This window comes from Leucobacter manosquensis, from assembly GCF_018304845.1.
GTDB lineage: Bacteria > Actinomycetota > Actinomycetes > Actinomycetales > Microbacteriaceae > Leucobacter > Leucobacter alluvii.
The window spans coordinates 2,387,844-2,444,231 of the sequence record NZ_JAFEVO010000001.1 but is presented as its reverse complement, the minus strand read 5'-3'; the positions used below and the strand labels follow the sequence as shown (position 1 = coordinate 2,444,231).

Annotated in this window: 50 protein-coding genes (2 of these 50 running past the window's edge); 27 read left to right on the top strand and 23 right to left on the bottom strand. The window is 68.8% G+C overall.

What is annotated here, in order from left to right; all coding sequences use genetic code 11:
* Both JSQ98_RS11400 and JSQ98_RS11395 read left to right on the top strand, forming a co-directional pair.
* Positions 1-711: the 3' portion of an alpha-hydroxy acid oxidase gene (locus JSQ98_RS11400; RefSeq protein WP_211649793.1), read on the top strand. The gene continues 555 nt to the left of window position 1, outside the view; the window shows 711 of its 1,266 coding nt (coding positions 556-1,266); its start codon lies beyond the left edge, outside the window; the stop codon is at positions 709-711.
* A 306-nt stretch (positions 712-1,017) separates the two neighbouring features.
* Positions 1,018-1,872, top strand: coding sequence for a hypothetical protein (locus JSQ98_RS11395; protein ID WP_211649791.1), 855 nt, complete (start codon positions 1,018-1,020; stop codon positions 1,870-1,872).
* A gap of 167 nt (positions 1,873-2,039) precedes the next feature.
* Here JSQ98_RS11395 and JSQ98_RS11390 read toward each other — a convergent pair whose 3' ends face one another.
* Complete coding sequence (locus tag JSQ98_RS11390) at positions 2,040-4,568, bottom strand: MMPL family transporter (RefSeq protein WP_211649789.1); 2,529 nt, start codon at positions 4,566-4,568, stop codon at positions 2,040-2,042.
* A 107-nt stretch (positions 4,569-4,675) separates the two neighbouring features.
* Here JSQ98_RS11390 and JSQ98_RS11385 point away from each other — a divergent pair, with 107 nt between their 5' ends.
* Positions 4,676-5,266 carry a TetR/AcrR family transcriptional regulator C-terminal ligand-binding domain-containing protein gene (locus tag JSQ98_RS11385; protein WP_090146034.1) on the top strand — a complete coding sequence of 197 codons (591 nt, stop codon included), beginning with the start codon at positions 4,676-4,678 and terminating at the stop codon, positions 5,264-5,266.
* A gap of 4 nt (positions 5,267-5,270) precedes the next feature.
* Here the strand turns inward: JSQ98_RS11385 and JSQ98_RS11380 are convergent, their stop codons facing one another.
* From JSQ98_RS11380 to JSQ98_RS11340, 9 genes are all read right to left on the bottom strand, one after another.
* A complete protein-coding gene (locus tag JSQ98_RS11380) occupies positions 5,271-5,870 on the bottom strand; it encodes a GNAT family N-acetyltransferase (protein WP_090146032.1) in 600 nt (199 codons plus the stop codon).
* A 36-nt stretch (positions 5,871-5,906) separates the two neighbouring features.
* Positions 5,907-7,952: an FAD/NAD(P)-binding protein gene (locus JSQ98_RS11375; RefSeq protein WP_211649787.1), complete on the bottom strand. Its 2,046-nt coding sequence runs from the start codon at positions 7,950-7,952 to the stop codon at positions 5,907-5,909.
* A complete protein-coding gene (locus tag JSQ98_RS11370) occupies positions 7,949-8,989 on the bottom strand; it encodes a transporter substrate-binding domain-containing protein (RefSeq protein WP_211649785.1) in 1,041 nt (346 codons plus the stop codon). The genes JSQ98_RS11375 and JSQ98_RS11370 overlap by 4 nt, the downstream gene beginning before the upstream one ends.
* A 74-nt stretch (positions 8,990-9,063) precedes the next feature.
* Positions 9,064-10,104: an ABC transporter substrate-binding protein gene (locus tag JSQ98_RS11365; RefSeq protein ID WP_211649783.1), complete on the bottom strand. Its 1,041-nt coding sequence runs from the start codon at positions 10,102-10,104 to the stop codon at positions 9,064-9,066.
* A 122-nt stretch (positions 10,105-10,226) separates the two neighbouring features.
* Entirely contained in the window at positions 10,227-11,009 is a 783-nt protein-coding gene (locus tag JSQ98_RS11360; protein WP_211649781.1) for an amino acid ABC transporter ATP-binding protein, read from the bottom strand.
* A gap of 9 nt (positions 11,010-11,018) precedes the next feature.
* The gene (locus JSQ98_RS11355; RefSeq protein ID WP_211649779.1) at positions 11,019-12,071 is read right to left on the bottom strand and encodes an amino acid ABC transporter permease; all 1,053 of its coding nucleotides are present in this window, start codon (positions 12,069-12,071) and stop codon (positions 11,019-11,021) included.
* Positions 12,068-12,700 carry a GNAT family N-acetyltransferase gene (locus JSQ98_RS11350; protein ID WP_211649777.1) on the bottom strand — a complete coding sequence of 211 codons (633 nt, stop codon included), beginning with the start codon at positions 12,698-12,700 and terminating at the stop codon, positions 12,068-12,070. The genes JSQ98_RS11355 and JSQ98_RS11350 overlap by 4 nt, the downstream gene beginning before the upstream one ends.
* Complete coding sequence (locus tag JSQ98_RS11345) at positions 12,697-14,088, bottom strand: NtaA/DmoA family FMN-dependent monooxygenase (protein ID WP_211649776.1); 1,392 nt, start codon at positions 14,086-14,088, stop codon at positions 12,697-12,699. The genes JSQ98_RS11350 and JSQ98_RS11345 overlap by 4 nt, the downstream gene beginning before the upstream one ends.
* Positions 14,085-15,371: an LLM class flavin-dependent oxidoreductase gene (locus JSQ98_RS11340; RefSeq protein WP_211649775.1), complete on the bottom strand. Its 1,287-nt coding sequence runs from the start codon at positions 15,369-15,371 to the stop codon at positions 14,085-14,087. Before JSQ98_RS11340 ends, JSQ98_RS11345 begins: the two co-directional genes overlap by 4 nt.
* Positions 15,372-15,651: 280 nt before the next feature.
* Between JSQ98_RS11340 and JSQ98_RS11335 the strand changes: the two genes are divergently transcribed.
* Positions 15,652-16,173, top strand: coding sequence for an NADPH-dependent FMN reductase (locus tag JSQ98_RS11335; RefSeq protein WP_211649774.1), 522 nt, complete (start codon positions 15,652-15,654; stop codon positions 16,171-16,173).
* A 94-nt stretch (positions 16,174-16,267) separates the two neighbouring features.
* Positions 16,268-16,720, top strand: a complete 453-nt coding sequence (locus JSQ98_RS11330; RefSeq protein WP_211649773.1) for a flavin reductase family protein — start codon at positions 16,268-16,270, stop codon at positions 16,718-16,720.
* A gap of 18 nt (positions 16,721-16,738) precedes the next feature.
* On the opposite strand, the gene JSQ98_RS11325 is transcribed toward JSQ98_RS11330, so the two are convergent.
* A complete protein-coding gene (locus JSQ98_RS11325; protein WP_249291163.1) occupies positions 16,739-17,176 on the bottom strand; it encodes an META domain-containing protein in 438 nt (145 codons plus the stop codon).
* 145 nt (positions 17,177-17,321) lie between these two features.
* Positions 17,322-17,933 carry a TetR/AcrR family transcriptional regulator C-terminal domain-containing protein gene (locus JSQ98_RS15110; protein ID WP_211649771.1) on the bottom strand — a complete coding sequence of 204 codons (612 nt, stop codon included), beginning with the start codon at positions 17,931-17,933 and terminating at the stop codon, positions 17,322-17,324.
* A gap of 149 nt (positions 17,934-18,082) precedes the next feature.
* Here JSQ98_RS15110 and JSQ98_RS11315 point away from each other — a divergent pair, with 149 nt between their 5' ends.
* From JSQ98_RS11315 to lplAB, 5 genes are all read left to right on the top strand, one after another.
* Positions 18,083-19,300 carry an MFS transporter gene (locus tag JSQ98_RS11315; protein WP_211649770.1) on the top strand — a complete coding sequence of 406 codons (1,218 nt, stop codon included), beginning with the start codon at positions 18,083-18,085 and terminating at the stop codon, positions 19,298-19,300.
* Between the two features lie 93 nt (positions 19,301-19,393).
* Positions 19,394-21,034 carry an amidohydrolase gene (locus JSQ98_RS11310; RefSeq protein ID WP_211649768.1) on the top strand — a complete coding sequence of 547 codons (1,641 nt, stop codon included), beginning with the start codon at positions 19,394-19,396 and terminating at the stop codon, positions 21,032-21,034.
* Positions 21,035-21,084: 50 nt separating this feature from the next.
* Positions 21,085-21,573 carry an Lrp/AsnC family transcriptional regulator gene (locus JSQ98_RS11305; RefSeq protein ID WP_090146003.1) on the top strand — a complete coding sequence of 163 codons (489 nt, stop codon included), beginning with the start codon at positions 21,085-21,087 and terminating at the stop codon, positions 21,571-21,573.
* 61 nt (positions 21,574-21,634) lie between these two features.
* The gene (locus JSQ98_RS11300; protein WP_211649767.1) at positions 21,635-22,501 is read left to right on the top strand and encodes an alpha/beta fold hydrolase; all 867 of its coding nucleotides are present in this window, start codon (positions 21,635-21,637) and stop codon (positions 22,499-22,501) included.
* A gap of 56 nt (positions 22,502-22,557) precedes the next feature.
* Positions 22,558-23,607 (top strand): lipoate-protein ligase LplAB, encoded by a 1,050-nt coding sequence (gene lplAB, locus JSQ98_RS11295; protein WP_211650517.1) that lies wholly within the window; start codon positions 22,558-22,560, stop codon positions 23,605-23,607.
* Between the two features lie 25 nt (positions 23,608-23,632).
* On the opposite strand, the gene JSQ98_RS11290 is transcribed toward lplAB, so the two are convergent.
* The gene (locus JSQ98_RS11290; RefSeq protein WP_211649766.1) at positions 23,633-25,558 is read right to left on the bottom strand and encodes a sensor histidine kinase; all 1,926 of its coding nucleotides are present in this window, start codon (positions 25,556-25,558) and stop codon (positions 23,633-23,635) included.
* 1 nt (position 25,559) lies between these two features.
* A complete protein-coding gene (locus JSQ98_RS11285) occupies positions 25,560-26,537 on the bottom strand; it encodes a hypothetical protein (protein ID WP_211649765.1) in 978 nt (325 codons plus the stop codon).
* A gap of 110 nt (positions 26,538-26,647) precedes the next feature.
* Between JSQ98_RS11285 and JSQ98_RS11280 the strand changes: the two genes are divergently transcribed.
* Both JSQ98_RS11280 and JSQ98_RS11275 read left to right on the top strand, forming a co-directional pair.
* Positions 26,648-27,334 carry a response regulator gene (locus tag JSQ98_RS11280; protein ID WP_090147307.1) on the top strand — a complete coding sequence of 229 codons (687 nt, stop codon included), beginning with the start codon at positions 26,648-26,650 and terminating at the stop codon, positions 27,332-27,334.
* Positions 27,335-27,436: 102 nt separating this feature from the next.
* Positions 27,437-28,852, top strand: coding sequence for an acyltransferase family protein (locus tag JSQ98_RS11275; protein WP_211649764.1), 1,416 nt, complete (start codon positions 27,437-27,439; stop codon positions 28,850-28,852).
* A 96-nt stretch (positions 28,853-28,948) separates the two neighbouring features.
* Here JSQ98_RS11275 and JSQ98_RS11270 read toward each other — a convergent pair whose 3' ends face one another.
* Together JSQ98_RS11270 and JSQ98_RS11265 are read right to left on the bottom strand one after the other, a co-directional pair.
* Entirely contained in the window at positions 28,949-29,920 is a 972-nt protein-coding gene (locus JSQ98_RS11270) for a quinone oxidoreductase family protein (protein ID WP_211649763.1), read from the bottom strand.
* Between the two features lie 82 nt (positions 29,921-30,002).
* Positions 30,003-30,212 carry a hypothetical protein gene (locus JSQ98_RS11265; RefSeq protein WP_211649762.1) on the bottom strand — a complete coding sequence of 70 codons (210 nt, stop codon included), beginning with the start codon at positions 30,210-30,212 and terminating at the stop codon, positions 30,003-30,005.
* 411 nt (positions 30,213-30,623) lie between these two features.
* Between JSQ98_RS11265 and JSQ98_RS11260 the strand changes: the two genes are divergently transcribed.
* Together JSQ98_RS11260 and JSQ98_RS11255 are read left to right on the top strand one after the other, a co-directional pair.
* Positions 30,624-30,824, top strand: coding sequence for a hypothetical protein (locus JSQ98_RS11260; RefSeq protein ID WP_211649761.1), 201 nt, complete (start codon positions 30,624-30,626; stop codon positions 30,822-30,824).
* A 61-nt stretch (positions 30,825-30,885) separates the two neighbouring features.
* The gene (locus JSQ98_RS11255) at positions 30,886-31,149 is read left to right on the top strand and encodes a DUF2188 domain-containing protein (protein WP_211649759.1); all 264 of its coding nucleotides are present in this window, start codon (positions 30,886-30,888) and stop codon (positions 31,147-31,149) included.
* A 33-nt stretch (positions 31,150-31,182) separates the two neighbouring features.
* On the opposite strand, the gene JSQ98_RS11250 is transcribed toward JSQ98_RS11255, so the two are convergent.
* Complete coding sequence (locus JSQ98_RS11250) at positions 31,183-31,644, bottom strand: Lrp/AsnC family transcriptional regulator (RefSeq protein WP_200330615.1); 462 nt, start codon at positions 31,642-31,644, stop codon at positions 31,183-31,185.
* 158 nt (positions 31,645-31,802) lie between these two features.
* Between JSQ98_RS11250 and pdhA the strand changes: the two genes are divergently transcribed.
* The 5 genes from pdhA to JSQ98_RS11225 all read left to right on the top strand — a co-directional run bounded on the left by pdhA (position 31,803) and on the right by JSQ98_RS11225 (position 37,218).
* The gene (pdhA, locus tag JSQ98_RS11245) at positions 31,803-32,897 is read left to right on the top strand and encodes a pyruvate dehydrogenase (acetyl-transferring) E1 component subunit alpha (RefSeq protein WP_211649757.1); all 1,095 of its coding nucleotides are present in this window, start codon (positions 31,803-31,805) and stop codon (positions 32,895-32,897) included.
* Positions 32,898-32,905: 8 nt separating this feature from the next.
* Positions 32,906-33,964, top strand: coding sequence for an alpha-ketoacid dehydrogenase subunit beta (locus JSQ98_RS11240; RefSeq protein WP_430413605.1), 1,059 nt, complete (start codon positions 32,906-32,908; stop codon positions 33,962-33,964).
* Positions 33,964-35,367: a dihydrolipoamide acetyltransferase family protein gene (locus tag JSQ98_RS11235; RefSeq protein ID WP_211649755.1), complete on the top strand. Its 1,404-nt coding sequence runs from the start codon at positions 33,964-33,966 to the stop codon at positions 35,365-35,367. The genes JSQ98_RS11240 and JSQ98_RS11235 overlap by 1 nt, the downstream gene beginning before the upstream one ends.
* A gap of 358 nt (positions 35,368-35,725) precedes the next feature.
* The gene (locus tag JSQ98_RS11230) at positions 35,726-36,778 is read left to right on the top strand and encodes a hypothetical protein (RefSeq protein WP_211649753.1); all 1,053 of its coding nucleotides are present in this window, start codon (positions 35,726-35,728) and stop codon (positions 36,776-36,778) included.
* On the top strand, positions 36,775-37,218 hold the full coding sequence (locus tag JSQ98_RS11225; RefSeq protein ID WP_211649751.1) for a hypothetical protein: 444 nt from the start codon (positions 36,775-36,777) through the stop codon (positions 37,216-37,218). The genes JSQ98_RS11230 and JSQ98_RS11225 overlap by 4 nt, the downstream gene beginning before the upstream one ends.
* A gap of 443 nt (positions 37,219-37,661) precedes the next feature.
* Here the strand turns inward: JSQ98_RS11225 and JSQ98_RS11220 are convergent, their stop codons facing one another.
* A complete protein-coding gene (locus JSQ98_RS11220) occupies positions 37,662-38,993 on the bottom strand; it encodes an MFS transporter (protein ID WP_090145966.1) in 1,332 nt (443 codons plus the stop codon).
* A 96-nt stretch (positions 38,994-39,089) separates the two neighbouring features.
* Here JSQ98_RS11220 and JSQ98_RS11215 point away from each other — a divergent pair, with 96 nt between their 5' ends.
* A complete protein-coding gene (locus JSQ98_RS11215; protein WP_211649749.1) occupies positions 39,090-39,974 on the top strand; it encodes an alpha/beta fold hydrolase in 885 nt (294 codons plus the stop codon).
* A gap of 62 nt (positions 39,975-40,036) precedes the next feature.
* On the opposite strand, the gene JSQ98_RS11210 is transcribed toward JSQ98_RS11215, so the two are convergent.
* The gene (locus JSQ98_RS11210) at positions 40,037-44,221 is read right to left on the bottom strand and encodes a DUF5979 domain-containing protein (RefSeq protein ID WP_211649747.1); all 4,185 of its coding nucleotides are present in this window, start codon (positions 44,219-44,221) and stop codon (positions 40,037-40,039) included.
* Positions 44,222-44,527: 306 nt separating this feature from the next.
* On the opposite strand from JSQ98_RS11210, the gene JSQ98_RS11205 reads away from it, so the two are divergent.
* Positions 44,528-46,375, top strand: a complete 1,848-nt coding sequence (locus JSQ98_RS11205; RefSeq protein WP_211649745.1) for a sigma-70 family RNA polymerase sigma factor — start codon at positions 44,528-44,530, stop codon at positions 46,373-46,375.
* Here JSQ98_RS11205 and JSQ98_RS11200 read toward each other — a convergent pair.
* Positions 46,372-47,244, bottom strand: coding sequence for a DMT family transporter (locus JSQ98_RS11200; protein ID WP_211649743.1), 873 nt, complete (start codon positions 47,242-47,244; stop codon positions 46,372-46,374). The genes JSQ98_RS11205 and JSQ98_RS11200 overlap by 4 nt on opposite strands.
* A 277-nt stretch (positions 47,245-47,521) precedes the next feature.
* Here JSQ98_RS11200 and JSQ98_RS11195 point away from each other — a divergent pair, with 277 nt between their 5' ends.
* From JSQ98_RS11195 to paaZ, 4 genes are read left to right on the top strand one after another with little or no spacing between them, the layout of a single operon-like run.
* Positions 47,522-48,727, top strand: a complete 1,206-nt coding sequence (locus JSQ98_RS11195) for a thiolase family protein (RefSeq protein ID WP_211649741.1) — start codon at positions 47,522-47,524, stop codon at positions 48,725-48,727.
* The gene (locus tag JSQ98_RS11190; RefSeq protein WP_090145952.1) at positions 48,724-49,470 is read left to right on the top strand and encodes an enoyl-CoA hydratase/isomerase family protein; all 747 of its coding nucleotides are present in this window, start codon (positions 48,724-48,726) and stop codon (positions 49,468-49,470) included. Before JSQ98_RS11195 ends, JSQ98_RS11190 begins: the two co-directional genes overlap by 4 nt.
* On the top strand, positions 49,467-50,345 hold the full coding sequence (locus tag JSQ98_RS11185; protein ID WP_211649739.1) for a 3-hydroxyacyl-CoA dehydrogenase family protein: 879 nt from the start codon (positions 49,467-49,469) through the stop codon (positions 50,343-50,345). Before JSQ98_RS11190 ends, JSQ98_RS11185 begins: the two co-directional genes overlap by 4 nt.
* A gap of 47 nt (positions 50,346-50,392) precedes the next feature.
* Positions 50,393-52,432: a phenylacetic acid degradation bifunctional protein PaaZ gene (gene paaZ, locus JSQ98_RS11180; RefSeq protein WP_211649737.1), complete on the top strand. Its 2,040-nt coding sequence runs from the start codon at positions 50,393-50,395 to the stop codon at positions 52,430-52,432.
* A 15-nt stretch (positions 52,433-52,447) separates the two neighbouring features.
* Here the strand turns inward: paaZ and JSQ98_RS11175 are convergent, their stop codons facing one another.
* The 3 genes from JSQ98_RS11175 to paaI all read right to left on the bottom strand — a co-directional run bounded on the left by JSQ98_RS11175 (position 52,448) and on the right by paaI (position 55,025).
* Positions 52,448-53,104: a TetR/AcrR family transcriptional regulator gene (locus JSQ98_RS11175; RefSeq protein WP_211649735.1), complete on the bottom strand. Its 657-nt coding sequence runs from the start codon at positions 53,102-53,104 to the stop codon at positions 52,448-52,450.
* Positions 53,105-53,178: 74 nt separating this feature from the next.
* Positions 53,179-54,531 carry a phenylacetate--CoA ligase PaaK gene (gene paaK, locus JSQ98_RS11170; protein WP_211649732.1) on the bottom strand — a complete coding sequence of 451 codons (1,353 nt, stop codon included), beginning with the start codon at positions 54,529-54,531 and terminating at the stop codon, positions 53,179-53,181.
* Positions 54,532-54,557: 26 nt separating this feature from the next.
* On the bottom strand, positions 54,558-55,025 hold the full coding sequence (paaI, locus tag JSQ98_RS11165; RefSeq protein WP_090145943.1) for a hydroxyphenylacetyl-CoA thioesterase PaaI: 468 nt from the start codon (positions 55,023-55,025) through the stop codon (positions 54,558-54,560).
* Between the two features lie 171 nt (positions 55,026-55,196).
* Between paaI and paaA the strand changes: the two genes are divergently transcribed.
* Together paaA and paaB are read left to right on the top strand one after the other, a co-directional pair.
* Positions 55,197-56,162 carry a 1,2-phenylacetyl-CoA epoxidase subunit PaaA gene (gene paaA / locus JSQ98_RS11160; RefSeq protein WP_211649730.1) on the top strand — a complete coding sequence of 322 codons (966 nt, stop codon included), beginning with the start codon at positions 55,197-55,199 and terminating at the stop codon, positions 56,160-56,162.
* A gap of 79 nt (positions 56,163-56,241) precedes the next feature.
* Positions 56,242-56,388: the beginning of a 1,2-phenylacetyl-CoA epoxidase subunit PaaB gene (gene paaB / locus JSQ98_RS11155; RefSeq protein WP_090145939.1), read on the top strand. Its footprint extends 159 nt past the window's final position; only the first 147 of its 306 coding nucleotides appear in the window; its start codon is at positions 56,242-56,244; its stop codon lies off the right edge, out of view.

Sequence of the window (56,388 nt, the reverse complement as noted above, 5' to 3'; positions counted from 1 at the left end):
ACCGTCGACACGCCCGTCGCCGGAGCTCGGCTGCGCGACAAGCGCAACGGATTCTCCATCCCGCCGCAGCTCACCCTCGGCACCATCGTGAACGCGATCCCCCGGCCGTGGTGGTGGGTCGATTTCCTCACCACCCCCAAGCTCGAATTCGCGTCACTCTCCACGACCGGCGGCACCGTCGGCGAGCTGCTCGACGCCGCGATGGATCCCACCATCAGCTACGAAGACCTCAAAGTGATCCGCGAGATGTGGCCCGGCAAGCTCGTCGTGAAGGGCGTGCAGACCGTCGAGGACGCGGCGAAGCTCATCGACCTCGGCGTCGACGGCATCATCCTGTCGAACCACGGCGGCCGCCAGCTCGACCGGGCGCCGATCCCGTTCCACCTCCTGCCGCAGGTCGTGCGCGAGGTCGGTCGCGACGCGACGGTGATGGTCGACACCGGCATCATGAACGGCGCCGACATCGTCGCATCGATCGCACTCGGGGCGAAGTTCACCCTCATCGGACGCGCCTACCTCTACGGGCTCATGGCCGGCGGGCGAGCCGGGGTCGATCGCACGATCGCGATCCTGCGCGACGAGATCGAGCGCACCATGAAGCTGCTCGGCGTCGCCTCGATCGCGGAGCTCGAGCCCGCCCACGTCACCCAGCTGCAGCGCCTCACACCGCTCGAGCACGGCGCCGCGGCCCGCGCCCGTGCTGGCGCGTAGCGCTGCGCTGCAGCGGCGGCGGCCGCGGCTGCGCCCCGCTGCGCTGCGGCCGCGGCGCCCCGCACTTCAACGAGCCGGGTCACTTTGGGAGCGTGTCGCATTTCTGGAGCGTGTCGACACGCTCCGAAAGTGACCCGGCTCGAACAACGGAAGCGATGGGGGCGGGGGAAAGGGGCGTGTTTAGCACCCTCCCCCGGGTGCAGCGGTTCTCCCCCCACATCCTGCCGGAGCGCTGAATCCGCGCCACATATCCACCAAGACTGATATTCGACTCAGGCATATTCCGCGCAGAGTGATGCTTGCACTATGTCACGGCGGCACACCATCAATGTTCCTCCCGGCGCCTATCGCTCCGTGGAGCTGATTCAGGCCGGAGTGCATTCGAAACGTCTCGGTGCAAACGATGTGCGCCGGATCGGGCGCGGGATCGTGCTGCACCCGAATTTCGAGTACGACGATTTCAGCTACCGCGACCGTTGCATCGCGGTGGGAATGACGCTCAGGCAGGAGTTCTTCCTGCCGCAACGCGCACCCCGGCACCGTCTCATCGACGGTCACCGAGTGAAGAGCGGGATACTCCAGTGGACCGAAAACCACGGCCTCACCCTTCCGTCCGCCAGTGATATCTGGTGCCAGCTCGGCCCGGTGACTACACTCGCCGGCCTCGTCGCCGCGGGAGATTTTCTGATCTCCGGCGCGCGAATCCGAGGCGCACCGGGCGGGCGGGCCGCACCACTCTGCTCGCTCGAGGAGCTCCGACATGCTCACCAGCGCCATCGGACCACGGTGGGCGGACCACTCCGCACGCGCGCACTCGCGCTACTCCGCGCGCCGGTCGATTCTCCTCCGGAGAGCTTTCTGCGAATTGCTATCATTCTTGCCGGCTTCGAGGAGCCGAAAGTGAATTGTCCTGTGCCGACGCGAGCACGGACGTTCCATGCCGATCTCGGCTACCCCGAACTGCGTATCGCGATTGAGTACGAAGGTCGATACCACTTCTCGAGCCCCGATCAAGCGCGGTTCGACTTGCAACGGCGCCGCAGCATGGTCGAAGCAGGTTGGACTGTTCTGCAAGTTCTCGACTCCGACGTCGACGACCCGCACAGCTTCTTCGTCGGCCTCGGCATGGCGATAGAAGCTGCGCGGGCACACCTCGGATAGGGAGACCAGCGTCGCCTGAGCGACCACCCATTTCTCCTCGGCGGGTCACTTTGGGAGCGTGTCATAGATCATTCCTGAGCGACACACTCCCAAAGTGACCCCGCTCGCAGATTGAGGCGCGGCAGCGCCGCAGCGCGGCAACGCGGCAGCGCGGCAGCGCCGCGCCGCTAGTGGTGCACGGGGTGGCGGCGCTCCAGCGCCGACCCCTCGACGTCGACGTTCGGGATGATGCGGTCGAGCCACTTCGGCAGCCACCAGGCGCCGCGCCCGACGAGATGCATCAGCGCGGGCACGAGCAGCATGCGCACGACGATCGCGTCGAGCAGCACGCCGAGCGCCAGGCCGAAGCCCATCGACTTGATCATCACCGAATCCGATGCGATGAACCCGCCGAATACGGCCACCATGATGATGGCTGCCGCGATGACGACAGTGCGACCGGCCCGGAATCCCTGCGCGACGGCGAGCTTCGCGGGCGCCCCGTGGGCGTAGGCCTCGCGCATGCCGGTCGCGAGGAAGAGCTGGTAGTCCATCGCGAGCCCGAACAGGATGCCGACGAGAATCACGGGCAGGAAGCTGAGGATCGGGCCGGGGTTGTGCACCCCGAGCCACTCGCCGAGCCAGCCCCACTGGAACACCGCGGTGACGGCCCCGTAGGTCGCGAAGAGCGACAGCACGAAGCCGCCGGTCGCGATGAGTGGCACGACGAGGGAGCGGAACACCATCACCATGATGAGGAAGGAGAGGCCGACGACGACGACGAGGTACAGCGGCAGCACCTCCTGCAGCCCTTCCGAGATGTCGATGTTGATGGCGGCCTGGCCGGCCACCCCGAGCGCGATCTCGCCGTCGACGGGCGGGAGTTCGCGCAGGTCGCGCACGAGGGTCTCGGTTGACAGACTGTTCGGCCCCTCGGCCGGCACGACCTGGAAGGCGGTGAGGCGATGGTCGTCCGAGACGGCAACCGGAGCGATCGCATCGATGTCGTCCATGGAGGCGAGCTCGCGTGCGACGGCGAGCTGCGCGTCGAGCACTCCGTCGTCGTCGAGCCCCTCGGGCAGATCTGCGGTGATGAGCAGCGGCCCGTTCGCGCCCTCGCCGAACGCCTCGTCGGTCAACGTGTACGCCTCGTACGCGGTCGAGCCTTCGGCCTCCGACCCGCCGTCGGGTAGACCGAGACGCATCGACATCGACGGGATCGCGATGACGAGCAGCACGACCGTGGCGACGACCGCCGTGACGACGGCGCGCAGGTTCGTCATGGGCTTCACGCCGCGATTCACATCGGGGGCGGTGCCCGGTTCGCCGGCCGCTGCGATCGAAGCCCGCGCACGGGCCTTCTTGCTCAGCAGGCGCGTGCCGGCGAGACCGAGCAGCGCCGGGGTGAGGGAGATCGCGATGAGCACTGCGACGGCGACGCTGACGGCGCCTGCCGTGCCCATGAGGCCGAGGAATGGGATGCCCGTGATGTTCAGCGCGAGCAGGGCGACGATCACGGTGGTGCCTGCGAACACGACCGCGTTGCCCGCGGTGCCGTTGGCGAGCCCGATCGATTCGACGACGCCGGCGCCCTGCAGCATCTGCTTGCGGTGCCGGTACAGGATGAAGAGGGAGTAGTCGATGCCGACGGCGAGGCCGAGCATCACTCCGAGGATCGGGGTGACCGAGGCCATCTGCGTCACGCCGGAGAACGCGAGCGTCGCCATGGCTCCGATGCCGACGCCGACGAGTGCGGTGACGATGGGGAAGGCGGCGGCGAGGATCGAGCCGAGCACGACGATGAGCACGATGGCCGCGATGACGACGCCGACCGCCTCGCCGACGCCGAGGATCTCGGGCACGCCCTGCGAGATGTCGGTGGAGATCGCGACCTGCACCCCGTCGACGGGCGTGCCTTCGAAATGCTCGACCACGGCGTCCTTCGTCTCCTGCGAGAGGTCGAGCCGGGGCTCCGTGAAGGAGACGTTCACGAGCGCGGTCGCCTCATCAGCCGATACGACGCCGATCTTCTCGGCGTAGGAGGCGAGCTCCGCGCCCTGTTCGAGCTTCGCCTGGTTCTCGTCGAGTTCGGCGATGCCGGCGTCGAGCTGCTCCTGCTGCGCGTCGAGCTCGGCGTTCCCGGCGTCGAGCTGCTGCTGCTGCGCTTCGAGCTGTGCGAGCTGGGGCGCTCGCGCTTCTTCTGGCATCTCGATCGCTGCCAGCTGGGCGCCGGCCGCGTCGAGTTGCGCCTGCCCCTCGGCGATCTGCGCGCGGGCGGCGTCGAGCTGCTGCTGACCGGCTTCGGCTTGCGCTCGCCCGTCTGCGATCTGCTGGCGTCCGTCGACAATCTGCTGCTGCTGCTCTTCGAGTTGCTGCTGGGCTTCGAACGGGTCGATGACGTCTGCCACGTCGGGCAGGTCTTTCGCTGCCTCGGCCAGCTCCGAGATGTCGGATCGCTGAGCGTCGGTGAGCGGCGCCCCGTCCTCGGAGTGGAACACGACCGTTCCCGAGGCGCCGCTGAAGTCGGGGAGTGATGCTTCGAGCTCCTCGAGCACCTCGCCGGAGGCGGTTCCGGGAACGTCGAAGCTGGAGCTCAGGCCCTTGAACCCGATGAGGAACCCGCCGACGGCGATGCCGAGGATGACGATCCACGCGAGAATCACCGTCCACGCGCGTTTCGCGGCGAAGGTTCCCAGTCGGTGCAGCAACTCGGCCATGCAATCTCCCCAGTTCGCGGCGGCCGCATCAGGCGGGCCGCCATCGTCGTCGACCAGCAGGGGCTAAGATAACACGGACCGTCTCGTCTTTACTGAATGGAGGTCACGTGGCAGCGTCATCCCGCAGCGGCCCGGTGCGCAGCGAGGCCGCGCGCCAGGCGATTCTGCAGGCAGCCGTCGAGATGCTCGCGGAACGCGGCTACGACCACCTCGCCATCGAGGGCATCGCCTCCCGCGCGGGCGTCGGCAAGCAGACGATCTACCGGTGGTGGAAGTCGAAGAGCGCGATCATCGCCGAGGCCCTGCTCGAGGGCATGATCCTCGCAGAACGGCTCGAGGTTCCCGACACAGGCGATGTGCGCCGGGATCTGACGGCGTGGCTGCGCGCCGTCGGCGATGTACTGCTCAGCCCGCAGGGTGAGAGCCTGGCGCGCTCGCTGATCGCCGCGGCGACCGACAACGCCGATGTCGGTCAGCGTCTGCGCGACGTGATCGCCGGATCGGGGTCGGGCGCCGTCTCGACGCGGCTCACGGCGGCGCTCGGAAGCGAACCGCACCTGCCGCCTGGCGCTCCGGTCGACGACATCTCCGAGGCGCTCGTCGGGGCTCTCCTGCTCCGCGCGCTGAGCCGCACCCCGCTCGACGATGACGCGATCGCGGCTCTCGTCACGGTCGCCGTGGGCCCGCCGAGCCCCTGAACCGCTACGCCGCCAGGCGCTTCGCGAGACGATGCTCGAGCCCGAGCCGCACGCCGGCCCACTCTGGCTCGGTGATCGAGAACACGACCGTGTCGCGCTGATACCCGGCGGCCGGCCGGAGGTGGGCGCGCAGGATGCCGTCCTGCTTCGCGCCGAGCCGGGCGATCGCTGCGCGCGATTGGTGATTGTTGTGGTCGGTGCGGAACTCGACGGCGCTGCACCCCCACACCTCGAATGCGTGCTGCAGCATCAGCAGCTTCGATTCGGGATTGGTGCCGGTTCCCTGCGCACTTGCGGCGTTCCAGGTCGACCCGATCTCGACGCGCGGCGTGAGCGCATCGATGTTCATGAAGGTCGTCATACCGATGATCGCGCCCGTGTCCGTGCGACGTGCGGTGAACGGGAGCATCGAACCCGCGTCCTGCAGCCTCAGGCGGCGCCGGATCTCGGTCTCCATCTCGTCGGGTGCCGGGATCGTGGTGTACCAGAGCTTCCACAGCTCACCGTCGGAGCTCGCCGCGGCGAGTCCCTCCAGGTGGTCGAGCGAGAGAGGGTCGAGCGTGACGAGAGAGCCGCTGAGCGTGCCCGGGTGATCGAGTGCCATATGCGTCATTCTGCACCGGCTGGTGCCTCTCGGCAATCAGCGGTGCGTCGCTGCGAACCGGACGTCGTGCGACACGGCGCGCTGCTCGGCGACTTCGGCGACTTCGGCGAGGATCGCGCGCGCCACCCGGTCGTGGATGCGGAACGGCAGCGAGTCGAGCCCTGGCCGGGTGAACGCTCCCCCGGTCGGTCCGGCGACGAACGGACCCAGCCCGAACTGTCTGGTTCGGCCGGGGATGCGTCCGCCTGGTCCGGTCTCGATCTGCCCCGTGGTCGATGCGCCGTCGGCGTCGGCGTCGGCGTCGGCCACGGTGAGCTCGGAGACGCGCTCAGACGCCACCAGCTGCCGCAGCAGGGGGTTGTCGCTGCGCGACGCTCGAGCTTCGGGCAGCCAGGCGTCGATCAGGGTGCTCGCGGTGATGCTCGCACTCGCTACCGCGGCCTCGCTCACCACGGCGGTGCCGGTCGCCGTGAACGCCCCGCCGTCTTCATCGGCGCTCACCTGCAGCTCGCCCCCGAGAAAGCGCACGACCCCGGCGTCGGCGAGGGCGAGGAGCTCTGCGAGCCGGTGGCCCGGAGGCCCGGAGGCGAGATAGCTGAATGTGGCATGCCAGCGGCGCGGGAGCAGCTGTGTGCGACTTCGAGCGTTCCACCGCTCGGGGGGAATCTCGGCGAGCGAGATGTAGACGTGCAGGCCGGTCATGAAGAGGGCCTGGGTGGCGCTGTGGCGCTGAGCGGTGCGGTGTCGCAGATCGGTGCTGACGTGCTCGACGACGCGGTGGTGCACGTCGCCGCTCGGCGTGCGCTCATCGGGACGACCGGGCGGCTGCGGCTCGCGGCCCGCTGGGGCGAAGGCGAGCGGACGCTCGAAGGCTTCGAGATCGAAGCGATCATCGCAGTCGGGCACATGCGTCGCGATGAGTTCGGCGAGTTCTGCTGAGGCGTAGCCGCCGTCGCGGGCGAGTGCCGCGCGCAGGAGCGGCCAGAACGCCGCCCAGTCGCCGACGACGCGCTCGGCGTGGCCGGTGAATAGCTCTCGGTAGTACCCGGTGATTAACTCGTTGGCGACGAGCGGCCAGACGTCGCGCTCGAAGTCGAGCGGCTCGTCGCGGTGCTCGACGGCAGCGCGAAACTCGGCCCCGACGTACTCGAGCACGGTGGCATCGCCGACCATGCGGCTCGTGATCTTCGACCGATAGGGCACACCGCGGCGCGAGCCGAGATGCAGCACCGGCTCGCGGCCGCTCGGGGCGTACTGCAATGCGCCGCGAGCGTTCTCGAAGAATCGGCCGCCGCGTCCGCTCGTGAGCATGACGATCAGGTCGATGGCGGCGAGCCCCATGCCCCGAACGATCACATCGGTACCCGCTCGGAGGTGGTCGAGGGAGAGGTCGGCGGTGAACGCGGGCGCCACGTACTCGAGCCCGTTCCGCCGGGCGAAACCGGCGAGGCGCTTCGACTCCGAGGAGGGCTCGGTGCCGTTGTGCCCGAGTGCGTAGACCAGGATGTCGGCGTCGAGTGCTGCGCCGGATGCGAGGTGCACGGATGACCGGTACGACTCGGAGTCCTGGTGATCCTCGACCGCGACAGCGATGTCTCGATGCCATTCGACCGTGAAGCGGTCGGACGCGCGACGCAGCGTCTCCTCGTACACCCATCCGAGGTAGGCGCTGTTCAGCCGTCGAGTGGGGAAGTCGCGCGCCTCGATCTCACGGATCTCCCGTTCGATGGCCTCGTCGGCCCATTCGGGCATCGGGATCTCGCCTGTGCGCACGCTCCGCACCCATTCGGCGAGCGAGAGCCCGGGGGTGACCGGCCCGTCGAGGGTGCAGGAGGGGTCGGTGAAGCAGGCGACGTCTTCGAGCATGGAGTTGAGTTTGAGCAGCGGCGACTGATCGCGCCGCCAGATGCGGCCGCCGCCCGGGTGGTGCGGATCGACGAGGTGCAGCTCGATCGGCAGCCCGGGGCGATCCCGCTCGTGGTTCGCGACGAGGCGCTCGAGCAGCATGATCGCCGCGGGGCCGGCCCCCACGCATACGACGACGACCGGATCCGCTCCGCCGGTCTCCCACCCGTCGCTCACGGCTTCGGCAGCCCGGGCGGATTGATGAGCGACTCGGCGATCGCCTCGTCCTCCTGCCCCCAGCGCTCGAGCACCGCGTCGTACTGCCCGTTCTCGATGAGGGACGCGAAGACGAGCTGCACCGGTTCGACGAGCCCGCTGCCCTTCGCGGTCACAGCGCCGATCTGCCCGTCGACGGGATAGGCACTGTTGAACGCGCCGACGATGCGCGTGTCTCCGAGCGTCTGCTCCCGGAAGGCGGCCAGCGCGTAGGGCTCGATGCTCGCGTCGGCGCGGCCCGAGGTGAGCGCGAGCAGCCCCGCTGCCGAGTCGTCGTAGTAGACGGCTTCGCCGGGGTCGATGCCCGCCTCCTCGTTCTGGGCGAACCAGTCGAGCAGGTACTGCTCCTGGTTCGTCCCACTGCCCACGATCACCTTGATCCCGGAGACGTCGGCCGGCTCCGCGATCTCGGTCACCTCGGAGTCCCCCGCCACGGTGAACGCCATGACGGCGTCGCGATAGGTGGCGAAGTCGAAGAGCTCCTTCCGCTCCTCGGTCACGCCGATGTTGATGAGGGCGAGGTCGTACTTGCCCGATTCGACGCCGAGCGGCCAATCGGCCCACGCGACGTTCTCGGGCGCGTATGCGAGATCGAGCCCCTCGGCGAGCAGGGATCCGAAATCGGGATCGCTGCCGATGATGGTCTGCGCGTCGTCCTCTGCGAAGAAGGAGGTGGGCGGGGATCCCGCGCCGAGAATCGCGACGGTGAGCTTCCCCGCCTGCACCGGCTCGAAGCCGCTGGCGGCGAGGGCCTCGACGGCCTGCGGAACAGGGTCCGTGTGCGGGCGGGTGTCGAGGTTCGAGGTGGTGAGATCGAAGGCGGCTTCGGAAGCAGGTGCGGTCGATTCGGTGCTCGTGCCCCTGCGCTGCTCATCGTCGGTCACGAGCGCCGAGCATGCGGTGAGGGCGCAGGCGGTCGCTGCGAGCGCGGCGAGCAGGGCTGCAGCGCGCCGGAGGGAACGGTGGTGCTGCGGGGAACGGTGGCGACTGGCGGTCATGTGATCTCCATCGGATGCGGCGCGGCGGGATCGCGGCACCGAGTGCTGGGTGCGGAAACGGGAGCGTCGCTCGGTCACGGGCGCGGCAGGCCGGGAGGGTTGACGAGAGACTCGGCGACGGCCTCGTCCGAGAGGTCCCAGCGTTCGAGGGCTTTCGCGTACGTGCCGTCCTCGATGATCGCGTTCAGCACGATCGAGACGGGTTCGATGAGCCCGTTGTCGCGAGCCGTGGTCACGCCGATCTGAGCGTTCTCGGGAAACCCTCCGTTGAGCGTGCCGACGACCTTCGACTCACCGCTCACCGCGGCGACGTAGGACGCGGTCGGATTCGGCCCGAAAATGGCGTCGACCCGACCGGATACGAGCGCCAGCTGGCCTGCGGCGTTGTCGTCGTAGTACACGGCTTCGCCCGGTTCGAGTCCGTTCCGCTCGTTCTCCGCGAACCAGTCGAGCAGAATCTTCTCCTGGTTCGTCCCGCTGCCGACCACGACGGTGAGTCCGGCGACATCCTTCGCCTCGGCGATCTCCTCGATCTCGCTGTCGGCGGCGACGGAGAACGCGAGCACGTCGTTGCGGTGCGTCGCGAAGTCGAACAGGTCTTTCCGCTCTTCGGTGACGGTCACGTTCGAGACGACGACGTCGTACTTGCCCGACTCGACGCCGAGCGGCCAGTCCGCCCACGCGACGTTCTCGGGCGCGTACTCGAGCCCGAGCCCGTCGGCGACGAGGTTCGCGATGTCGGGCTCGATGCCGAGGAGGGTCGCGTTGTCGTCCTCGGCCAGGAATCCGAGTGGTGCCTCGTACGCGGAATGAGCGACGGTCAGCTTGCCCTCCTGGATCGGATCGAACCCGCTCGCCTCCAGTGCGGCAACCGCCGCTGGCACGGGATCGATGCGCAGGCGCTCGTCGACGCTCGCGCTGGTCAGGTCGAATGGGGAGTCGCCGGCGGGCGCTGCATCTGCCGCGCTGCCGGGAGCGGCGTTCGCCTGCTCCTCCTCCGTCACGACCGCACCGCAGGAGGTGAGGCCGGCGAGCGCGAGCACGGCGAGCGAGACGAGCGCGACGCGGGAGCGGAGGCGCGACGCGGGAGCGGAAGGTGTGGGGATCGTGGGCATGGGTGACGTCCTTCGTGATGGTGATGCGGTGGATGCAGAGCGGATGAGCGGATGAGCGGCGACGGCGTCGCGGCGGCCGGGTCGTTGTGAGCGGGCTCGAGTCAGATGACCCAGTCGAGGAACTACTGCGTGCGCGCCTGCTCGGGTGCCCGCAGCACCTGCTGCGGACTGCCCGCCTCGATGATGCGACCCGCGTCGAGGAATACGACATGGTCGGAGACCTCTGCGGCGAATCCGATCTCGTGGGTGACGATGATGAGTGTGGTGCCGCTGTGGGCGAGGTCCCGGATCACACGGAGCACCTCGGCCACCAGTTCCGGGTCGAGCGCGCTGGTGGGCTCGTCGAACAGCAGCACGTCGGGCTCGAGCGCCAGCGCACGGGCGATCGCCACGCGCTGCTGCTGGCCGCCCGAGAGCTGGCGAGGATAGTGATCGGCGTGATCCGCGAGCCCCACGCGCTGGAGCAGCACCTCGGCCTGCGCGATCGCCTCACGCCGCCCGGCCCGCTTCAGACCGATGGGGGCTTCGATGATGTTCTCGAGCGCGGTGAGGTGCGGAAAGAGGTTGAAGTTCTGGAACACCATGCCGACGCGGGTGCGGCGCTCGAGCACGTATTTCTCGTGGAGCTCGTGCAGCTTGCCGCCGCGCCGCTCGTACCCGATGTACTCGCCGTCGATGGTGATGGCGCCCCCGTCGATCGTCTCGAGGTGGTTGATCGCTCGCAGCAGCGTCGATTTGCCCGAGCCGGAGGGACCGAGCAGGCTCACCACCTGCCCGGGTTCGACGCGGAGGGAGATGTCGTGCAGCACCTCATTGGCTCCATACGACTTGTGGACGCCGCTGATCTCGACGAGGCCGCTCCGTTCGGAAGGGGCCGCCGACGAGGCTTCGGTGGTGAGAGTCATGCGATGCTCCTACTGGGCGTGCGCGGTGATCGCCGCGACGGAGTGGGTGGACACGGGGCCGGTCGTCGCGATGGTCCGACCGTTTCGAGCGGCGCGCTCGCGAGGGCCGTGGGATCGGCCGCCCGAGAGCGCCGTGATCGTGCGGCGCAGGCGCTGCAGCGGGGTCGGGGGCAGTTCTCGGGCGGTGCCTCGGGAGAACCGACGCTCGATGTAGTACTGCACAATGCTGAGCACCGTGGTGAAGATCGTGTACCAGACCGCGGCGACGAGCAGCAGCGGCACCACCTGCTGGTTGCGGTTGTAGATGACTTGGACCGTGTAGAAGAGTTCTGGCAGGGCGACGACGAAGACGACCGATGTTCCCTTGAGCAGGCCGATCACCTCGTTGAAGGCGTTCGGGAGGATCGCTCGCGCCGCCTGGGGCAGCACGATGCGGAAGAAACGACGAGCACGCGGGATGCCGAGCGCGCGTGCCGCTTCGAGCTGGCCCTGATCGACGGAGAGGAGCCCGCCGCGGATGATCTCCGCCGAGTAGGCCGCCTGGTGCAGCGAGAGACCGAGGATCGCCGCGACTGATCCCGACAGCAGCCGCACGGTGTCGAACTCGACGACGAAGAAGTCGTATGTGAACGGCCAGCCGATGCCGAGCGTCGGGAACAGGTACCCGAGGTTGTACCAGATGACCAGTTGCACGACCAGCGGAACCGAGCGGAAGAACCAGATGAACCCCCAGGCGAACGAGCTCAGCAGCGCAGATCCCGAGAGCCTGCCGAGGGCGAGGATCCCGCCGAGCGCGAAGCCGACGACGGCGGAGACGGCGGTGAGCCAGAGGGTGAGCCAGAGGCCGCGCAGCACGGCGTCGTTGAAGAAGTACTCGGCGAAGACGCTCCACCGCCATTGGGGGTTGGAGAAGAACGTCCAGATGAGCTGCGCGAGCAGGAACACGGCGACAGCGCTGAACGCCCAGCGCCACCAGTGGCGCAGCGGTACGACGTCGAGCTGGTGCGGCTGCGCAGCGCGGTCCGCCGCCTCGGTCGTCGGGGTCTCGAGTGTTGCGGTCATGATGGGTCCTTCTGCGCGGTGGGAGTGAGTGGTGCCGGTGCGATCCCGGTGATGCCCTGCGCCACGGGCGCCGCTCGGCCGACGATCGGCGGAAGCGTCTTCTCGAATGCGTGGATGTCGATCGTCGCTGCGTCGAGCGCCTGGTCGAAGAGCGGTGTGTACCCGGCCCTGAGGTAGAGCGCGACCGCCTCGGGCTGGCGCGGCCCCGTCGTGAGCGTGACCCGCTGATAGCCGAGGCGACCCGCCTCCTGCTCGAGCGCGCTCAGCACGCGCCGCGCGAGCCCGCGCCCGCGGAGGTCCGTACGGGTCCACACGCGCTTGAACTCCGCCGTGCGCTCGTCGTATCGCATGCACGCACCGCCGGAGACGGGCTCGCCATCGAGCAGCAGCACGATGAACGCACCGTTCGGGGCCGCGAAGGCGTCGAGCGGGTACCGATTCATCTCGACCGCCGCAGGCTCGCCGAACACCTCGACGCCGTACCGCGCGTCGTACTCGCGCTCCAGGTCGGCGAGCAGCGGCTGGGCGAGCGGATCCGACGGGTGCACGATGCGCACTTCGAATGCCTCGCGATCCGCCGTCGCGCCCCCAGCCGCCGAGGTCGCGAGCGACGGAGGAGCCGCGGTCATGCCGCGACCTCGTCCCGGCGCACCGGTGCCGCCGCCGCGGGAGGCTGTGGCAATCCGAGCGTGCGCCGCAGGGTGACGGGCGCACCGGTCTCGGCGTCGGTCTCGTACCGGTCGCGGAGCACGCCGCGCTCCTGCAGCACGGGCACGACTCGGTCGACGAACGGGTCGAGGCCGCCCGGAGTCAGGTGCGGCACGAGCACGAACCCGTCGGATGCGCGCCCCTGCACGTAGCGGTCGATCTCCGCCGCGATCGTCTCGGGCGAACCGACGAAGGTATGAGACGCTGTCTCGGCGGCGACCAGCTGTCGGAGCGTCAGCCCCTCGGTCGCCGCCCGATCCCGCAGGGCCGCGGCGCGGGCGACGCGATCCTCGACTCTCGTGGAGACCTGACCGAGGCGCTGATCGCCCTCCGCGGGTTCGACCGACGGAAGCGGTCCGTCTGGGTCGAGCCCGGGGAGCTCTCGACCCCAGATCGCCTCGATCCAGGCGACCGCGGTCTGAGGAGACGTCTGCGCGAAGCCGATCTCCCGAGAGACCTCCCGAGCGTCGGCATCGCTGTCGCCGATCGCGAACGTCGCCGCGGGCAGAATCAGCAGCGAGTCCTCCGTGCGCCCCGACGCCGGCAGTCGACCCTTCACATCGCGGTAGAACGCCTGACCCTCGTCGAACCCGGTGTGCCGGGAGAAGATGATCTCGGCGTTGGCCGCCGCGAAGTCACGGCCGGCCGGGGAGTCTCCGGCCTGCACGATCACGGGGAAGCCCTGCGGGCTCCGCGGCACGGTGCTCGTCGCGGAGACGTCGAACTGCCGGCCGCGGTGGGCGACCTCGTGCACGCGGTGCGGGTCGACGAAGCGCCCCGCCGCTCGGTCGGCGAGCACGGCGCCCGGCTCCCACGACTCCCACAGGCGCTTGGCGAGTGCGACGAACTCCTCAGCTCGGGTGTAGCGCTCGTCGTACGGGAGATACCCGCCGCGGCGGAAGTTCGCCCCGTGGAAGGCGTCGGACGAGGTGACGACGTTCCATCCGACCCTGCCGCCGGAGAGATGGTCGATGGTGGCGAGCTGCCGCGCGAGCTCATAGGGCTCGTTGAACGTGCTGGAGAGGGTGCCGACGACCCCGATGCTCCGCGTCACCGATGCCATCGCGGCCAGGATCGCGAGGGTCGCGGGTCTGCCGGCGACATCGAGATCGTGGATCTCGCCGCCGTGCTCGCGCAGGCGGAGCCCTTCGGCCAGGAAGACGTAGTCGAACAGCCCGCGCTCCGCCGTCTGCGCGAAATGCTGGAACGAGGCGAAGTCGATCTGGCTGCCGGAGGCGGGGTCGCTCCACACCGTCGTGCTGTTGACGCCGGGAAAATGGGCGACGAGTCGTGCCTGTCGTGCGCTCATGCTGCGACCTCCTGTGCGGTGCGCTCTCGTTCGTATCGGTTCGGGGCGGGGGCGAGCCCGAATCGCTCGCGGAGGGAGACCGTCTCCTGCGTCTCCGGGCTCGCGAGTCCCCGCGCCCGCAGGAGCGGCAGCAGTTCTGCGGCGATGAGCTGCAGGTCGAGCGGCAGTGCTGCGGGTCGGAGGCGCACTCCGTCGATGCCTGCGGCGCGCCATCGGGCGATGGTCTCGGCGATGTGCGTCGGGGGGCCGCTCTCGATGCGCGCGTCGCTTTTGAACGGGGCTCCGGCGAGATCGTCGAGACGTGCGATGCGATGCGCGCCCGGTTCAGCAGGGGTGTCGAGCGCCACGACGAGGTCTGCGACGACGCGCAACGGCGGCAACCCGAGCGTCGCACGATCGACCGCCGCTTCGGCCGCGCGCACCTCGGCGACGATCTCGGCGACGTCTGTGCCGGACGATGCGCCCGCCGGGCGTGCGTCGTGCTCGGGTGTGACGAATACGACATCGGCCGCCCGCGCTGCGAGCTCGTACACCGGCGTGGCGTGCGCCAGCAGCGTGACCACGATCTGACCCTGCGGCGAGCGCGGCACGATCGAAGGGCCGACGACCGAGAACTCCTCGCCGACGAAGTTGATGCGGTGCACGCGGTCGCGGTCCAGGTACCGGCCCGTCGATGCGTCGCGGATGACCGCGTCGGCCTCCCAGCTGTCCCAGAGCCGCCGCGCGACCTCCGCGGCATCGGCCGCACCGGACACGAGCTCTGCCAGCCCGGCGTCCCGCTCTCCGGCGAGGACCGCTGCGGTGTCGACGCGGGGCGCTGGCCTGCGTCCGAAGGCTGCAGCCGATTCCGGGTCGGCTGAGATGCGCAGTTGCCACCCGGCGCGGCCCGCCGAGATGTGGTCGAGCGTTTGCAGCGCAGTCGCAACGTGGAACGGTTCGGTGTGCGTCGTGGTCACCGTCGGGATGAGCCCGATCCGGTGCGTGCGCGCTGCGATCCAGCTCGCCGTGAGCAGCGCGTCGAGACGCCCCTGGACGACGGTGGGATCGACGTGCGCCGGGGATCCGGTCGCCGGCTGCACCCGCAGCTCGTCTGCGAACGTGACGTAGTCGGCTCCGGCGGCTTCGGCGATGCCGACCAGCTGCTCCCAGTAGGCGGCGGAGAAGAGCTCGTCGGATCGCGCCCTGCCGTCGCGCCAGGCGGCGGGGTGCCAACCGGCGCCGTCGAGCGCGATGCCGACGGTGAAGGGTGCCCCAGTTTGATTGGGTTCGGTTATGGAAGACATGCGGTGAGCTTATGGCGCGAAATCGCGATCGGGGAAGGAACATGACGAACGATGACCATTACGCACTGTTGCGCTGCACTCGCCGAGCGACGTGAAGACCGACCTACACTGAGCAGCAGCTCCCGGGATGAGATCCCGAGGCGACTCCGCGACATCTCACCGCGGATCACGACCGCCCGCCCATAGCAGCGGTGGTGCCGCGCGGCCCCGCCCGCTCCGCCGCGCAGCCGCGCCTCGGCACAGGCCGTTCGCGCGCCGCTGCCCTCCCGAAGGGAACGATGTGTCCACCCTCTCCGTCATCGTCGGCAACCCGAAGCCGCACTCGCGCACCCGGCAACTCGCCGAAGCCCTCGCATCACGCATCGCCGCCCGCACCGGCGCCGACACCCTGCCCACCGTCGATCTGATCGAACACGCGACCGACCTCTTCGCCTGGCCAGCAGCGCGCGTCGACGCCATCAGCGCCCAGCTGCGCGCCTCCGACTACGCGATCATCGCCACACCGACCTACAAGGCCAGCTACACGGGGCTCCTGAAGGCATTCCTCGACCGCTACCCGGCGAACGCGCTCCGGGGCGTCACGGCCGTCCCGGTCTTCACCACCGCCTCCGATGAGCACGCGCTCGCCGTCGAATTCACACTCCGCCCCCTGCTGGTGGAGCTCGGAGCGAGTGTGCCGACGCGCGGGCTCGCGTTCCCGACGCCGCACTTCGATCGCCGCGACGTGATTCTCGACGCCTGGCTGGAGTCGGAGGGCCGGTGGCTGCCTTCCGCACCGGCACGATCGGAGGTCGACGCATGAGCTCTGCGACCACTTCCGCGCTCATCCCCGCCGCGCCCGCCTCCGCCTCACCTCCCCCGCCGCACCATTCGGCCAGCGTGAGTTCCGCGATGCCATGGGCGCCTTCGCCTCCGGCATCACCGTCATCACGACCCAGAGCGCCGAGGGCCCGGTCGGCTTCACGTGCCAATCATTCACCAGCGTGTCCATTGACCCGCCGCTCATCTCCTTCTCCATCGCGCGAACCTCGAGGAGCCTCACTGCGGTGCGCGCGCACGGCAGTCTCGTCGTGAACGTCCTGGGCGCGCAGCAACGGGACTTGAGCGGGCAGTTCGCGCGCTCGGGGACCGACAAATGGGCGGGCGTCGAGTGGGCCCCGTCTGAGATCAATGGCGCGCCGGTGCTCGCGGGCGCTCTCGGCTGGGTCGCGGGAGCCGTCGAGCAGGAGATCGAAGCCGGTGATCACCTGATCTTCCTCGTCGCCGTCTCCGGGATCTCGACCGGGGTCGAGAGCGACCCTCTGCTCTTCTACCGGGGCGCCTACCACGAGCTCGCCCGACAGGCCTGAGGCGGCGGGGTTAGCGCCTCAGCTTCTGGTCAGGGTGCCGATCTCAGCGCCCGGATCGTCGAACACCGTCAGCGTGTTCCCGCTCACCGAAGCCGTGTCGAGACGGTCGAGCCACGACGTGAAACCGCTGCATGCCATCTGGGTGATCGCGACGTCGTCGAACTCGATCTCCGCATCGTCGGCCTCCCACCGGCCGGCGAGACGATTGCAGCCGTCGGTGCCCGAGAAGGTGCCGTCGTCGACGAACGTCAGCTCCGGAGCGGCATCTCCCTCGGCCTGCCCCGCCCACGTTCCGAGCACTTCGGAGGCGAGGGCGGAATCAGCTGCATCGTCGCGGGCATCAGGAGCGTCGGGAGCATCGGGGGTGTTCAGGCTCGGCACGCATCCGGTGAGGAGGACCAGCAGCACCCCTGCCACCGCGGTTCCGCCTGCGCACCGGGCGGCACGTCTTCGCATCGACACGGGGACTCCCCTCACTCGGCATTCCGGCACTCCCGTGCGAGCACCTCGATGGGCTCCAGCGTACGTCGCGGTCCCGACTCGCTCAAGGCCGGCGAACGGGGCCTCGCGGCTCGCCGCGGCGCCTCGGGCAGCGCACCGGTCAGCGCGACGCCCCGACGCGCGCGGCGATTCCCGCGAGCAGCAGATCGAGCCCGCGGTCGAACAGTCGTCGATTGCGTTCGGCACCCGCTGGGTGATTCGCGAGCAACCCGCTGAGCACCTCACCGGCGCTCGCGGCATCGAGGATCGAGTCGGGTGAGAGCGTGTCGAGCGCCGCTCCGAAGGTGAAGGCGTCGATCACCTCGATCGTGGTGAGCAGCTCGCCCGCTGGGAGGCCCGCTTCGGCGAGCGCGTCGGCGAGCGCGTTGTAGAAGCGCATCACATCCGGCTCGTCGATGACCGAGGTGACCATGTACTGGAGCACCCGCGGATGATCGGCGTACATGCGCCAGGTGCGCTCCACCTCGAGGCGAATGCGCTGCTCCCAACCAGACCCCTCAGGCACGTCCACGAGGTACCGGGGCACGAGCACTTCGCGCATCGCCCTGATCACGCCGTCGCGACCGTCGACGTGGTGATACAGCGACGACACGCTCACCCCGAGCCTCTTCGCGAGCGGCACCAGCTGGAGTTCGCGACCGGATTCGGCGAGCTCGATCGCTGCGCGCCCGATGATCTCCCGGCTGAGTCGTGCGGTCTTCGGTCGCGCCACGTCTCCCTCTCCCATCGCCGCGCAATGCCGGTGCACTGCAGGTCCGTATTGACAGATCCTCCCACACGGGGAGAACATGGTTGCGGTTAAACCGAAACCAATTCGGTTAACGCATCCACCCGGCGGCGCAGCCGGAGAAACGAGTTCCCGTGTCACGCACGCAGATCGACGCCGATCCCCGGCTCCCGCTGACCCTCCGCAACGGCAGCGCGACCTTCCTCATCGCACTCGCCAGCCTGATGATGGCGAACCTCGCACCGTTCATCATCACCGCGCTCGGCAGCCTCGGCTTCGACCCCGTCGCCTCCGGCAACATCCTCACCTGGGCGCTGCTCGCCTCCGCCGTCGTCGGCCTCGGCACCGGCCGCATCGCCTCCGGCCGACTCCGCCGCCCGCTCGCCATCACCGGGCTCATCGTCGCCGTGGTCGCCTTCGGCGCCGCCGCGCTCGTGCCGTCATCGACGGTCATCGTCACCGGCCTCATCGTCGGCGGCGCAGGCGTCGGCGCGGCGATCTCGACATCGGGCGCCGCCATCGCGGCGCTGCGCAACCCGAATCGCATCTCCGCGACGAGCGGTCTCGTCAACCGAGCACTCATCACCGTGATCCTCGCGGTGATCCCCCTGATCGGCATCACCCAGGGCAGCGTGTTCGGCACGCTCGCACTGATCTCCCTCGTCGGGCTCGCACTCGCGGTGTGGCTGCCGAACGCGCCCGAGCACGCGGCACCCGTCGACGTGACGCAGAGCCTGCAGATCGCCGAGCCCCGACGCATCACGCTCGCGGGCGTCGCGATCCTCTTCCTCTTCCCGATCTGGGGCACGAGCGAAGACGCGATCTGGACGATGGCCCCGGTACTCGGCGACGCGCTCGCCATCGGCGAGCAGTCGCTCGGTTTCACGCTGAGCCTCTCCGCCGCAGGCGGGATCCTCGGCATGCTGATCGCCGCGGTGATCGGCAACCGCTTCGGACGCGCCTGGCCCCTGACCATCGCGCTCGCGATCGGCGGGGTGCTCAAGATCTGGACCGGTCTCACGGCCGACCCCACCACCTTCGCCGTGCTGATCATCGCGGTGAGCTCGATCTACGCCTTCGCCTTCGCCCTGTTCATCGCCACGGCAGCCGGCCTCGATGCCCGCGGCCGCTGGTCGGGGCCGCTGCTCGGGGCCTACCTCGTCGGCTCCAGCTTCGCACCGCTCATCGGCGGCGTGCTCATCGAAGGTCTCGGCATCGGCCCGTTCACGCTCATCACCGGTATCGTCAGCTTCGTGGTGATCCTTCCGATGGTGTTCGTCGCTCGCGTATCGACCGGAGCCGAGCGCGCGCTCGCCCGCTCGGCGGCGCGGGCCGCCGAGCCCGTCCACTGAACACCCAGCCCCAGCCGCCGAGCACCCAGGACTCGGCACCCAGCACCAGCACCAGCACCAGCAACAGCACCAGCACCGAAAGCGAGCCCCCTCATGTCGGCCCCCACCACCGTCTACCGCAACGCCGTCGTCTTCACCGGACCGGCAGACCGCGCCCCGCTGGAGAGCTTCGCGGTCGCCGGCAACCGCTTCCTCGCCGTCGGCGACCTCGATACGGTGCGCGCCGCAGCCGGCCCCGACGCCCGTGAGATCGACCTCGCGGGATCCTTCGTCACCCCCGGGATCACCGAGGGCCACGCGCACATGCTCATGCTGGGTGAAGCGCTCGGCAAGGTCCAATTGCGCGACGCCGATTCCGTGGCCGAAGTGCAGCGCCGCTTGGCCGCCGCTCGCGAGGCGGACCCCGAAGCGATCAAGCTCACCGGAGTGAGCTGGCGCTTCGACATCTTCGCCGAGGGCGAGCGCCCCACCGCGGCGATGCTCGACGCCGTCGTAGCCGACGTGCCCGTCGTGCTCGACGCGAACGATTTGCATTCCGTCTGGGTGAACACGGCGGCACTCGACGCGATGGGCATCACCCGCGAGACGCCCGACCCGGTCGGCGGCGAGATCGTGCGCGATGCGGACGGCAACGCGACCGGCTTCCTGCTCGAGACCGCAGCGGTCAAGTACGCCTGGAGCTACCTGGAGACGATGTCGACCGATGCTGACCGCGACCGCTTCCTCGACAACGCGTTCACCGCATATCTCGAGACCGGCGTCACCGGGGCGACGGAGATGTCGTTCGGCCACGCCGAACTCGCGACCTACGGCCGCCTCCTCGACCGCGACGGGCGGTTGCCCTTCCCCGTGAACGCGCACTGGCTGCTCACCGCATCGGGCGATCTCGACACCGACCTCGCCGAGATCGCAGAGGTCGCGCGGATCCGCGACGAGGTCGCCGAGAAGTACGGCGACCAGTGGCTGCGCATCGCGGGCGTGAAGTTCATTCTCGACGGCGTCATCGATGCCTGCACCGCCGCGATGCGGGCACCGTACGCGAACGGTGCGCTCCCCGGTCCGATCTGGGAGCGCGAATTCGCGCTGCCCGTCGCCGTCGCGGCAGACGCGGCCGGCCTGCAGTTCGCCCTCCACGCCATCGGCGACGAGGCGAGCACCATCGCGCTCGACATGGTCGCCGAAGCCGAACGCGTCAACGGCCCTCGCGCAGACCGCCGCGCGCGGGTGGAGCATCTCGAATACGTCGCCGACGACACCATTGCACGCATGGCCGAACTGGGAGTCACCGCCTCGATGCAGCCCGTGCACTGCGACCCCGCCGTGCTCGACAACTGGCAGGCGGTGCTCGGAGACGAGCGCGCCGTCACCGGGTTCCCCTGGCACAAGTTCCGCGAAGCCGGCGTGCGACTCGCCCTCGGCACCGACGCGCCGACCGCTCCGCACGAGGCGGCCGACAATCTGTTCATCGCGCTCACCGCGCAGTCGGTGCTCGAGCGCGATCGCGCGCCCTACCAGCCCGAGCGCGTCTTCACCCCGCCGCAGGCCCTCGAGGCCTTCACCGTCGGAACCGCGTACGCGACCGGACGCGACGACGAGCTCGGCAGCATCGTTCCGGGCTACCGCGCCAACTTCGTCGTCTGGGCGGCCAATCCCCTGGTCGAGGCCCCCGAACTGCTGCTCGGAGCTTCGGCGGTGCTCACCGTCGTCGACGGCGAGGTGGCGACGGCCGGCTGATCCTCGCATCAATAGACTGGTTCCGTCGTCGATCAGCCGAGGAGGCCCCAATGACGGAGCGCGAACACGCCGCAGCCCACCTCGATCTCGACGAGCTGGATCGCAAGCTCATCGCCGCGCTCCAGGTCGACGGCCGTACGCCCTTCAGCAGCCTCGCCCAGGATCTCGGCGTCTCCGCGTCGTCCGTGCGCTACCGGGTGCAGCGCCTGCAGGACAGCGGGCTCTTCCAGATCGTCGGCATCGCCAATCCGCTGAACATCGGTTTCGACCGTCTCGCACTCATCGGCATCAAGTGCGAGGCGGGCACCGCGCCCGGGGTGTGCGAGGCGCTCGCAGCACTCCCCGAGACCAGCTACGTCGTGCTCACCAGCGGCGGTTTCGACGTGATGGTCGAGGTGGTGTGCCGCGACATCGAGCACTACACCGACCTCATGTTCAGCACCCTGCAGCAGGTGCCAGGCGTCGTCTCGACCGAGTCCTTCTTCGTGCTGAAGGCGCACAAGCTCGCGTACGGGTGGGGCGTCGGGGACGGCTCGTGACTCCGACGCGCGTTCAGCGCGCTCCCTGGCGCGGGCACCGACGAGACAGCAGAATGGGCAGATGAGCATCACGGGAGAGCGCGTCGAGTTCGACTTCGTCGACGCACACGGTGTCGAGATCCGCTGCTACGAGTGGCGCGCGGCCGAACCGGTCGGCGTCGTGCAGATCTCTCACGGCATCGGGGAGCACGCGCTGCGCTATGAGGCGTTCGCGCGCTTCCTCGCCGACATCGGGTTCACCGTCGTCGCCGACGACCACCGCGGGCACGGCGAGACGGGACGCCGCCAGCACGAGGGCGATCTCTCCCGACTGGGCCGGCTCGGGGTCGGCGGGCTCCTCGCCGCAGAAGCAGCGGTGCGCCGACTGGCCGAGATCGCCCGCGAGCGCCACCCCGGCCTGCCCCTCGTCGCCTTCGCGCACTCCTGGGGTTCGCTCATGGCCCAGCGCATCATGAACGAGCACCCGCGCACGTGGGACGCGGTGGTGCTCTCGGGCTCGGCGTTCCGCACCTTCCGCCACATGGAGAGCGGCAATCTCAACGCGAAGTGGGCCTCTCCCGAGGCCAACGGGTTCGAGTGGCTCAGCCGCGACACCGCGGTCTCCGAGGCGTTCGCGAACGATCCCCTGTGCTTCGAAGCCGACATCCTGCGACTCTTCGGCGTCGCCGACGGCCTTCGCCTGTTCGGGAAGCCGGCATCCGGCCTCGCGCCTGACGTGCCGATCCTCATCGTCTCCGGATCGCACGATCCGCTGAGTCGCGGTGACGGTATCCGCCTGCTCGCCGATGCCTATCGGGCGAAGGGCGTGCGCGACGTGACCGTCAAGGTCTACGCCGACGCCCGGCACGAAATCTTGAATGAGACGAACCGCGACGAGGTGTTCGCCGACATCGCGACCTGGATCCAGGAGCGCGTCGCGAGCGACTGATCGCCGAAGCCGCAGTGTCGCTGCGCTCCGCGCGGGCGTACTCTGAAGTCATGAGCATGCACGGCGAGTACAAGGTTCCTGGCGGCAAGCTGGTCGTCGTCGATTTCGAGGTCGTCGACGATCGCATCACCGACTTCCGCCTCTCCGGCGACTTTTTCCTGGAACCCGATGATGCGCTCGGCTGCATCAACGAGGCGATCGAGGGGCACCACCCGAACGGCACGATCGAGGAGTTCTCGACCGCCATCCATCAGGCGCTCCCGAGCGAGGTGCACCTGCTCGGGTTCACGCCCGACTCGGTCGGGGTGGCGATCCGCCGCGCCGTCACCGGTGCCGCGCACTGGCGCGACTACGACTGGCAGATCGTGCACGAACCGCCCATCGCCCCCGTGCTGAACGCCGCGCTCGACGAGGTGCTCACCGCAGCCGTCGGCGAGGGGCTTCGCGGGCCGACTCTGCGCATCTGGGAGTGGAACGCCCCCGCCGTGTTCATCGGCAGCTTCCAGTCGGTGAGGAACGAGGTCGACGAGGAGCAGGCCGCGGCGCGCCACGCGCAGATCGTGCGCCGCATCTCGGGTGGGGGCGCCATGTACATGGAGCCGGAGGCCTGCATCACGTACGCGCTCTACGTCCCGGGAGAGCTCGTGCGGGGCATGAGCTTCGCCGACTCGTACGCGTACCTCGACGAATGGGTGCTCGAGGCGCTGAAGTCGCTCGGCATCGACGCGGTGTACAAGCCGCTCAACGACATCACGAGCCCCCAGGGCAAGATCGGCGGCGCGGCGCAGAAGCGCCTCGGGTCGGGCGCCGTGCTGCACCACGTGACCATGGCGTACGACATGGATGCCGAAGCCATGACGCAGGTGCTGCGCATCGGTCGCGAGAAGCTCTCCGACAAGGGAACCGCGAGCGCTGAGAAGCGCGTCGATCCGCTGCGAAGCCAGACCGGTCTGCCGCGCGAAGAGATCATCGAGCGCATGATCGAGGTCTTCAAGCGCCGGCACGGAGGCACCGATGGCGAGGTCACCGAGGGCGAGTGGGATGCCGCCGAGCGGCTGGTCGAGAAGAAGTTCTTGACGGAGGAGTGGATCCGCCGCGTACCCTAGGGCGCCGCCCGTGCCTGGCAGTACGTCACCCCAGTGGGAGACGGGCGCGCACCGCGAATCCGCCGGCGTCGGTGGCGCCGGCGGTGAGGGCTCCTCCGAGGGCTTCGACGCGTTCGCGCACCCCGGCGAGACCGAGCCCTGAGCCGGGGGCTGGGTGCTGCGCACGCGTCGCGTCCGCAGGCCCGTTCACCACCGCGACATCGAGCGCTTCGGCGTCGGATCGCACCGAGACGGTGATCTCAGACCCTGGCGCGTGTCGCATCGCGTTGCTGAGCGTCTCCTGCACCATCCGATACGCGGTCAGCCCGAGCGCCGGCGCGAGCGACGGCGAGGCGCTGCCCGACTCCTCAGGTCCCTCGACGACGAGGTCGACGCGCACCCCCGAGTGGCGGGTCGACTCGATGAGCGACGGGATATCCGCGATCGACGGCTGCGGGGCGAGCAGCGCATCGCGATCCTCATCGCCGGATCGCAACAGCGTGAGCAACCCGCGCATCTCGGCGAGTGCCTGCCGTGACGACCCGGCGATCGACGCGAATTCCCGTTCTGCGTCATCTCCGAGCGCCGGAAACCGGTACTTCGCCGTCGTCGCCTGCACGCTGATGACCGACATGCTGTGGGCGACCACGTCGTGCAGCTCACGCGCGATGCGGTTGCGCTCTTCGAGCTCCCGGCGCTGCGCGCTCAGCCCGGCGCTCATGCGGCGCTCCTCGCGGAGGGCGCCGCGGTTCGCGAGCCACTGCCGCCCGAGCACGCCTGCGACGAGCATCGCGCCCGACACCGCGGCCGAGACGATGAGATTGGCCCACCCCGCACCATCGATGCCGCCCGGCAGCGCGGCGATCGCACATGCCAGTTGCGGTGCGGCCCACGCGATCGCCGCCCACACCCAGTGGCGGCGCAGCGCGACGATCATCACGAGCGCGGCCTGCACGAGGAGCGCCATGACCGGCCACGGCCACGGCCACGAGAGCCCGGTCGCCGCGCTCGCCAGCACGGTCGATACCGCCGCGATCGACTGCAGCGCGATGCCCGCCGCCGGCCAGCGAACGACGAGCACCACGGCGAGCGCCTGCCCCACCGCGATGAGCATCGCGATCGCGACGTGGATGCCGTAGAGGGACGCGAGCACCGGCCAGCCGACCGCGACGGCGACGATCGCCACGAACGCCGCTGCGATCCACGACCAGTTCTCGGGAGACCACGACGATGCGGCGCTCGCCGGCGCCGTCGCCGGCGTGCGGTTCGGGGCACTCGCCGCTGGGAGCGGGACTGCTGGCCGCGCCCCCACCGGCACCGCTTGCCCGAGCGCTGCGGTCGTCACGAGCACGTCCAGGCGTGCGAGGCCGCGCAGCACCGCAGGCAGCAGCAGGATGAAGACGACGCCGACGACGAGATTGAATCCGGCGTTGACGAGGTGCGAGTGCGTGTACGTGCCGGGCTCGGCCCCGGTCGCGGATTCGATGGCGATCCCGGGGAAGGTCTGTTCGTGCGGCGGCAGGAAGATGCCCCACACCACGTAGGTGAGGCCGCCGAGCGCTGCCGCCGTCCACGCGATCACGAGCACCGTGCTCACGGTGCGCAGTGGAAATGCGATGAGCGTCTCGAAGACGAGATCCGCCCAGCGGCGCGGCTCGCCGAGCACGCGCAGCTGTCCGCGCAGACCCGGTGCGGGCGCCGCGTACTGCGCCGCGGGCAGCTGCCCGCCCCAGCGGCGCACCCGCGCCCGCGAAAGCTGCGCGGCAGCGGAGGCGGCGCGCAGCGTCAGCGGGAGCAGGAGAGCGCCGATCCACACGATCAGCGTTCCGATCGAGAGCAGTGCGAGCGGAACGAGCACGACGAACGCTGCGAGTGAGAGCAGGAAGCCCGGCACGATGAGGGCGTAATCGCGCCCCATGCCTGACAGCATGCGGGCAAAGCGTCGGGTGCTGCCCGATGAGTCGTTCACCATGTCAGCTTCTCCTATTCTGAGGTGCGACGCCAACGGCGTCGTGTCGTGTTGATGCGGCCGGTGCTGGTGCGAAGCCCGGGTGATGGTGCGCGATGAGCAGAATGCCCGCCGCCGCGGCCCCGCCGCTCGTCACCAGCCCGAGCAGAGCGATCGGTGGCAGCGGTGCGTATTCGCCGAGCAGCAGGACGCCGACCCCCACGGCGACGAGCGGATCGAGCACCGTCAGCCCCGCGAGCACCGTCTCGGGCGGTCCGCTCGCGTAGGCGGTCTGCACCAGCCAGAGACCGACGAGCGCGGCGGCTCCGAGAAGTGCGATGAGCGCCCACATCGCACCGGGGGCGATGGCGCGTGCGCCGTGATCGCCGAGCGTCCACGCTCCGTTCCGATGCAGGATCGCGACGCCTTCGACCGCCACCACGTGCATTGCGGCTGCGACGACGCCGTACATCATGCCGGCGGTCACCACGCGGGAGAGGTGACCCGCTCGGCTCACCGCGACGAGCCCCCCGGCCACGATGCCGGCGCCCAGCGCCACCGAGAGCTGCAGCACCTGAGCATCAGCGGGGTGCGCATCCCGGGTGAACCCGGCGCTGACGAGCACGAAGGCCACGACGGCGAGCACGGTGAGTGCGATGCCGGATGCCAGTCCGCGAGTGATCCGCAGCCCCGACGAACCTGCGCTGATGACGGCCGCGACGACGAGGGCGAGTGCGCCGACGGGCTGCACGACGGAGATCGGGGCGAGACCCAGCGCGACGACGTTGAGTGCGGTCGCGCCCACGATGACGGCGCCGCCGAGCAGCCAGAGCGGGGATCGCCACATCTGGAGGAGCCCGTCGGGGATCCGCGCGTTCGGGCGGGGCGGCGACGCCGGGTCGCGATGCATCGCGCCGAGCCGCACCGCGCGATGCTGCAGGTGCGTGCCGGCGGCCAGGCCGACGGCGCCGACTGCGGCGAGAAGCACAGGGAGGAGGACCATGCGGTTCACCGTACGAGCCGCTCGCGCATCTGCGCGTCACCCTCAGGGGTCGACTCGGGTGGTACCTCCGGGTGATCCTCCCACTCGATCTTCTCGATACCATCGAGTTCATGGTGCCGTCAGACCGAGAAAATGCCCCCGTGCGGGTGGCGATCATCGACGATCAGGCGATGGTGCGCCAGGGGTTCGGCGCGCTGCTCGACGCGCAGCCCGACCTCACCGTCGTCGGCAGCGGGTCGGACGGCAGCGAGGCCGTGGAACTGGTGCGGCGATCGCGGCCCGACGTGATCCTCATGGATATTCGCATGCCCCAGATGAACGGTCTCGACGCGACCAGGGCGGTGCTCTCGATGCCCGGGCTCGATCACCCGCGGGTCATCATGCTGACCACCTTCGACGCCGACGAGTACGTCTTCTCGGCGCTGCAGGCCGGCGCGAGCGGGTTCCTGCTGAAAGACGCGACCGCGGAAGACCTCATCGCGGCCGTCCGCGTCGTCGCCGCGGGCAACGCGCTGCTCGCGCCCTCCATCACGAGCAAGCTGATCGCCGACTACGTCGCGCGCCCGGCGCCCCGCGACACCTCAGCGCTGCTCTCGCCGTTGACGGAGCGCGAGCTCGGAGTCATGAAGCTCGTCGCGGTGGGCAAGTCGAACAGCGAGATCGCGGAGCACCTGTTCCTCTCCGAGCAGACCGTGAAGACGCACGTGTCCCGGGTGCTCGGAAAGCTCGGATTGCGGGATCGCACGCAGGTCGTCATCGCCGCGTACGAATCGGGGCTCGTCGGCGTCGGGCGCTGATCCGCCTCACCCCGCAGTTCGGCCGGTTCACCCGCGCGAGTGACGCGGAGCGGGCCACCCCGCTTCTACCGTCTCTCCTTGTACCCGATACAAGGAGCCACCGTGACACTCACCCACTCGCAGCCCGACCTGCTCGCGCTCGATACCTCGGCCTCACCGCCGCCGGCCGCCCGACCGACCTCGCCTGCGCGGCCAGCCTCGCACCGCGACCCCACCGTCGATGCGGTGCGCGCGGGCGCTCTGCTGATCGTCGTCGTGCTGCACGCCCTCATGGTCGGCGCGCAGATCGCACCGACCGGGGCGCTGCGCACGAGTGTCGCGCTTTCTGGCGAAGCCTGGTTCGTGCCGATGACGTGGGTGCTGCAGATCATGCCCCTCTTCTTCATCGCCGGCGGCTTCGCCTCACTGTCGCAGTGGCGGCGCATGCGCGAACGCGGTGCAAGCGCCGCCGAGTACGTCACCGCACGCACGCGCCGCCTGGCCGTGCCCGCGATCCTCATGATCGGATCGGTCGGCGGAGCACTGCTGCTCGCCCGAGCGCTCGGGGCGGACGCCGCCCTCATCGACGAGGCGAGCCTGCGGATCGGCCAGCCGCTGTGGTTCCTCGCGACCTACTTCGGAGTCACCGCGCTGGTGCCGGCGATGGCGTGGCTCCACGACCGGATCCCGCTGATCACCGTGCTCGCGCTCGCCGTCGGCGTCATCATCGTCGACGTGGCGCATGCATGTCTCGGCGCGCCGGTCGGGTATCTCAACCTCGTGCTCGTCTGGCCGCTCATGCAGCAACTCGGATTCCTGATGCGCGACGGGCTGTCGTTCGCCGTGTGGCGCCGGCGGGGCCTGATCACCGGCCTGCTCGCGTCGCTGGCGCTGCTGCTCGCGTTGATCGGGCGAGGATGGTCGCCCGACATGCTCGTGAATCTCAACCCGCCGACGACGGCGATCATGCTGCTCGGCACGGCGCAGTTCTTCGTGCTTCAACTGCTGCGCCCTCGACTCGACTCGCTCACCCGCGCGCCCCGCCTCACGCGCGTCATCTCACGGGCGAACGCCGTCGCGATGGGGGTGTATCTCTGGCACATGCCCGTCGTACTCGGCCTGGTCGCCCTCATGTGGAGCGCCGGCCTGCCCCTGCCGGCCCCGCACTCGGAGGCGTGGTGGGCGACGCGCCCGCTGTGGCTCCTCGTGATCGGGTGCTGCGTGCTGCCGGTGGCCGCCTGCATCGCACCGCTCGAGCAGCGGATAGCCGCGCGACTTCAGGCGATGGCTACGGCTACGGCGACGGGCTTCGGCAACCGCGCCGGCATGCGGGGGATGCGCGGGATGCGGGGGATGCAGGGCTGGTCGGCGTCGCTCAGCGTGCTGTGCGGCATCGGCGGAACCGCCAGTGCACTGCTCGCCGGGATCGCCTCGCCCCTGCCCTACGCAGCCGCGCTCGCGCTCCTCGCACTCGGCCTCCACTTCGCCACGCTGCGCCCGCGCCTGCGCCTACGCCCGCGCCTCGTGACGCTTCGGTGAGAGATGCCGCTTCGGTGAGTCGGTTCGCGCCCGCAGCTGCGCACCGACGCGAGATCTCCTGCCGAAGCCGCCGGCGTCTTGCCGGGCGGGCCGCCGCTACGGCTCGAGAATCACCTTGCCCGTCGTGGCTCGCGACTCGAGCGCCTGATGCGCGGCAGCCGCCTCAGCCAGAGGGAACCGGGCGCCGATGCGGAAGTCGAGCTGGCCGGCCTCCATCGCTGCGAAGAGCTCGCGATAGCGCCACGCCCGCTCTTCAGCGGTGCGCACGAAGTGCCCCATCGAGGGTCGGGTGACCGACAGGGATCCCCCCGCGTTGAGGCGCTGCAGGTCGAAGGGCGGCACTGGGCCACTCGCCGCGCCGAAGAGCACGAGCTCGCCGCGCACGCGCAGCGCCGCCAGCGAATCGTCGAACGTACGCGCCCCGACTCCGTCGTAGACCACGGCGACGCCCTCCCCGTCGGTGAGCTCACGCGCCCGTGCCGAGAAGTCGTCGTAGTCGAAGACCTCGGCGGCCCCTGCACCGAGACTCAGCTCGCGCTTCTCGGCCGTCGAGACGGTCGTGAACACGCGCACCCCGCGCGCGACCAGCAGCTGGGTGAGCAGCAGGCCGACTCCACCGGCTCCTGCGTGCACGACCACCGTCTCCCCTGCCCGGGGCTGCGCGGCCGAGGTGGCGAGATAGTGCGCGGTGATCCCCTGCAGCGGAATGGCCGCGGCGACGTCGGCCGCGATGCCCTCGGGCACGCGCACCGCTCGATCGGCCGGAACGACGAAGCGCTCGGCGTAGGTGCGCGAGGCCTCTGCTGTGGTGATCACGTCACCGGCTGTGTACCCCTCGACGCCGTCCCCGACCTCGAGCACCACGCCGGCGGCTTCTCCTCCGGGGGTGAAGGGGTACTCCACGGAGTAGATGCCCGATCGCTGGTAGGTTTCGATGAAGTTCACGCCGACGGCGCGGGTCTGCACGAGCAGCTCGCCCGCCCCGGGCGCGGGGCTCTCGACCTCGGTGAATTGCAGCAGCTCTGGGCCGCCGGCCTCGGCAACGGTGATCGCGCGCATCTTCGTCATGATTTCAGCCTACGGCGATCGCTCGATCAGCGCTGCCGGAAACTTGCGCTCGCTGCGAGGGTAAGCGGGCGAACGCGTGTTCCTACTCCCGAGCGGGATCGCCTTCGCCATCGCCCCGTTCAAACGCCTCGACGACCTCGGGGCCATCAGTGTCGTCGGGCATCGGCTCGGTGTCCCGAAATGGCTCCGCGTGCGGGTACCCATGCCCTTGAACAGTGCCACTCGTTTCGTGTTTCATCTCCTCGTCGAGTTCGGGTCCATGCTTCGAACTGCCCCGCTCAGTGCCGTTCATCTCTGTTCCTCCCGTTGAGCTGCTTCATTCGCATTCCTGTCAGGGCGGCGACGTCTTGGCTGTGTCGTGCAGCCGGGCGAAGATCGGCGTCTTCGCCCCGCTCACCGCGATCGCAGCAGGTGCGTTGCGATTCGCGAAGTCACCGCATCGACAAGCCTGAGCAGCTTCTCCCGATGCTGCGATGGCCTTGAAACGGCCGCGCATCTCTCTTACTCTGCGCGCCACCATGGCAGCGCGAAGCACGAATGCCCGGGAGATCTCGCTTCTCAAGTCTCGGGCCGCTCCACGTGCGTGTTCGTGCGCGGCACGCAGGACGCCGGTTATTCAACCCCCTCGCGCCTGACAAGATCCGCTGAAATGGTAGGTCCCCCAGCAACCACGGGACGCGATCAGGAGCAAAGGAGAATACGAATGAGCGACCACTTCTCTGCAGAAGTACCGGAAGCCGACGCCCTGGAGCAGAACCGGAACGCGGGGTTCGACGATGAACCAGCTTCTGAAGACATTCTTTCCACGTCATCTGAAGCGGACACGGCAGATGCGCTTGAGCAGTCGATCACGGTGGAGCTTGATGACGACGATGCGTCGTCGGTCGAGACGTATCGTGACTGAGACACGACAGAGCTACCCAGCAACGACGCAGAAACGTGGAAAGCAGCAGGAGGACAGCGCGATGAGCCAATTGACGGTGACGACCAAGTCGAAGAACGGCCAGTGGGTGAACGAAGTGGAAGGCGCCCCTCATCTCTCGAGGAGTTTCCGGGACAAAGAAGAAGCTGTACAGGCTGCCCGTGAATTCGCCGCCGCGCACGATCGCGAGCATCGGATCGAAGAATCGGATCCGACGGGGGCGATTACGGATCCGGATCCCGCGTCATCACCTGAGGCGGAGTCGGCGGGCCCCAACCCACAGGTACCCTTTTCGGAGCCGGGCTAACCGCAGCCTGGACGGGCGTACCCGACCGCCGTCTCATCGATCCGCGGCGAGCTCGGGCGGCTGGCCGCCGCCGAAATCCTCGAAGATCAGAATGGTGCGGGTGTTGCGCACCCACCGAATCGACTGAATGTCTTCGAGCACCACGCGCCGCAGGTGGCTGTTGTCGGCAGCGCGCACGAGCAGCAGTACGTCGAAGTCGCCGCCGACGAGCGCGATGTGCTCGACTTCCGCGATCTCGCCGAGCCGGGCGCGCACCTCCTGCCATCCGGTCTGGTCGATCAGCAGCGTCACGTACGCCGAGGCGTGAGCCCCAGCGCGCACCGGGTCGGTACGCACGGTGAAGTTCATGATGACGCCGCTGTCGACGAGCTTGCGCACGCGGGCATGCGCTCCGGCGCGCGAGATGTGCACCGCCTCGGCGAGCGCGGTCATGGAGATTCTGGCATCGTTCCTGAGCACTGCCAGGATCGCTCGATCGGTGTCGTCTACCTGCATGTCTGCTCCCTTGGAGACCGGCTCGTCGCCCGATACAGATATCCAGTATTCAGGCTGTTCCGCAATCAAACATACAGAAGTCGAGCGAAATCGTGCACAGGCGCGTGAATTGCGAGCACAATAGACGACACATTGACGGACGGATTCAAGGAGGAACCGTGTCCCGATCAGCAGACGCGCTGTTGCCGCGCGACACCCCCGTGCAACTGATCGACGCCGAGGGCGTCGTCCAGCCCGACCCCGAGTTCGCCCTGCCCGATCGCGAGACGCTGCGACGCGCCTACGCGGGACTCGTGAACGGCCGCCGCATCAACGATCAGTGCAATGCGCTCGTGCGCCAGGGCCGGCTGGCCGTCTACCCGGCATCGACCGGCCAGGAGGCCTGCCAGATCGCGGCGGCGCTGTGCCTCGAGCGCGGCGACTGGCTGTTCCCGACCTATCGGGATTCGGTCGCGGTGATCGCTCGCGGCGTCGAGCCGGCGAATGCGATGGTCCTGCTGCGCGGAGACTGGCACTCGGGCTACGACCCGACCGAGTACGGGATCGCGCCGCAGGCGACTCCGCTCGCGACGCAGCTGCTCCACGCGGTCGGCTTCGCGCACGCCGCTCGGCTCCGGGGCGAAGACACCGTGGTGCTCGCGATGTGCGGCGACGGCGCCACGAGCGAGGGCGACTTCCACGAGGCGATGAACTTCGCCGCCGTCTTCCACCTCCCGGTCGTCTTCTTCGTGCAGAACAACGAGTTCGCCATCTCGGTGCCGCTCTCACGGCAGACCGCGGCGGCGTCTCTCGCGCACAAGGCCATCGGATACGGAATGCCCGGCGAGCGCGTCGACGGGAACGACGTCGCCGCGCTGCTCGCCGTGCTCGGCGCGGCCGTCGATCGAGCCCGTTCCGGTCAGGGCCCGAGTTTCATCGAAGCCCACACGTACCGCATGCTCGCGCACACCAACGCCGACGACGACACCCGTTACCGCGACCGCGAGGAGGTGCAGGCGTGGGTCGGACGGGATCCGCTCACCCGGCTGCGCAGCCACCTCCGCGAGTCAGGCGCCCTGACCGAGGCCGACGAGTCGGAGCTCGACGCTGCCGCTGAGGAGATCGCGAGCGAACTGCGATACGCGATGAACGCGGACCCGGAATTGAACCCCGAGGACCTCTTCACCCACGTCTTCGCGCAGCGACCCGAGATGCTCGACGCGCAGTGGGACGCGCTGCGCGACGAGATCGAGCGCACGGAGGTCGAGTCATGAGCACCACGATGGCGCACGGCGCCGCTCCAGCCGGAACGCCCGCCGGCGCTGCGCCATCCGCTCGCGACGCCGAAGCCGGGGCGACGACGGTCGAGACGCTGACGATGGCGAGCGCCCTCAACCTCGCCCTCGCCGACGCTCTCGCGAGCGATGACCGCGTCGTCGTCTTCGGCGAGGATGTGGGAGCGCTCGGCGGCGTCTTCCGCATCACCGATGGCCTGACCGCGCGATTCGGCGAAGACCGCTGCTTCGACACACCCCTTGCCGAGTCGGGCATCGTCGGCACTGCGGTCGGAATGGCGATGAACGGGCTCGCCCCGGTCGTCGAGATGCAATTCGACGCCTTCGCGCTGCCGGCGTTCGAGCAGGTGGTGAGTCACGTCGCGAAACTGGGCAATCGCACCCGCGGCGATCTCCGCATGCCGATGGTGATCCGCATCCCGTACGGCGGCGGGATCGGCGGCGTCGAGCATCACTGCGACTCCTCCGAGGCCTACTACGCTCACACGCCCGGGCTCACCGTGGTGTCCCCGTCGACGCCGCAGGACGCATATTCGCTCCTGCGCGCGGCGATCGCCTCCCCGGATCCCGTGGTCTTCATGGAGCCGAAGAAGCTCTACTGGTCGACCGGGCCGGTCGATACGTCGATCGCCGCCGATCTGCGCCGCGCCCGCGTCGTGCGGCCGGGCAGCGACGTGACGCTCATCAGCTACGGCCCGTCCGTTCCGATCGCCCTCGAGGCAGCCGAGGTCGCGGAAGCGGAGGGGCGCAGCGTCGAGGTGGTCGATGTGCGCACCCTGACACCCTTCGACGATCGCACCGTGATGGAGTCGGTGCGGCGCACCGGCCGCGCTGTGGTCATCGCCGAGGCTCCAGGCTTCGCCAGTGTCGCGTCGGAGATCCAAGCCCGCGTGTTCGAGCAGTGCTTCGAGTACCTGGAGGCGCCCGTGCGGCGCGTGACCGGATTCGACACCCCGTTCGCCTCACCGAAGTTCGAGCACTGGTACCTGCCCGACGCCGAGCGCGTACTCGACGCCATCGAAACCCTGCACTGGGAGGATCAGTGATGAGCACGCGCGTCTTCAACCTGCCAGACCTCGGCGAGGGCCTCACGGAAGCCGCGCTCGTGCGCTGGATGGTCTCCGTCGGCGACACCGTCAGCATCGACCAGCCCATCGCGGAGGTCGAGACGGCCAAGAGCATCGTCGAGCTGCCCTCGCCCTACGCCGGCGTGGTCGTGCAGCTGCACGGCGCGGAGGGCGATGCACTGCTGACCGGCTCCCCGGTGCTCGAGGTGCTCGATGAGCGGGCGCCCGAAGCCGCTGAGCCCGCGGTCGGCTCGCCCGAGTCACCCGGAGCGCCTCCGTCGCCGGACGAGGAGCGCGAGGCCTACCGTCACGAGGAACGGGCGGGATCCGGCAACGTGCTGATCGGTTACGGCACTGGCCGCGGGCCCGCGAAGGGCCGTCGCCGCCGGGCCAGGGGCGGCATCGGCGGGGGGCGCAGCGGCGCCACCTCGACTCCCGCCCTGGTGCACGGAGCCCCCGCCCCGGTGCGGATCAGCGACGCACCGCGCCGCACGGTCGCCGTGCGGTCTCCGATCGTGCGTCGTCTCGCCCGGGAGCTCGGGGTCGACCCGCACCGGGTGCGCGCGACGGGGAGCGATGGCGCGATCACTCGCGCCGACGTGCTGCGCGCTGCGGATGCGCCTCGCGCAGATGCTTCCGAGGGCACTCAGCAGGATCCCGTCACCGCAGGCGCGCACACGTCGCCGCTGCCGGTGGCCCGCGTCGAGCGCTTCAGCCCGCTCCGGCGCGTCGTCAGCGAGACGCTCTCGCGCAGCAGGGCCGAGATTCCCGAAGCGACGGTGTGGGTCGATGTCGATCTCACCGAGCTCTGGGAGCTGCGCCCGCTCATGGCGGCGGACGGCGAGCGGCCGCCATCGCTCACGGCGATCCTCGCCCGCTACACGCTGCTCGCGCTGCAGCAGTACCCGATTCTCGCGAGCCGCCTGGCGCCGACCGGTGACGCGATCGAGATCTACGAGGGCGTGAACCTGGGCATCGCCGTCGACACGAGCCGCGGGCTGATGGTTCCGGTGATGCGCGACGCGCACGCGATGTCGATCGCCGAGCTCGACGGTGCGCTTCGAGCGCTCAGCGCGTCGGCGCGCGACGGTCGCACGCCGCCCGAGCAGCTGCGCGACTCCACCTTCACCCTCAATAACTACGGCGGACTCGGCGTGGACGGTTCGGCGGCGATCATCAACCACCCCGAGGTCGCCATGCTCGGGATCGGGCGTGTGCTGGAACGCCCGTGGGTGGTCGACGGCCAAGTGCAGGCTCGGCGCATCGCGCAGCTCTCGCTCGTCTTCGACCATCGCGTCTGCGACGGCGGCTACGCGGCTGGCTTCCTGCGCGCGGTGACCGATATGCTCGAGCACCCGCTGCGCGCGTACTCCCGGGTGTGAGGCCACTACCAGCTGGTGACGGCGCGCACCCGAACCTCTTGTACTGACGCACACGGGCAAAGCACTGAGTGTCAGGGGCAGGGCACTGTTTCTTCGGGCAAGGGCACTGATTCGCGGGCCGGAGCACTGACGAAGACGGTTCACGGCGCCCCTCCTGGCTAACGTGTCGCTCATCGCTTGCGACGCGTTCAGCTCAGATTGGCAGCCATATGAAGTTCGATGTTGATGAGATCAAGAGAGCAGCAAATCGTTTGACTCGCGCCTTCGCCGAAGTGAGGAATTCCGGATACGTCTCGTGTTCGGACTGCGGCAGTGGTGTCAAGAGATCCGTCGTTACTTGGCGATGATGAACTGAACGATGAGCACGCAATGGACAGACGAAGATCCGGGCGCGGGCTCGACAGCGTCACTGGAAAATCTTGCTTCGAAGTTCTCGTCGATGAGTGCAGAATTGGAAATGGGTCGAGGTGATGTCGCCAATAGTCTCGAAGTGTTTTCCGATTACTGGTCTGGGCTCGCGGCATCGGCGGCTCAAGAGCGAGTCAGCGCAATACAGGTTCGCGCCGAGACGCTCGAAGAGGCTGCTGCTGCGGCAAAGCGAGCTCTGAACGCATACATCGATGAATTGGAAGCGATACAACCGCTTGCGAACGATCAGATCGCCATACGCGAGCATGCAAAGGAACAGGTTAGAGAGATCGCGTTCGAGTTGAGCGCCTTACCGGTCACTGGGGACCATTTCCAAGATACAGAGAAGCGGAATGATCTCGAAATGCGACTCAGAGAAGCTCACGATTCTGAGGAACACGCCCTGGGCCGCGTGCTCGATCTTGCGAAGCGCCGTCAAGCCGCCGATCACGCGCTCCTGGAGACCCTGCGGGCAGTGCTCGCGGACGGCTGGGTTCTCCCAACAGGGGCTTTCCCGTCAGATCGCTCCTGGGAGCAGCAGGTTTTCTATGAGTACGATATGGGGCACTCCTTAGGGGTGAGCACGGACGAGTACACCGCTCAGGAGCTGATGGATCTATTCAAGAAGCACCCGACAGAGATCTTCCCGTTTGTGGTCACCGGCGACTCGGCAGAGTTTCGGGACGGCGCGGTATTTGAACTCTCGGAGACCCTGTTCTTCTTCAAAGGTGGAATTGACACCGGCAGAGTTGTGGTAAATACGACGGATACCAGCGTCAAGTTCACGGTCATTTCCGACAACTACTTCGACGGCCCAGGGTCCACCATCGAATTCTCGATCGTGGAGAAAGGTGGGCAGTTCACGCTGCGGAAAGTTGCAAACGCCGAGAAAGCACAAGCCGGGGTGGCGCAGCTGGCCCCGGGCGGTGCCTACCTTTCATGGTCACTACAAGCGGCTAATTTCAAGAATGTGATCAGAAAGTACGGCGCAGGTAACCAATGACTCGAAACTCGACACTCTCCCTGGTTTGCTTCGGCCCACTCGTGTGCAGTGCACCGTTCGTGCTCTATGCGGTGATCTCCGCACTACTCGAACCGGACCGATTCGGTCTTGCGATGTATTGGGGTTTCGGGCTGCTGGTTCTTCCAAGCGTTGCAGTGGGATTCTTCACTGGGCTGATCGGGTATGGCTGCAGCGCAGCGGCGCGGCGATCGCTGCATTGGGATCTTCCCATACCCCATGCGCTCATCGTCGGGGCGGGGAGTGGCGCATTCGGCGCGGTTCCGGTCGGCTTTCTGGTGTCTGTCACGAAGCTTGGTCTCGATCTACCCATGGCGATCCTGGCGAGCGGGATCTACGTGTTCGTCGTCTTCACCGGATACGTCCTCCTCTGGGAACGACGCGCACGGCGACCGCACGGCTCGGACGGGAATCACCCCTGATCAAATGTTTCGGAGCCTATTTCTGTCTCTCGTGCTCGCGGGCTGCGTCTCCGTCGGCTCGCCCTTCCTCGCGTGGTGCGTCCTGTATCTTCATTCCCAGCGCTTTTCTCGGCTTGTTCACGGGCGTCGCGGCGTACTCCACTGACCGATGGTCGCGTCGAAGATACCGCCGCTTTCCCCGCGCCCTCTTCGTCGGGTCGGGTAGCGGCGTCATCGGAGCGGCTCCGCTCGGTCTGCTCGTGTCATCGACAGCTCGCGGTCTTGCCCTGACGCCCGCGATTCTCGGGAGCGCGATCTACGTGTTCGTCGTGTTCACAGGATACGTTCTGCTCTTGGAACGACGCGCGCCGCGACGCCACGGCTCGGACGGGGACACCTGCCCCTGACCGCATCGTGGCCCGACGGGATCGCTTCCCGCCGGGCCGTGGTGCGCCGGTCGCCGGCTAGACCGTCACGACCTCGTTCGAGCGCGTGTTCAGCGCGACGCCCTTCGGCTCCTTCACGAGCGACACGGCCACGAGTGAGACGATCGTCACGCCGAGGATGTACAGGCCGATCGTCCACGACGCTCCCGTGGCGCCGAACACGAGATCGGCGATGAGCGGAGCGAACGCACCGCCGAAGATCGCGCCGATCGCGTACCCGATGGAGACCCCGGAGTAGCGCACGTCGGCGGGGAACATCTCGGCGTAGAGCGCGGCCTGCGGGCCGTAGGAGAGTCCGAGCCCGACGGTCATCAGGAACAGGGCGAGGAAGTACATGAAGATGTTGCCGGTGTCGATGAGGAACCACATCGGCACGGCCCAGATACCCAGCAGCACGTACCCGATCTGGAAGGTGCGCACGCGCCCGATGCGGTCGGAGACGATGCCGCCGAACAGGGTGAACGCGAGCCACCCGAAGGAGGCCAGTGTGGTGGCGAGCAGCACCGGGGGCCGCTCGAGGCCGAGCCCGCCCTCGGCTTCCGGCCGCGTCGCATACGCCGAGAAGAAGGCGATGAGCAGGTAGCCGGCCGCGTTGTTCGCGATGAAGATGAGTGCGGCGAGCACCACCTCCTTCGCATGCTTCGAGAAGAGCGTCTTCAGCGGTGCGGCAGATTCGCCCTTGCGCTCCTGCAGCTCCTTGAAGACCGGGGACTCCTCGACGGCGCGGCGGATGAAGTAGCCGACGAGGATCAGCACGATGGAGAAGAGGAACGGGAGGCGCCAGCCCCAGGTCAGGAACTGCTCCTCGGTCAGCGTCGTGGTGATGACCCACATGGTCGCGGTCGCGAGGATCATGCCGAGCGGCACGCCGATCTGCGGGTACGCGCCGAAGAAGCCGCGCTTGTTCTCGGGCGCGTGCTCGACCGACATGAGGGCGGCCCCGCCCCACTCGCCGCCGGCCGAGAAGCCCTGCAGCACGCGGAGCAGCACGAGCAGCACCGGCGCCGCGACGCCGATCTGGGCGTAGGTCGGCAGCACGCCGATCAGGGCGGTGGCGAGCCCCATCAGAATGAGCGTGAGCACGAGCATGCGCTTGCGCCCGAGCCGGTCGCCGAGGTGCCCGGCGACGATGGCGCCGAGGGGGCGGAACAGGAAGGAGATGCCGAGGGACGCCCAGGCGACGATCTGGCCGACCGTCTCACCCGCGGGGGCGAAGTAGAGCGTCGCGAAGACGGCGCCCGCCGCCTGCGCGTAGATGAAGAAGTCGTACCACTCGATGGTGGTACCGACGACGGTGCCTGCGAGCACCTTGCGCCGTTCCGCCTGCTTGGCAGCAGCAGTCATGGTCATGTGAACTCCGTTGTTCGTATGGACGGCCAAGTTACCGACCGTTCGGCCAGTAATAGAGCGTACACGAATACGACCCATCGCATGCATGATGGGAGCATGTTCGAGAACTTCGCCGTCGAAGACATCGCGACGGACGAGGCGACCATCCACGTGCGGTACGGCGGCGACGGGCCGCCGGTCCTGCTCCTCCACGGGCATCCGCGCACTGGGGCCACCTGGCACAGCGTCGCCCCCAGGCTCGTCGACGCCGGGTATTCGGTGATCTGCCCGGATCTCAGGGGGTACGGCCGATCGCGGGGACCGGATCCGACCGAGGATCACAGCGCTCACTCGAAACGCTCGATGGCCGGGGATCTGACGCAGCTCATGACGATCCTCGGTCACGATCGTTTCCACCTCGTCGGACACGACCGCGGCAGCTACGTCGCGCTCCGCCTCGCGCTCGACCACGGAGAACGAGTCGATCATCTGGCGCTGCTGGATTGCATTCCGATCAGCGAGCACCTCGCTCGCGCAGATGCTCGGTTCGCCGCGCTGTGGTGGCACTGGTTCTTCTACGTTCAGCCCGAGACTCCCGAGCGCGTCATCAACGCCGACCCCGAGAGCTGGTACGGCGCGGACCCGGAGCGCATGGGTGCTGAGAACCATGCGGAATGGTTGGCGGCGATCCGCACCCCAGATGTCGTGCGGGCGATGCTCGAGGACTATCGCGCCGGACTCACGATCGATCGCGCCCATGAGGAGGCCGACCGCGTTGCTCGCCGTCGGCTCTCGATGCCGGTACTGGCGCTGTGGTCGGAGCAGGACGACCTCGAACAGCTCTACGGCGACCCGCTCGCGATCTGGCGAGACTGGGCGGTCGATGTACGAGGGCACGGCATCGACTCGGGTCATCACGTGGCCGAGGAAGCGCCTGCGCCCCTGAGCCAAGCGCTCATCGACTTCTTCCCCACCCCCAACGCGGAAACACCCGATCGCTGAGGGCGGGTACGGATCAGGGGCGGCCGGGCTCTCGCCCGGGCCGCCCCTGTCAGATGCGTCTCTTACAGCGCGCGACGGCGCCGTGCGAGGAGCAGCAGCACCCCACCGGCCACGAGCCCGGCTGCGAGCAGAGCACCGGTGAGCAACTCACCGCCGGTCACCGCGAGCCCGGGGGCGACCCCGATCTCGTTCTCGAGATCGACGAGCGCCTGAGCACCCGCGTCTCCCGTGACGGTGAGCACGATCCGCTCGCCCGCTCCGTCGATCGACGCACCCGCCGACTCGGTCGACCAGTCGGCTCCGACCCAGCTGACGGCTGCGGGCAGATCCGCCGCCGTTTCAGTGAATGTCACCTCTGTGCCGAGCGGCAGCCCGTCGAGCACCGTCGGCTCGCCGGCGACGAGCTCGAGCTCGACGCGCTGGGGTTCACCCATCAGGTCGGTCCAGCTCGCGCTCACCGGGTACACGGTGTCCGCGGGCACCTGCGATGCACCGTCGCCCGTGAGCGACTTGGTCACCGAGAGGCTTCCGAGCTTCGGCGTCACCGTGTTGATCAGGTCGACGGCCAGCGTCTGCGCGGCCCCGATGGTGAGGGTGGCGGTGCCGTCGTCGTGCACGACGAGTCCATCCATCTCCCATTCGGGAGCGTTCCAGCTGAACGCATCTGTGTCATCGGAGGCAGCCTCGGAGAGCGTCACCTCCGTGCCGTGCGGAAGGCTCCCGTCGAACTGCACCGGAGTGCCGTCGGTCGGGATCGCGAGCTCTGCCGAGTGCGGCTCACCGGCCTCGAACCACGAAGCGGTGACCGCGACGGACTCGGGGACGCCCGCCGCTTCGAGCTCGACGCCGTCGACATGCTTCGCCACGGAGAAGGTGCCCGGTGCCCACGTCGCCTCGTTCACCACGGTGACCAGGGTCATCTCGCCCTGCTGATCCGAGACCACGATCTCGGCGCTGCCGTCACCGTTGTCCGTCACCCGGTCGCCGGAGATGGCGATCGCGTCCCAGATGACGGTGTCGATGCCGGGGCGGTCGCCCTCGGTGATCGTGACGACGGTGCCAGCGGGAAGGTCGACTCCCAGCGGGGTCGGTTCGACCGCGTTGATCGTGAGCTCCTTCGACTGTTCACCGTCTGCGTCGGTCCACGTCGCGGTGACCGGGAACTGCGTCTCGGGATCGACCTCTCCCGCTGCCGCGCCTCCGATTCCCTTGAGCACGCTGATGCCGGCGACTGACGTCGCAGCGTGGTTCTCCAAGAACACCTGCGCAGTCGCGTCGCGTCCGATCGTCACGGTCGCCGACTCTTCGGTCACGACGACGCCGTCACCGGACCAGACGGGTGCCCCCCACGCAATGCCAGAAGCATCTCCGAGCGGAGTCTCCATCAACTCGACCTGCGTGCCGACCAGCAACTGCTCGCCGAATTCGACGGGCGTGCCATCGGTCGGCACCGTGAGGATCTTCGAGCCGGGTACGCCCTCCTGCTCCCAGACCGCGGTGACTGTCACCGCATCGGGCACGGCTGGATTATCAGCCTCGGCGCCGGTCACGTTCTTCACGACCGAGAACGTTCCCACGGTCCGCTCGACGCTGTTCGTCAGCGTGACGACCGCTGGAGCCGTTGCGTGGTCACCGGTGATCGTGATGCTCTCCGGGGAGAAGACCGGGTCGCCCCAGGTGAACCGGTCGGTATCGACCGGGCGCGCTTCGCTCAACGCGACCGTCGCACCGATCGGCAGATCATCGATGAGCACGGGTGCTCCGGCCCGCACGGTGACCGTGCGATCCGCCTGCTTCGGGAACCCTTCGCCCAGCGCGGTCGTATCGATCGCCGCGGTCACTTCGTAGGCGCGATCCGTGTCGACCTGGCTGGCCGCCCCGCCTGCGACCTGCTTCACCAGCGACACCGCGCCGAGCTGCGCCTCATTGGTGAGGTCGACGGTGACGTTGCTGCCCGGTGTCAGTGCTGCGACGGCGGTCTTCCCGCCGTCACCCACGGTGACGGCTTCGCCCTCCGCGAATACGGGATCACCGAACACGACGCCGGGGATCGCCGGGAAGGTCGGTTCTGACAGCGCCACCGTCCAGCCGAGGCCGCGCGAGTTCGGGCCGCTGATCCGATCGCCGTTCAACGGCACCTGGAGGTCGTACTCGAGCTGCATCTGGCCCTGCGGATCGATCTCCTGCACGTGCACGGTGAACATCGTGCCCTCGGGAACGAATGCTGCTCCCGCAGTGTCGGCGAGGGTCTTGCTGATCCCCACCGAACCGCGTGAGACGCCCTGACCCGTGCCGCTGCCGCGATTGCTCTGCGTCACCGACTTCTCATACGTCTTCCCAGCGACCTCGGCGGAGTTGCCGTACGAGGTGCCCGGCGCGTCCATGCCACCGCTCGAGGTGCACGACGTGTAGCTGATCACGTACTGGTACTCGGCGCTGAACCCGGTCGCCTGGCTCCCACCGGGCTGCGCCAGCGTCGGGCGCGGGATCGCGAGCGTGATCACCCCATCCTCGTGCGACGCGGTCACGGAGTCGGTGAGATCGACAGTCGCGAGCCCCCCGTTTCCGACCTGGTCGCGAGCTTCGACCTTCAGGCCGAGCTGCGAAGCCAATCCGCTCGTGGGATCACCGGCGACGCACACTTCGTGCGCACCTGAGAGGGTGTCCGTGACGACGAGGTCGCTGTCCACCGCCGAGAGCCGCTCGCCCGGGACGGTGATGTTCCAGTTCATGGTCGTCTGCGGGAGGTGCTCGACGCCGTCGAGCGTGACCGACCTGCCGTTGATGGCGCCGTTCTTGCCCTCGGAGCGTCCGGGAACCTTGGTCTCGGTGCCGGCGACCTGACCGTCGACCTCTACCTGGTTGGTGTACGCGGTGCCGCCTGCCGGCAGCCCGTCCTGACTCACGCACGTCGAGTAGGTGATGACGTACCGGTAGTCCGAGGCCTTGAAGGAGAATGCCGGATCGGAGATGTCGAAATCGATCGCGAATGCCTGCGCCGAGGAAGACGTCACAGTCGGGGCGAGCATTCCGGTGACGTCGCGCTGGAGCTGATTGCTCGGGCCGTAGCGCTCGGTGATCCTGATCCCGCTGATCGTGTCGCTGCACACCTCGTGCCCGGCTCCGAGTTGTTCGCTGAACACGAAGCCGTCCTTGCCCAGCAGCTGGTCGCCCGGCACGCTCACCGTCCAAGCGATCTTTCCGTTGCGCTCTCCACCGCCGAGCACCGTGCCCGACTTGGTGAGCGACCCCTGCCACGGTCGCGGATGCAGCCCGATGATGCCAGAGGACTCGCCCCACACATCGATGCTGGCCTCGTTCGTGTACTCGGTGCTCTCGGGGTCGATCTGCCCGTCGGGCGTGCAGGTGTCGTAGGTGATGCGGTACGTCACGTCGGGATCGAAGCCGCCTTCGGGAGCAGTGAGCTTGATCGTGAAGTGCTGCGCATCCGCGCCCGGCACGATCTCGGCGACGCTCGTCACGTCGGCGACGGCGCTGCCTCGCACCGTCTCCACCTTCATGTTCGACGGCGTGCACAGCGCGTGCCCCGCTCCGAGCGTGTCGGCGACGTTGATGACGTCGTGGGCCTGCATGCGCGAGCCCGGGAGGTCGATCGTCCATTTCATGGACCAGTTGTTGGCGTTCATCTCGCCCGTCTTGCTCCAGGTGTCCGGAATCTCGATGCCGTCATCGATTCCGCCGCCACCGGGCAGCTCGACGGGGACGTCCTGCCCGTTGAGGTCGAAGACGAGGGCTTGCTCGTCCGTCGCCTCCACTGCCGTGACGTCGAATGCGAACTCGCCGCTGACGAGCTCGGGATACAGCGCGACTTCCTCGGTGAGCGTGCACGTGACGATCCCGGTCGACGCGTCCGCGAGACACGTCGCCCAATCGACGACCTCTCCCGTTTCCGTCGGCCCGCTCAGCGAGAACGGCACGTTGGCCGGGATCCGCAGTTCTTTGGGAAGGCCGATCGTGAAGACGTCTCCCGGCTGCGGGTCCGCCGCGGCCGCATCCCAGCTGCCCGTGACCGACACCGTGTCGCCGACGACCAACTGCCCGTCGGGCCCGCTTCCCGCGCCGATCACCACTTTCGTGACGGCGATCTCGGGGTTCGGAGCGGCGTTCGCCGCCGCGGGAATCGTCAGCAGACCGCTGACGGCGAGCAGCGCCGCGGTCAGCGCTGAGATGATCCTTCCGATTCGGAAGGGGCGGACCTGATGTCCGTGTGTGCTGTGGGAACGCATGTGCGCGCTTACTCTCCTCGTGCTCGTGGCATGGATGGACCGCGTCTACGCGGCGATTCCGGGGCGCCCGTGTAAATGTCTGGGGCGCCTCGGAGCAGGCAACGGCCGGCTCCCGGGGTACGTCGGGGAACGGTCCACAGGAGCCGACTCACCGATAACACGGCGCACGCCCCGTTTCGTGACGCACGTTTCACGAAATGCTCGAGAAAACTCTCCGGCGCCCGCTCAAGCTGCGTACCGGAGATCCCGCGATGGCGTGGCGTGGATTCCGGGGAAGACGTGCATTCCGAGGGAAAAGGACTCATAATGCATCGGGGTGCTCTCCGGCATCGCAACATCGGGAGCGCGAAGGGGGATGAGATCGTGGCCGACCAGCAGCACGACTCCGATGAGGACCTCCTCTCCGCGTACCGGGCAGGAGATTCCGCGGCGCTCGCCGTGCTGTGGGAGCGGCACGTTCGGCCGGCGATCGTTGCGGCCAGAAGCATCGCGCCATCGCTGGACGCGGAAGACGTGGTGTCAGACGCCTACCTGAAGATCATCGAGAGCATCGAGAAGGGCAGGGGGCCGCACGGCGCCTTTCGGCCGTACCTGTACCGGGTCGTGCAGTCGGTCGCCGCGGACAAGCTCCGCAGCCCGGAGACGCACGTTGCAGAACTGCACGAATCCCACGAGATCCCCGAAGCAGATCCGTGGGAGGACCATGCGTTCGACCGCAACGCCGCGGCGCAGGCCTTCAACTCGCTCAGCGAGCGCTGGCAATCGGTGCTCTGGTACACCGAAGTCGAGGGTCTGCCCCCTCGAGAAGCGGCGCAGCTGCTCGGGATCAAGCCCAACGCCGTGTCAGCCCTCGCCTCACGGGCCCGCGAGGCTCTGGCATCCGCATGGGTCGAAGCGCACGTGCAGCGCGAACTCGCCTCCGCCGAGTGCGAATCCACGCTGCAGGATCTGCAGCGGTATCAACGCGGAAAGTTGACGAGTGCGCGCTCGCGCGCGGTGCAGGCGCACCTGCAGACCTGCCGCTCGTGCGCCGCAGCCGCCGATGAGGTCGCGCTCCTGAACCGCAAGCTCGCCCTCATCCTGGCGACCATCTTCGTCGGCGGCGGTTCGGCCACCGCCCTGCTGGGCGGTTTCACCGGGAGCACGCCGGCGGCCGCGAGTACCGGCGGCACGATCCGGAAGCATCTCTCGAGCGCACCCGCGAGAACCGCGGTGATCGCCGGCGCCACCATCGTCGGCATCGCCGCCGTGGTGACCGCGGCACTGGCCTTGAGCGCGTCGTCGGCGCCCGTTGCCGCCACCGGCTCCGGGATCACGGCAGCAGCGCCCGGGTCGTCGAGTGACGCCGCAGATGCGCCGCTCGGCGGCGGAGCGGAGTCCGACTCCGACTCGGATTCCGACTCCGACTCCGGGGATGGGGGCTCTGAGTCATCCGATCAGCGCGAGCACACCGGAGCGGACGATGATCGCCGAGCGTTCGTCGAGATTCTGGGCGTCGAACCCGCACCCGGCCCGGGGCCCTCCGAGGGTCCCGACCCTGCCGGCGATGAGTCGGGCGATTCGCGAGGGACAGGTGATGCCTCGGCCGATGGATCAGGCAGCGTGGATGGCGACTCAACGGGAACCGCGTCGAGCGACGGATCCGGTGCATCCGGTTCCGCCGGGGGCGCGGATGCGGGAGCCACCGGAGCGCACACAGCCGCATCGACCGCGGACGCCGACGCGAGCGGCGGTGCGGACGCAGACGCGGGCGGCGATTCCGGCGGCGAGCCGGTCGATGATGCCGATCCCACGCTGCTCGTCGGCTTCGCCTGTTACGCCGAGAACCCGGACCAGGGTTTCGTGCTGACCGGAACGTCGTCGACGGCGGGCGCGCTGCAGGCGCGGATCACGCAGCTGCCGACGACTGCTCCCGTGCTCCTCATTGCGTATCCCAGCGTGCAGGACCCTTCCGGCGTCGTCTTCGAGAACGTATTCACGGGCACCGATCCCGACCCGAATCCGTGGTGGTGGACACCCTCCCTCACTCCGCTCTCGCAGTGGGACGGGCTGCACGATGCTCCGATCACTGACGTCATGATCGAGATGCGACTGCTCTCGCTCGACGGCAGGCACTCACCGTGGACGACGGTGACGCCCGACACCACCTGCTAGCTGCGCTTCGCGGGTGCGATGAGCGGGATCGCCGCAGCGACGAGGATCAGGCCGAGGCCGACGAGGTCGGGCGCCGTGGGGATCTCCCCGAGGAGCACCGCGGAGGCGAGGACTCCGAAGAGCGGCACGAGGAGGCTTCCAAGGCCCGCAGCACCCGCCGAGATCCGTTGGAGGAGCCCGAACCAGATCAGGTACGCGATCACGGTGCCGAGCAGGGCGTTGTAGGCGAGCCCTGCGGCTGCGCTGCCGGTCAACAGGAAGGGAGCGGTCCTCGGGTCGAGGGCGAGGCCGACGAGTGAGACCGCAGCAGCCGCGACGAGCTGCCATGCGGTCGTCGCGATCGGAGGGGCGTCCACATCGATGCGCTTCAGGTACACGGTGCCGATGGCCCAGCTCACCGCGGCGGCCAGCGCGTAGAGCGCGCCGAGCCAGTCGCCGGTGCCGAGCAGCGGCCACGCGAGGATCACCAGCCCTGCAGCACCGAGGGCGAGACTGGCCGACCGTCTCGCGGTGATCGGTTCGCGAAGCACGAAGCGTGCGAGCAGCACGACCCAGATCGGCATGGTGTAGACGCAGATCGTGGCGCGCCCTGCGGTGGTGTTGAGCAGCGCGAGCGCCGAGAACACGCCGAACCCTCCGATCCCGAACGCGCCTGCGATCAGCAGGCGGACCAGGTCGCGAGGATCGCCGATGCGCAGTCTGGTGCGGGTGCAGAGGGCGATCGCGACCAAGACGACGGCGGCGCCGCCGAAGGTGATGACGCGCAGCTCCCACAGCGTGAAGGAGGCGAGGGCGGCTTTCGCCGCGACGAAGTTGACGCCCCAGAGCAGTGCGACCAAGACGAGCGCTCCGCGGTCGGCCGCCTTCACGAATCGCCGTCGGGTGCGGTGCGCGTCATGGTGGCCTTCTCGAGTGAACGTGGGTGATCGAATCAGCCGATGCTCCCCGTCATCGGCCTCTGCTCACCGTAGAGACATTTCCGGCTCGGGCAGAAGGCCGGAAAGGCGCGATTCGCACCGACCGGTATCGGAACGCGGTATCGGGGGCGTGTTTGCGCGCGGTGACGCGGCCCCCTATTCTGGTATTCATTACCGAACGGTCAGTCACTAATTCGACTGACTCGGGCAGACACGGAGGTCACCGCCCATGCCAGAGGCATTTCTCGTAGGCGGCGTGCGCACGCCGGTCGGCCGGCACGGGGGCGCTCTCGCTGCGATGCGCCCCGACGATCTCGCCGCGATCGTGGTGCGCGCGGCGGCCGAACGAGCCGCGATTCCCGGCTCTGAGATCGATGAGGTGATCCTCGGGGCTGCGAACCAGGCCGGGGAGGACAACCGCAATGTCGCACGCATGGCCGTCCTGCTCGCTGGTCTCCCCGACAGCGTGCCCGGCTACACGGTGAATCGACTCTGCGCGTCGGGCATGACCGCGGTGGCGAACGCATCGCAGGCGATTCGCGCAGGCGACGCCGACCTGATCGTCGCCGGCGGCGTCGAATCGATGACCCGTGCGCCCTGGGTGCAGCAGAAGCCCGATCGGGCATGGGCGAAACCCGGCGCCCAATTCGACACGTCCATCGGCTGGCGCTTCACGAACCCCGAGCTGCAGCGCCGCGACAAGGCGACGTACTCGATGCCCGAGACCGCTGAGGAGGTCGCCCGGGTCGACGGCGTGAGCCGGGAGGACGCCGACGCGTTCGCCGCCGAAAGCCATCGCCGCGCCCTGGCAGCCATCGCAGGCGGCCGCTTCATCGAGGAGATCGTGCCGGTCGCGGTCGCAGGACGACGCGGGGAGACCCGGATCGTCGACACGGACGAAGGACCGCGGCCGGGCACATCGATCGAGGTGCTCGCCGACCTGCGCCCGGTCGTCGACGGCGGCACCGTCGTGACGGCGGGCAACGCCTCCTCGTTGAACGACGGCGCCTCGGCGGTCGTCGTGGCGAGCGCCGAGGCTGTCGAGCGCCACGGTCTGAGGCCGCGGGCCCGCATCGTGACCAGCGTCTCCGTCGCCCTCGCCCCCGAGATCATGGGACTCGGGCCGGTTCCCGCGACGGAGAAGGCACTCGCCCGCGCTGGGCTCACGATCGACGACATCGGCTCGATCGAACTCAACGAAGCCTTCGCCTCGCAGTCGCTCGCCTGCATGCGACGGCTCGGTCTCGATCCCGCCCGCGTCAACGCCGACGGCGGCGCCATCGCGCTGGGGCACCCCCTCGGGTCTTCCGGGTCGCGCCTCCTCGTGACGCTCCTCGCCAGGATGGAGCGCGAGGGCTCGCGCTACGGCCTCGCGACGATGTGCGTCGGCGTCGGCCAGGGAACGGCGACGATCATCGAGCGGGTGGCCTCATGACCGGCGCGGCCCTGCGCGTCGAGGATCGCGGAGACTTCGTGCTGGCGACGCTCGATCGGCCCGAGAAGCGGAACGCGATCGACCTGGCCGTGATCGACGCACTGCACGAGCTGTGCGCCTCGCTCGAAGCGCACCCTCGAACGCTGGTGCTGCGGGGCGCCGGCGGCGCCTTCGCGGCCGGCGCGGACATCGCCCAGCTGCGGGAGCGGACGGCCGCTGACGCCCGCGCAGGCATCAACACCCGCGCGTTCATGCGCGTGCACGCCCTCCCCATGCCGGTGATCGCGGTGCTCGAGGGGCACACGCTGGGCGGCGGCGCGGAGCTGGCGTACAGCGCCGACATCCGCATCGGCACGCAGTCCCTCACGATCGGCAACCCGGAGCCCGGCCTCGGTATCATCGCGGCGGCAGGAGCGAGCTGGCGGCTGCGGGAGATCGCCGGCGAGGGCATCGCCGCGGAGATGGTGCTCACCGGCCGCATCCTGTCAGGCGACGAAGCGTTCGCCGCCGGAATCGTCACCCATCTGCACGCCGACGGCGACGCGGCGTTCGCGACGGCGGTCGCCATTGCGAAGCGCGTGGCAGCACTCGACCCGGCTGCGGTGCAGGCGTCGAAGCGCGTGCTCGGCGCGCCCCGCTCCGCCCACCCGCAGGTCGATCTCACCGAACAGGCGATCCTCTTCGACAGCCCGGAGAAGCATCGGCGCATGACCGCCTTCCTCGAGCGAAAGCAGCAGCGATGAACGCAGCGAACGAGAATCCGCGCATCGATACCGTTCCATCGCGCGTCGGCGTGCTCGGGGGCGGCCGCATGGGCGGCGGCATCGCGCACGCCTTCCTGCTCGCGGGAGCCTACGTGGTGGTGGTCGAGCAGCACGTCGCGGCAGCCGACTCGGCGCGCGAGCGCATCGAGCGGAGCATCGACGCATCGATCGCGCGCGGGCACGAGGGCGACGCTGCGCTGCTCAAGCAGGCGCTCACGGTCGCGACCGACATCACCGCGTTCGGCGCCTGCTCGCTCGTGATCGAAGCGGTGCCGGAATCGCTCGAGCTCAAGACCGAGGCGCTCGCAGAGATCGAGCGGCAGCTCCCGCACGATGCCGTGATCGCGTCGAACACCTCGTCGATCCCGCTCGCCCGACTGGCCGAGGCCCTCGACCGCCCGGACAGGTTCGTCGGCCTCCACTTCTTCAATCCGGTGCCGGCCTCATCGCTCATCGAGGTCGTGGTGAGCGCCGGTACCGCGCCCGAGCTGCCCGCGATCGCGGCCGGCTGGGCGCGCGCCTTGGGCAAAACACCGATCACCGTGCACGACGCGCCCGGATTCGCCTCCAGCCGCCTCGGTGTGGCGCTCGCGCTCGAGGCGATCCGCATGGTCGAGCAGGGCGTCGCCTCGGCCGCCGATATCGACCTGGCGATGGAGCTCGGCTACCGGCACCCCGTCGGTCCGCTGCGCACCACCGACATCGTGGGGCTCGACGTGCGACTCGGCATCGCCGAGCAGCTCGAACGCGATCTCGGCCCGACGTTCGCCCCGCCGCAACTGCTGCGCGACCTGGTGGCGGACGGGCGCCTCGGACGCAAGAGCGGCCGCGGCTTCTACGACTGGCCAGCATGACCAGCACCAGCACCAGCACCAGCACCAGCACGACAGGAGAGTCACCGATGACCCGCACGCTGCAGAGCTACGTCCACGACGCATGGTGGAGCCCGGCCGATATCACCAGAGGCGCGGAGGTGCGCGACGCGACCACGGGAGAACCGGTGGCGATCGTGTCGAGCGAAGGTCTCGACCTCGCGGGCACGATGGAATTCGCACGGACGGTCGGCCAGCGCCATCTGGGCGAACTCACCTTCCATCAGCGCGCGGTGATCCTGAAGCAGCTCGCGCTGGCCCTGACCGAGCGCAAGGCCGAACTGTACGAGCTCTCGACGCGAACGGGCGCCACGAAGGCCGACTCCTGGGTCGATATCGACGGCGGCATCGGCGTGCTCTTCACCTATTCGGGCAAGGGGCGGCGCGAGCTGCCGAACGCGCGCGTGCAGCTGGACGGTCCCGTCGAGCCCCTGTCGAAGGACGGCACGTTTCTCGGCCGGCACATCCGTACCACGCTCCCCGGCGTCGCGGTGCAGATCAACGCCTTCAACTTCCCGGTGTGGGGCGCACTCGAGAAGCTCGCGCCCGCCTTCCTCGCCGGCATGCCCACCATCGTGAAGCCGGCGACGCCGGGCGCATACGTCACCGAGCACCTCGTGCGCATCATGGTCGAATCCGGGCTGCTGCCCGCAGGATCCCTGCAGCTGGTCACAGGATCGATCCGCGAGGTGTTCGACCATGCGCGTCTCGGCGACGTCGTCGCATTCACCGGCTCGGCATCGACGGCCGACGGCTTGCGCCGCCATGACGCAGTGCAGGCCGGAGGGGTGATCTTCAGCGCGGAGACCGATTCGATCAACGCTTCGGTGCTCGGCCCGGACGCGGTGGCTGGGACGCCGGAGTTCGACGCGTACGTGCGTCAGCTGGTCACGGAGATGACCTCGAAGGCCGGGCAGAAGTGCACCGCCATTCGCCGTGCCATCGTGCCGCTCACGCTGGTCGACCCGCTCATCACCGCCGTGCGGGACCGGATCGCGTCGAAGGTCGTCGTCGGCGATCCGCGCGCGGACGGGACCACCATGGGCGCGCTCGCCTCGATCGAGCAGCGCGACGAGGTGCTGCGGCAGGTGCAGGCACTCGTCGACGGCGGTGGTCGCATCGCGCTCGGAGACGGTCAGAATCCGGGCGAGGAGACGGCCTTCCTGGAGCCCATCCTGCTCCGCTTCGACGACGCCTGGGCGCCCCGGGTGCACGACACCGAAGCGTTCGGGCCTGTGGCCTCGGTGATCGGGTACGCGACACCGGAGGAGGCGGCCGCGCTCGTCGTGCGCGGCGGCGGTTCGCTCGTCACGAGCGTCGCCTCGGCCGACCCCGAGTTCGTCGCCGGCCTCACGCGCATGAGCGCTGCAGCGAACGGACGCATGCTCGTGCTCGACCGCACCGACGCGCGCAGCTCGACCGGCCACGGCTCGCCGCTGCCGAACCTGGTGCACGGCGGCCCCGGCCGTGCGGGCGGCGGTGAAGAGCTCGGCGGCGTGCGCAGCGTGTTCCACTACATGCAGCGCACGGCGATCCAGGGCAGCCCGGAGATGCTCACCGCGATCACCGGAGTGTGGCACGCAGGAGCCGCGACGCGCGATGAGGCGCACCCCTTCCGCAAATCGCTGCAGGAGCTGCGCGTCGGCGATCGGGTGGTATCGGAGGAGCGCGAGATCACCCTCGACGACATCGCGCACTTCGCCGACTTCACCGGCGACACGTTCTACGCCCACACCGACGAGGCGGCCGCGGCTGCGAACCCCTTCTTCCCGGGCCGCGTCGCGCACGGCTACCTCCTGCTGTCATTCGCCGCAGGCCTCTTCGTCTCACCCGAGCCGGGGCCGGTGCTCGCGAACTACGGCCTCGAGAGCCTCCGCTTCATCACGCCCGTATCGCCGGGCGACCGCATCAGAGTCGCGCTCACGGCGAAGCAGATCATTCCGCGCGAGACGGACGAGTACGGCGAGGTGCACTGGGACGCGGTGCTCACGAACCAGGAGGGCGAGATCGTCGCCACCTACGACGTGCTGACGCTGGTGTCGAAGACGCACGAGGCGGTGGCCGCCTGACAGCCCCGGGCGGGGTCATCTGAAGTCGGCGACCTCGTTGACCCGCAGCCCGGAGCGCACGTAGGCGAGCACCGCGTCGGCGAGCGCGTCGGGGGTCTCGGGGCCATCCGGCCGGTACCACTCGACGAGCGAGTTCACGAGGCCGAACGTGAAGCGGGCGGCGAGCCCTGGATCGAGGTCGTCGCGGAGTGCGCCCTCGCTGCGCGCCCGCTCGAAGATGGCGCGCAGCCGCGCGGTGAGCGCACGGCGCCGCTCGAGCGCACGAAGCTCGACGTCGGAGTTGCCGTGCAGGCGGAGCAGCAGAATCAGATAGGGCTGCTGCTCGCAGGCGACGAGCACGGCGGCGCGCACGATCTCCCGGATCTGCCCCACCGCATCGACGCGACCGGACGCCTCGCGTTCCCCGCCCTCGGCGGCGTCGCGCCCCTCGGCCTCGTCGAAGACGCGCTCCAGCGCGCCGAGGGCGCGTTCGAGCGCGATCTCGAGCATCTCGGCCTTCGAGGCGAAGTGGTGGTAGACCGCCGACTTCGAGAGCCCCAGCCTGTTCGAGATCATGCCGAGCGACGAAGCGTCGTACCCGTGGTCGGTGAAGACCTGCACGATGACTTCGAGCATGCTGCTCTGGTCGTATCCCGGTCGGCCCCTGCGGGGTGCTGCGTCCGAGCTCTCCATGGATCTGTTCCCCTCAGGCTCGGTGACCCGCACCTCCAGAAGCGTGAGCGCGGTCTTCCGCGCTGCACGCAAATCTACCGCAGGTCGTAGAGGCGCTTGAGCTTTCCCTCCGAGCGCGGCAGCGACCCGATCGGCGCCAGTTCCACGCCGATCGTCGCTCCGATCCGATCCTTCACGCACTTCTGCAGCCGTCGCAGCGCGGCGTCTGCACCGTCGGGGTGCGCATCTGGATCGGCCTCGATCTTGATCGTGAGGTGATCCAGCGCCCCCCGCTTCGTCAGTTCGAGCACGAAGTGGCTCGTCAGCCCGTCGACCTCGCACGCGATCTCCTCGATCTGGGTGGGGAAGAGATTGACGCCGCGCAGGATGATCATGTCGTCGTTGCGTCCCGTGATCTTGGCGATGCGGCGGTGGGCCGGGCGGCCGGTGCCGGCGTGCAGCGAGGTGAGGTCGCGTGTGCGGTAGCGGATCATGGGGAAGGCTTCTTTCGTCAGCGTCGTGAAGACGAGCTCGCCGGTCTCGCCGTCGCTCACCTGCTGCAGCTGATCGTCGATGATCTCGGGCAGGAAGTGATCTTCCCAGATGTGGGGACCGTCTTGCGTCTCCACGCACTCACTGCCGACGCCCGGACCCATCATCTCGGAGAGTCCGTAGATGTCGATGGCGCGGATGTCCATGCGTTCCTCGAGTTCGCGTCGCATCGCCTCGGTCCAGGGCTCTGCTCCGCAGATCGCCACTTTCAGGCTCGTGCCGCGCGGGTCGAGCCCGGCCCGCTCGAACGCGTCGGCGATCGTCAGCAGATAGCTGGGCGTGCACATGATGGCGTCGGGCTCGAAGTCGCGAATCAGCTGCACCTGCTTCTCGGTCTGGCCGCCAGACATGGGGATCACCATGCAGCCGAGGCGTTCGATGCCGGCGTGGGCGCCGAGCCCGCCCGTGAAGAGGCCGTAGCCGTAGGCGTTGTGCACGCGCCAGCCGGGCCGCACGCCTGCGGCGTACAGCGATCGCGCGATGAGGTCCGCCCAGTTGTCGAGGTCGCGCTCGGTGTATCCGACGACCGTGAGCCGCCCGGTCGTGCCCGACGATGCGTGCACGCGGCGCACCTGCTCCATCGGAACGGCGAAGAGCCCGAACGGGTAGTGATCGCGCAGGTCGCTCTTCGTCGTGAACGGCAGCCGTTCGATGTCTGCGAGGGAGCGGATGTCGTCGGGATGCACGCCGGCTGCGGCGAACTTCTCGCGGTAGAACGGCACGTTTTCGTAGGCGTGGCGCACCGTCCACTGCAGACGCTCGAGTTGCAGCGCCTCGAGTTCGGCGCGGGTGAGGCGCTCGGCCGGGTGGAGGCCGGCCTCGATGGGGGCGTCCTCAGTGGCTGCGCGCGTGGCAGGGGCGGCAGGGATCGCGGGTGCGTGAGTCTCAGTGATCATGGGTGCGCTCTTTCGTATTCGGAGTCTCAGGAGGCGGGCAGCGGCCGGTCGGTGGCGAACGAGCGGCCTCGGAATTCGGCGATCGTGTCGCCGTGCTGGTCGCGGACGGTGATGTCGTAGAGCCCGTTGCGGCCCGACACCCACCGCCGCTCGGCGACTGCGGTGAGCGTGTCGCCTGCTCGGCTGGCTCGGGTGAAGGTGATGTCGACGCCGGATGCGACGACGGCGTTCTCGCCCTCGTTGCAGGCGTAGGCGAAGGCGGTGTCGGCGAGGGTGAAGACCATGCCGCCGTGGGTGATGCCGAAGCCGTTGACCATGTCGTCCCGCACCGCCATCGACAGCTCGGCTCTGCCGCGCTCGAGCGATTGGAGTCGGATGCCGAATGCCGTCTTGGCCGTGTCAGAGCGGAGCATGGCGGTTGCGGACCAGCTCGGGTCGAAGGCGATGCGATCCTCGATGCCGCCGTGCGGCGAAACGTTCGTCGGTGAACTCATATGGCGCTCCGTTGCGTCGATTGCGGGAAGGCTCACTCCCCTTTGCAGTCACGGGCAGGGAAGCGTATACTGACTGAATGGTCGGTCAGTAATTCCATTGGAAACTCTACCACCACTGTTCCACCCAGAGCGAGAGTCGCAGCGCATTGCACCGATGCAAGGAGGCACCAGATGGCAACGATGACTGAAGAACTCACGGAGACCGCTGAGCAGGAGCGCTTCGACGCCCTGATCGCCGACGAGCAGCGCATCGAGCCCCGCGACTGGATGCCCGAGAAGTATCGGCGCACCCTGATCCGGCAGATCTCCCAGCACGCGCACTCCGAGATCATCGGCATGCAGCCGGAGGCGAACTGGATCACCCGCGCACCGAGCCTGAAGCGCAAGTCCATCCTCATCGCGAAAGTGCAAGACGAAGCGGGCCACGGGCTCTACCTCTACTCGGCCGCGCAGACGCTCGGCATCACCCGAGAGGAGATGACCGACGCGCTCATCCAAGGCCGAGCCCGGTACTCGTCGATCTTCAACTACCACACGCCGACGTGGGCCGACATGGGGGCGATCGGCTGGCTCGTCGACGGCGCCGCGATCTGCAACCAGGTGCCGCTCTGCCGCGCGTCGTACGGCCCCTACGGCCGTGCGATGGTGCGCATCTGCAAAGAGGAGTCGTTCCACCAGCGCCAAGGATTCGAGATCCTCTACGAACTGTCGCACGGCACTCCCGAGCAGAAGCAGATGGCCCAGGATGCGGTCGATCGCTGGTACTGGCCGTCGCTCATGATGTTCGGGCCCAGCGACGACGCGTCGCCGAACTCCGCGCAGTCGATGGCGTGGAAGATCAAGCGATTCTCGAACGACGAGCTGCGCCAGCGCTTCGTCGGCATGTGCGTGCCGCAGTTCGAGGCGCTCGGGCTCGGGTGCCCCGACCCGGACCTGCGCTACGACGAGGAGTCGGGCCAGTGGATCATGGGCGAGATCGACTGGGCCGAGTTCGAAGAGGTGCTCGCGGGTCGCGGGCCGGCCAACGCCGAGCGACTGCGGCATCGCCGTGACGCGCACGACGATGGCGCCTGGGTGCGCGAGGCCGCGGCCGCCTACGCGCAGAAGATGCAGGATCGCCGCCGTTTCGCGGCCTGACCTCGGCCGAGCACGCAGTACGCAGTACGCAGTAGGCAGTACGCAGTAGGCAGTACGCACACGTTACGAGGAGACACAGATGTCGACACCCGGAGAGACTGGCACGGAGTCCTGGCCCCTGTGGGAGGTGTTCATCCGCGCCAACCGCGGCTTGAGCCACGTGCACGCCGGATCGCTGCACGCACCCGATGAGGCGATGGCTCTGCGCAACGCACGAGACTTGTAC

Excerpts from the sequence above, each read along its gene's own strand:
- JSQ98_RS11205 (WP_211649745.1), top strand. The coding sequence starts at position 44,528 with ATGCATCGGGGTGCTCTCCGGCATCGCAACATCGGGAGCGCGAAGGGG.
- JSQ98_RS11230 (WP_211649753.1), top strand. The coding sequence starts at position 35,726 with ATGAGCACGCAATGGACAGACGAAGATCCGGGCGCGGGCTCGACAGCG.
- lplAB (WP_211650517.1), top strand. The coding sequence starts at position 22,558 with ATGCACGGCGAGTACAAGGTTCCTGGCGGCAAGCTGGTCGTCGTCGAT.
- JSQ98_RS11265 (WP_211649762.1), bottom strand. The coding sequence starts at position 30,212 with ATGAACGGCACTGAGCGGGGCAGTTCGAAGCATGGACCCGAACTCGAC.
- JSQ98_RS11215 (WP_211649749.1), top strand. The coding sequence starts at position 39,090 with ATGTTCGAGAACTTCGCCGTCGAAGACATCGCGACGGACGAGGCGACC.
- JSQ98_RS11285 (WP_211649765.1), bottom strand. The coding sequence starts at position 26,537 with ATGGTCCTCCTCCCTGTGCTTCTCGCCGCAGTCGGCGCCGTCGGCCTG.
- JSQ98_RS11305 (WP_090146003.1), top strand. The coding sequence starts at position 21,085 with ATGACGGAGCGCGAACACGCCGCAGCCCACCTCGATCTCGACGAGCTG.
- JSQ98_RS11195 (WP_211649741.1), top strand. The coding sequence starts at position 47,522 with ATGCCAGAGGCATTTCTCGTAGGCGGCGTGCGCACGCCGGTCGGCCGG.
- JSQ98_RS11350 (WP_211649777.1), bottom strand. The coding sequence starts at position 12,700 with ATGACCGCGGCTCCTCCGTCGCTCGCGACCTCGGCGGCTGGGGGCGCG.
- JSQ98_RS11270 (WP_211649763.1), bottom strand. The coding sequence starts at position 29,920 with ATGACGAAGATGCGCGCGATCACCGTTGCCGAGGCCGGCGGCCCAGAG.
- JSQ98_RS11290 (WP_211649766.1), bottom strand. The coding sequence starts at position 25,558 with ATGGTGAACGACTCATCGGGCAGCACCCGACGCTTTGCCCGCATGCTG.
- JSQ98_RS11355 (WP_211649779.1), bottom strand. The coding sequence starts at position 12,071 with ATGACCGCAACACTCGAGACCCCGACGACCGAGGCGGCGGACCGCGCT.
- JSQ98_RS11185 (WP_211649739.1), top strand. The coding sequence starts at position 49,467 with ATGAACGCAGCGAACGAGAATCCGCGCATCGATACCGTTCCATCGCGC.
- JSQ98_RS11300 (WP_211649767.1), top strand. The coding sequence starts at position 21,635 with ATGAGCATCACGGGAGAGCGCGTCGAGTTCGACTTCGTCGACGCACAC.
- JSQ98_RS11260 (WP_211649761.1), top strand. The coding sequence starts at position 30,624 with ATGAGCGACCACTTCTCTGCAGAAGTACCGGAAGCCGACGCCCTGGAG.
- JSQ98_RS11210 (WP_211649747.1), bottom strand. The coding sequence starts at position 44,221 with ATGCGTTCCCACAGCACACACGGACATCAGGTCCGCCCCTTCCGAATC.
- JSQ98_RS11330 (WP_211649773.1), top strand. The coding sequence starts at position 16,268 with ATGGGCGCCTTCGCCTCCGGCATCACCGTCATCACGACCCAGAGCGCC.
- JSQ98_RS11190 (WP_090145952.1), top strand. The coding sequence starts at position 48,724 with ATGACCGGCGCGGCCCTGCGCGTCGAGGATCGCGGAGACTTCGTGCTG.
- JSQ98_RS11235 (WP_211649755.1), top strand. The coding sequence starts at position 33,964 with ATGAGCACGCGCGTCTTCAACCTGCCAGACCTCGGCGAGGGCCTCACG.
- JSQ98_RS11395 (WP_211649791.1), top strand. The coding sequence starts at position 1,018 with ATGTCACGGCGGCACACCATCAATGTTCCTCCCGGCGCCTATCGCTCC.
- JSQ98_RS11360 (WP_211649781.1), bottom strand. The coding sequence starts at position 11,009 with ATGACTCTCACCACCGAAGCCTCGTCGGCGGCCCCTTCCGAACGGAGC.
- JSQ98_RS11390 (WP_211649789.1), bottom strand. The coding sequence starts at position 4,568 with ATGGCCGAGTTGCTGCACCGACTGGGAACCTTCGCCGCGAAACGCGCG.
- JSQ98_RS11240 (WP_430413605.1), top strand. The coding sequence starts at position 32,906 with ATGGCGCACGGCGCCGCTCCAGCCGGAACGCCCGCCGGCGCTGCGCCA.
- JSQ98_RS11340 (WP_211649775.1), bottom strand. The coding sequence starts at position 15,371 with ATGTCTTCCATAACCGAACCCAATCAAACTGGGGCACCCTTCACCGTC.
- JSQ98_RS11370 (WP_211649785.1), bottom strand. The coding sequence starts at position 8,989 with ATGACCGCCAGTCGCCACCGTTCCCCGCAGCACCACCGTTCCCTCCGG.
- paaK (WP_211649732.1), bottom strand. The coding sequence starts at position 54,531 with ATGATCACTGAGACTCACGCACCCGCGATCCCTGCCGCCCCTGCCACG.
- JSQ98_RS11380 (WP_090146032.1), bottom strand. The coding sequence starts at position 5,870 with ATGGCACTCGATCACCCGGGCACGCTCAGCGGCTCTCTCGTCACGCTC.
- JSQ98_RS11175 (WP_211649735.1), bottom strand. The coding sequence starts at position 53,104 with ATGGAGAGCTCGGACGCAGCACCCCGCAGGGGCCGACCGGGATACGAC.
- paaI (WP_090145943.1), bottom strand. The coding sequence starts at position 55,025 with ATGAGTTCACCGACGAACGTTTCGCCGCACGGCGGCATCGAGGATCGC.
- JSQ98_RS11250 (WP_200330615.1), bottom strand. The coding sequence starts at position 31,644 with ATGCAGGTAGACGACACCGATCGAGCGATCCTGGCAGTGCTCAGGAAC.
- JSQ98_RS11345 (WP_211649776.1), bottom strand. The coding sequence starts at position 14,088 with ATGAGCGCACGACAGGCACGACTCGTCGCCCATTTTCCCGGCGTCAAC.
- JSQ98_RS11225 (WP_211649751.1), top strand. The coding sequence starts at position 36,775 with ATGACTCGAAACTCGACACTCTCCCTGGTTTGCTTCGGCCCACTCGTG.
- JSQ98_RS11220 (WP_090145966.1), bottom strand. The coding sequence starts at position 38,993 with ATGACCATGACTGCTGCTGCCAAGCAGGCGGAACGGCGCAAGGTGCTC.
- JSQ98_RS11310 (WP_211649768.1), top strand. The coding sequence starts at position 19,394 with ATGTCGGCCCCCACCACCGTCTACCGCAACGCCGTCGTCTTCACCGGA.
- paaA (WP_211649730.1), top strand. The coding sequence starts at position 55,197 with ATGGCAACGATGACTGAAGAACTCACGGAGACCGCTGAGCAGGAGCGC.
- JSQ98_RS11280 (WP_090147307.1), top strand. The coding sequence starts at position 26,648 with ATGGTGCCGTCAGACCGAGAAAATGCCCCCGTGCGGGTGGCGATCATC.
- JSQ98_RS11255 (WP_211649759.1), top strand. The coding sequence starts at position 30,886 with ATGAGCCAATTGACGGTGACGACCAAGTCGAAGAACGGCCAGTGGGTG.
- JSQ98_RS11325 (WP_249291163.1), bottom strand. The coding sequence starts at position 17,176 with ATGCGAAGACGTGCCGCCCGGTGCGCAGGCGGAACCGCGGTGGCAGGG.
- JSQ98_RS11365 (WP_211649783.1), bottom strand. The coding sequence starts at position 10,104 with ATGCCCACGATCCCCACACCTTCCGCTCCCGCGTCGCGCCTCCGCTCC.
- paaZ (WP_211649737.1), top strand. The coding sequence starts at position 50,393 with ATGACCCGCACGCTGCAGAGCTACGTCCACGACGCATGGTGGAGCCCG.